Origin of the sequence: Candidatus Nitrotoga sp. 1052, from assembly GCF_927312905.1 — a bacterium.
In the GTDB taxonomy this organism is placed as follows: domain Bacteria; phylum Pseudomonadota; class Gammaproteobacteria; order Burkholderiales; family Gallionellaceae; genus Nitrotoga.
Genome location: NZ_CAKMHQ010000029.1, coordinates 57672 through 115342, shown reverse-complemented (window position 1 = coordinate 115342; position 57671 = coordinate 57672). Strand labels below are relative to the sequence as shown.

The window sequence follows — 57671 nt, the reverse complement described above, 5'->3', positions numbered from 1 at the left end:
AAAGGCCAATTTTTGGCCAATATGAGTCACGAGATACGCACGCCTATGAACGGCATCATCGGCATGACCGAATTAGCGCTGGGTACCGAATTAAGCCATGAGCAGCGAGAGTACCTAAGCTTGGTCAAATCGTCTGCTGACGAGCTTATGCATATCATCAACGATATCCTGGATTTTTCCAAGATCGAATCGGGTAAGATGAACATCGAGATAGTCGAATTCTCGCTAGAGCAATTATTGCACAACACAATGAAGTCGTTTGCTGTGCGTGCGCACCAGAAGAAACTGACATTGTTGCTGAATGTCGCACCCGATGTGCCACACCGTGTGCTTGGCGACCCCGGCCGTTTGCGTCAGGTGATCGTCAACCTAGTGGGCAATGCCATAAAATTTACTGAGTCTGGTGAGATTGAAGTGGCAGTACAACGCCTGGACAATGTACGGGACAAGCACGCCAATCTGCGCTTCAACGTGCGCGATACTGGCACCGGCATTCCACGTGATAAATTCAAAACCATCTTCAAGTCATTCTCTCAGGCTGACACAACAACCACACGCAAATATGGCGGCACCGGCTTGGGGTTGACCATCTCCGCGCAGCTTATTGGATTGATGGGGGGAAAGATCGGATTGGAAAGCGAGTTGGGCAAAGGTAGCTCGTTCCACTTTATTCTTGTCATGCCCGCAATCGCTGCCAATGCTCTGGCACAAAATCAACATACTGCGCAATTCCGCGAATTAGGCATTCCTGGTTACATGATGAAACCGCTGTCAGAGTCTAACTTGCAGGAGTCTATCATGGCCGCACTGGTCGAACCACCACAGCAATTGGAACCACTCATCATGCGTCATGCTTTGCGCGACACGCGGCGCAAGCTGAATTTTCTGCTGGCGGAAGACAACGCGGTGAACCAGAAGCTCGTGGTCCTTTTGCTTAAAAAATTGGGACATACAGTGACCGTGGCGAACAATGGTATCGAGACACTGCTACACTGGCATAACAGACAGTACGATGCGATCCTTATGGATGTGGATATGCCGGAAATGAACGGTTACGAGACGACCCGGCGTATTCGCGAGAAAGAGCAAACCAGCGGTGCGCATATCCCCATCGTGGCAATGACCGCCCATGCGATGCAAGGTGTGCGTGAGGAATGTTTGCGTCGCGGTATGGATGGCTACCTGTCTAAACCGATCGATACCGAAGCGTTGTGGCGTGAGCTGGATAGTGTGACGCAATGCATTCAGGAAGACACTGAAAAGAAAGTGATGCCTCCTGTGCAGTTGGCTGTGGCCGATTTCAGCAAGACGCGACAGATAATGGACGACAACCGCGAATTGTTCGAAGAGATCGTATGTCTGTTCTTGGCAGATACCCCACCACATATGCAACGCATCAAGGAGGCACTCACTCAGGGCGATGCCAATACAGTGCTCCACAGCGCGCACTCGCTGAAATGCATGGTTGGTACCTTCGTTGCAGAGCGCACTATGCAGGCCCTTGCTATAGTCGAGAAAAGCGTCGGGCAGCATGGGTTGGTAGAAGCAGTTATGGAGCTAGACGCGTCATTGTCCGAGCTGCAAGCCACCATCCGCGCCTATAGATGGTGATTGCAGAAATTGCCAGGATTCCCCGAGTGTCGGTTTAATCGCACTAACTGAGCAGGAGCCGGATTATTGGTGAATTTATAAAGCTCGCAGTGGGATCAGGATGTCATGGCACTCGGTTAAGCTCTCGCTGAGCATAAAGGAGGTCACGAGCGACTTGACGTGGCACGGTTAACAGCGGAAGGTTTTTGGGCCGTCGTTTCTTCGCGCGAGGCTCACCATGAAGTGAAAGCTAGATCAGTAGTTCACTCCAATCAGGAATGCATCTTAACGCTGCGATGATTTGATGCTACTGTGTAATGCCTGCTCTCATGAATTAATGATCATGACCTTATCTGCTAACGAAAAACCACATAAAAACATATTCGAGACTATTCTTGCGCGGCGTTCTGTACGCGCTTATGCGCCAAATGAACTTGACCGCAACACCATTCAAAAATTGCTGGAAGCCGCCGTGCGCGCGCCCACAGCCATGCATGAAGAGCCGTGGGCATTTATCGTGGTGCAGAACAGACAGGTTTTAAAACAATTGTCTGATCGTGCCAAGCCTCTTTTCATCGAGAGATTGCATCGCACCCACCATACAAATGTCCATGCAATAGATACTTTCTCCAACCCGGATTTCAATATCTTCCATAACGCAGGCACGCTCATCGTCATCTGCGCCAAACCATCTGGCCATTTTGTTGAAGCTGACTGCTGGCTGGCGGCGGAGAACCTGATGTTAGCGGCCTGCGCCATCGGGTTGGGCAGTTGCGTTATAGGCTCTTCTGTTGAGGCGCTGAACACTCCAGAGGCGAAAGCAGAACTCAACATTCCGGCAGAATTTGACGCAGTAGCGCCGATCATCGTGGGCGTACCGAGCGGAGAAACCGCCGCAACTTCAAGAAAAAAACCCTTGATTCTTGCCTGGAAACAATGAGCCCACAGCCGCTCGCGCCAATCAATCGGTGCCAATTAAACATGACCTCATTAAAATGCGCAGCATTTGATTTTCTAGTGTCTGAAATAGGCAGGGTACTCGAGTAATCAAACTGATTTTGAATTTCTACATATTCAAGGTTATTTTCAAATATTGGGGAATTGCATGTTTGGTCCCATGCAGACGCTTAAGTATTTAAATGCTTTTAAAATGTTGTGCCATTGATCTAAATCCAGACCATGAACTCCGAGCGCGACCATAATAAGGACATGATGTCACCTGAACAGGCAGACAACAAGTTTGGTTTGCATCCAGACGTACTCAAGCTGGGTCTAGTGAGCTTTTTGACTGACCTTAGCTCCGAGATGATTTTTTCCGTTTTCGCGATTTTTTTTACAACCATCGCAGGGGCATCAGCCGCTTTGCTTGGCATGATCGAGGGATTTGCCGATTTGTCCGCATCCTCGTTGAATTACTTAGCTGGCTGGTTGTCAGATCGAACCGGAAAACGCAAAGTCTTCGCTCTGGCCGGATATGGTTTCTCCACGCTGGCTAAAATCATTTTGTTAATCACCAGTTCGGTCGTGGGACTCGGTATATTTCGTGTCATCGAGCGGCTGGGCAAGGGATTCCGCGGGCCGCCACGAGATGCCTGGCTTTCGGCAGTATCCGACAAAGACACAAGGGGATATTCGTTCGGAGTACACAAGGCTCTCGACAAGTCCGGAGCCGTTCTTGGCCCGCTTGTGGCGTACGGTCTGCTTTCGTGGCTTGGGGACGGGGCCTCTACGTTTCAAATACTGTTCTGGGTAGCGCTCATTCCTGCCTTACTCGGCATCGTGGTCTTGAGTCTCATCAAGGATCAGCCAGGGGTTCAGCACCCACGTGAGAATATGTTCGAAACATGGAAAATCCTCAGCCCTGAATTCAAGCGCTATCTCGTCGCAGCAGGAATCTTTTCGCTGGCCTATTTCAGTTTCGGCTTTCTACTGTTACGTGCACACAGCGTCGGTTTTTCAGTCAAGAATATCGTGTTGCTTTACGCCTTGTTCAATATTGCATTCGTTGTTGCATCACCGCTGATAGGCAAACTTGGGGATAGTTTTGGGAGGGCGCGGATAATAATGCTGGGCTATCTGATCTATCTGTTGATGAGCCTCGGCTTCGCATTCGCGACCACACAATGGCAGGTCATTGTTCTGTTCATCATTTATGGCGTGTTTTATGCGATCGACGAAGCCCAAAGCAAGGCGTTTATAGCAGACATCGAATTGGAGCGGCGCGCGTCTGCGATCGGTGTCTACAATTTTGTGACCGGCCTTATCTACCTGCCTGCATCGCTAATAGCTGGGGCGTTGTGGTTGATGCATCCGTCCAGCGCTTTCCTTGTGGCCGCGTGTCTCGCCTTTACCGCACTGACGGTGTTCGTATTCTTGCGGCCAGACCAAAAGCGCTGATCTGTCGCATCCTCCTGCTAAGCTGATCCGATGAAATGATCGCTATTCAACGCGTTGATGCTGGCGCGACCGGAATCAGCCAATTTAGCGCGCTGACTAGAGAACATGTACTGGGTTGTGTCGCCACACACGCTGCATCAACTCAAGTGAAAGCACTCATTGCCTCCTGTGCATTGATGGTAGTCGCTGGCCTGCTACACCGTAGAAAAAATTATTGCCGCCAAAACTTAAAATTCTACCAAGACGCATGCATCTTCGGTCTAGATAACGGGATAACCAAGTCATATAAAATTATAAAAGCCACCTCAGGCTCTGGCTATTCGAAGTGTACAGTGCGATTGCGACCAGAAGCCTTGGCTTGGTACACTGCTTCGTCAGAGTGCTTTATCAATTGCTGCAGTAGTTCTGGGCTGCGCGCGTCCGATGAAGTAGCCACACCGATACTGACCGTGATTGAATTGCCTGCAACCTTCACCTCTCGTACATGGTCATGTACCCGTTGAGCGGTACACTCGGCACCAGTATGATCAGCAAACGGCAGCCAAAGGGCAAACTCTTCGCCGCCGTAGCGCACGGCCAGATCACTCACGCGCATGCTCGCTTGCAATTGACGTGCCAAAGCAGTAAGTACGCAATCTCCCTCGTCATGGCCATATTGGTCATTGACCGCTTTGAAATGGTCCACATCTACCAGCAGCAAAGAAGCATGAGCGCCGTCCGTTACCTGTGACTGCCAATGCGTAATGGCAATTGCCAGTGCACGACGGTTAGCCATGCCTGTCAATGGATCGGTTTGACTGAGTTCTGTGAGTTCAATATTTGCAGTTTCAACCATATGGGTGCGCTGAGATAATTGGCTATGCAATTCCTTAAGCTCTTTATGGGACTGGGCTAAGCTGGCTGCCATACGTTGTGCATCGCCACGCGCTTGCAATAATTCTGCCTCGAAGAGGCTGCGCTGTAACGCTACAAAAAAAACCCAGTAGTAACTATCAGCCCCCTCAAACTGCCCCATCTGGCAGTTCATCATCATGGGAATGCGCTGGTTGTTGGAATCGTTCAGATGTAAATACAATTCCCTCACACTTTCCTGTCGAAGCAACATCGGCCAGACATGGGTTTGCAAAAAAATACGGCTGGCAAGTGGAAACAGCTTGTCCATCGATTTTTGCTGCCATTGTTCTGCTGATCCTCCCACTATCGCTAACAAATCAATGTTGGCGGCTAGTATTTTACCCATCCTGTCAGTGACTAGAACTGGGCAAGGTAGCTGGTTCAGCTGATCCATAAAATATAAATAGCCTTGTTAAGGCAAGGATAGATTATTAAAATAATTACGCATGGCTTCCGCCACCAAAAATGGCTGACTCATATGTCCACAATGCCCAACCACATCCAACACCTTAAGCGTGCTACCTTGCAAATGGGCATGCATATACTCGCCGACTCCAAGTGGCGCCAATGCGTCTTCACGGTGCTGAAGAATCAAACAGGGGCGCGACACCAGTGGTAGGTCGGCCCGGTTATCGGAGAAAAATGTGGTTTGCGCAAATACTCTGGCAACCGTGGGATCTGTGGAGCAAAAACTGTCCGACAATTCACCTGTCAATGCTCCTGCTTCTGTCTCACCCGAGACCACCGGAGCCAGATAGTTAGCCCAACCTATATAGTTCTGATCCATCAGGGATAACAGACCCTCTAGATCTTCGCGCTCAAAGCCTCCTAGGTAATCAGGGGGGTGATTCAAAAAACAGGGGGAAGGACCGAGCAGCACCAAGCGATCAAATAGTTCTGGTCGTGCAATAGAAGCCAGCAAACCTACGCTGCAGCTCACCGAATGCCCTACAAACGTCACCCCATTGCTTAAACCCAGCGCGTCACAAACATCCAAAACATCCTGTGCATAACCTTGCAGACTGGAATAACGCTTCACATCGAACGATGCTAGATCGGACTTGCCACTGCCAACATAGTCAAACAGCACTTGACGATGGGTAGACTCAAAGTAGGGCGTAACCTGGTTCCACATAGTCTGGTTGCAACCAAAGCCATGGGCATATAGTAGCACTGGGCCATTATTGGCCTGTACATGAACATTATTACGGTTAAGAATATTCAAGTAACTCTCCAATAACAACATTTATTAAACATATTTTTCATCTTATATGTTCCTAGGTGGCCTGGAAATACAAGCTGATTGCCTGTGTTTTGACCGGCTAAAATAAAGCACTCCGCAGTCAAAGTAATGTTGTGGGTAGTATGTCATCAAATAGGAATATGCATATCGGCATAGCACTTGTCGTATTTATTGGTGCACCAGATTTACTTATCCAATCCAAATTCCTGAATCTTGCGTGTCATCGTGTTACGCCCCATGCCCAAGAGGGTAGCGGCTTCTATGCGCCTGCCATCGGTGTGTTTCAGTGCCTGGGTGATAAGTGTGCGTTCGAACTGCTGGCTTAAACTGCCTAGTATATTTTGATCGCCACGTTGCAATGCAAGCGCGACCTGTAGACCCAATTCGTACCGCCAATCGTCGGACGGGGCGTCAGTAACGGCGGATGCCTCGCGCCACTCGAGTGGCAGGTCGGCAATTTCTATCTGTTGTGATGGTGTCATTACAGTGAGCCAGTGACAAAGGTTTTCCAGTTGCCGCACATTGCCGGGAAAATTCTGTGTTGCAAGATAATTCAGTGTGTCCTCGCTGAAGGTCTTTTGTTCGACAGCAAGTTCACCTGCTTTTTTCTGCAAAAAATATTTCGCCAACAAGGGGATATCCACGCGCCTTTCACGTAGCGGTGGAAGACGCAAACGGATGACGTTGAGGCGGTGAAATAAATCTTCACGAAATAAACCTTCTTTTACCCTCTCATCAAGATTCTGGTGCGTGGCGGCAATAATGCGTACATTAGTTTTAATCGGCTGATGCCCACCAACGCGGTAATAATTTTTGTCCGACAGCACGCGCAATAAACGTGTCTGCAGCTCCGCCGGCATGTCGCCGATTTCGTCAAGAAACAGTGTGCCCCCTTCGGCTTGCTCAAAACGGCCGCGGCGGGCAGTGGCCGCGCCGGTAAATGCACCGCGTTCATGGCCAAACAATTCGGATTCGAGCAAATCTTTTGGAATAGCCGCAGTGTTAATGGCGATGAAGGGTTCGTTGGCGCGCGGACTGTGGCGATGCAGAGCATGTGCTACCAGCTCCTTGCCGGTACCGGATTCGCCGTTGATGATCACAGTTGCATGGGAGTGTGCGAGCCGTCCAATAGCGCGGAACACTTCCTGCATCGCTGGTGCTTGCCCCAGGATATCAGGTGCAGGTGCGTCTGGTTGCTCTTCTGCAGGTGCATCAGCGCGCAGGCTTTGTTCCAGCGCGCGGCGTATTAATGCGACAGCCTGGTCGACGTCAAACGGCTTGGGCAGATACTCAAATGCTCCACCTTGAAATGCAGACACCGCGCTTTCCAGATCAGAATAAGCAGTCATGATAATGACTGGCAAACTCGGAATTCCTTCTCTTATTTTTTGCAAAAGATCCAGCCCAGAGCTGCCGGGCATCCGGATATCGCTGATGACAACTTGCGGTGTGCCGTGCTGCAGCGCGGCTAATGCTTCATCGGCCGAGGCGAAGCTTGTAAAGTTGATGTCCGAACGTGTCAAGGCTTTTTCCAGGACCCAGCGTATGGAGCGGTCATCATCAATGATCCAAACAGGTTTCATATTGGTTCCCATTTTGTTCACTTTATTTTAGCGGCAGCATTACAGAGAAGCAGGTACGTCCCGGCTCACTGTCAAACTCTATGCTGCCTTCATGTTGGCTGACAAAATCTTGCGCCAGGGTCAGTCCCAGGCCATGTCCATTGTCACGGCCAGAGACCAGTGGATAAAATATCTTGTCGTGCAAATGTACGGGGATGCCAGGGCCATTGTCGATGACCTGAACGATTACCGCCAAGCGATGGCGTTTTTTCATCAATGTTACTTGGCGTGAGATGCGTGTGCGTAGCACAATATTACCTTGTCCCTGCATGGCCTGCGCAGCATTACGCACGAGATTCAGGATTGTCTGAATAAGTTGTTCCTTGTCGCCCATTAGCACTGGCAGGCTGATGTCGTAGTCGCGCTGGATAGACATATTTTCTGGGAATTCAGCTAAAACTACGCTACGCACGCGTTCAAGAACTTCGTGAATGTTGAGGGAGCTAAAATTGGGCTTATGTTGCGGGGTGAGCAGTTTTTCCATTAGTGAAACCAAACGGTCGGTTTCCTGAATGACGACTTGGGTGTATTCACGCAGGCCGGGTTTCTCCAATTCATGTTCCAGTAGTTGTGCGGCGCCTCGTATGCCACCCAAAGGGTTCTTGATTTCATGTGCCAGATTGCGTAACAGAAGACGGTTAGCTTGAGTCTGGTCTAGCATCTGTTCTTCGCGCGCTAACTTTAGCGGACGATCAATAGTATGAAATTCAAGTAGCAAATATTTGTTTAATTGTAGTGGCGTGGCGGTGCAGCGCAAATGCAGCTTGCCATGTGGAGGTATACCCAACGTAAGGTCATGTTCAATATAGCTGGCGTTATTGGTTAGTGCATGCTGCATTGCAGCATCAAGTTGCTCAGTGTGGGTGAAAACATGCTGCACCGAATGGCCGATCAGACTTTTGCTGCTTAAGGCAAACAGGTTTTCCGCAGCCGGATTGAGGTAAGCGATATGCGACTGCCCATCCAGTAGAATTACTGCAGTGGCGAGGTGTTCAAAGGTAGGTAAAAAGGTTTCGGCCATAAGCATTTTTACTCTTTGAAATGATTGCTCCATGGTTTATTAATAAATCTATCACAAACCCAAATACAAATTAGACGACAACTATACGCAATGGTTTTACCGGATCAGCTTTTAATAAATACTGCAAAATTTGCAGTAAAAAATATTCTTTGTGAATTTACTATTGTGACGGCTACCATTCCGACAACCGTCAAATTAACACATCACATTGCCCTACAATTGAGCATGTTTATTCATTCTGCCATAAGTAGCATACAAGAGCATGCCGGTAAAAATCGAACCTCCAATTAAGTTGCCCAGCGTGACCGGAACTTGATTCCAGAACAACCATTGATAAATACTGATGTCGGCACCCAATAGCATCGCGGTAGGTATTACGAACATATTGACGACACAGTGCTCAAACCCTAGCGCAAAAAATGTCATGATCGGCAGCCAGGGAGCGATGATTTTTCCAATGGTTGAAGTGGAGATCAAACCCAAAACCACGCCTAAAGTCACCATCCAATTGCAGAGGATGCCATTTATAAAGGCAGCGAGCCAGCCAATTGAACCTGTATGCTGGTAAGCAAGCGTTTTAGCCTGAGCAACTGCAATAATTTTTTCTGCTAATCGGCCACCCGGGGCAGGCGAAGTTCCAGTCAGTGCCAATGCCAGCAACCCACCAAAAAACAGGCTACCCAGCAAGTTCCCTAGAAAAACCCAGCACCAATTTCGCAACATCTCCCTGCAACTTATTTTTCCGTCAGCGACACTCATCGGTAACAGCGCAAAGCTGCCCGTGACCAATTCCAATCCGAGTAGTACGATCATCACGAAGCCGACGGGGAAAATAATCCCCATCACCAGTGCAGCCGCGCCTCCCGTAAATCCATCTGATACTCTGAACGCAAGTGCAGTCGCAAAACCCAGCAGTACCCCCGAAAGGAAACCTCGAAGCAGCATATCCCGAACACTGAGAGATGCTTTTTTCTCGCCGACAACAACAAGTTGCGCTATTAACTTGATAGGTTGTACGTAATCCATTTTCATCACCTTTATCGTTATGAAATTAACCTTCGGGTAATTCTGTAATCTTATGCAAGCGATAAATACACCACATTATTTTCTACCTTGACCGGATAAGAGCGCGTGCACCCCACGTCCGGCGCCACTGCTTTGCCGTCATCCAGGCAGATATTCCAGCCATGCAGCGGACAGGCTACTTTCTTCCCAAATACGATGCCTTGTGACAGGTGGCCTCCCTTATGCGGGCACCGATCGAGCAACGCAAACACCTCTCCCTCTGCAGTGCGGAACAGTGCGATGTCCCCCTGTTTTGTCGTAACTACGCGCGCGCCCAGAGGTGGTATTTCTTCTAAAGTTGTGACTTCATGCCAAGTGTTCATGCTTTGCCCCTTTTTAAATTGCCAGCGATTCGAATTCACGCGCATTGATGTTTTCTTTGGCCCATGGGTTTGTTGCACCTTGCAGCGCATATAGCAATCTCGCGTATAAAGCTTTGCGATTGGCTGCATTCTCTACCACGTGTTTCTTGACATGGTCCAGACCAACCCGTTCGACGTAATGCACTGTGCGGTCCAGGTAATATGCTTCTTCGCGATAAAGCTGGGCGAATGCGCCGGTGTACTCCATCACTTCATCGTGAGTCTTTACCTTCACCAGAAATTGCGCGACCACTGTCTTGATTCCGCCGTTACCCGCCACATAGATTTCCCAACCTGATTCCACGCCGATAATGCCCACATCTTTAATGCCTGATTCCGCACAGTTACGCGGGCAGCCAGACACGGCAACCTTGAATTTGTGCGGCATCCACATATGGTCAAACGCGCGCTCGATGTCGATACCCATCTGCGTCGAGTCTTGCACACCGAAACGGCACCACTCGCTGCCCACACAGGTTTTGACCGTGCGCAAGGCTTTTCCATAGGCGTAGCCTGATGGCATGTCCAGATCCGCCCACACCTTCGGCAAGTCTGTTTTTTGCACGCCGAGTAAATCGATGCGTTGCCCCCCAGTCACCTTAACCGTCGGGACGTTGTATTTTTCTGCTACATCAGCTATGCGGCGCAGTTGCTGCGGAGTGGTGATGCCGCCGTACATGCGCGGCACTACCGAGAATGTGCCGTCCTTTTGTATATTGGCGTTGGCGCGCTCATTGATGTAGCGTGATTGTGGATCGTCTTTTGCTTCATGCGGCCAAGCGCATAGCAGATAATAGTTCAATGCCGGCCTGCACTTGGCACACCCATTTGTAGTGTTCCAGTTAAGGAATATCATGGCTTGCGAGATCGAAATCAACTTCTCCTCGCGGATTGCTTTGCGTACTTCTTCATGACTGTGAGTAGTGCAGTCACATAAAGGCTTCACAGTCGTAGCTTGTGGCGCATAAGCCCCCCCGACAGTGGAGGCGAGAATTTGTTCGACCAGACCGGTACATGAACCACAGGAAGCAGACGCCTTGGTGTGCTTGCGTACATCCTCCAGCGTGAACAGCCCTTGTTCCTTGATGGCCTTGACGATCGTCCCTTTGCACACTCCATTGCAGCCGCAGACTTCCATCGCGTTTGTCATGGTGGCCGCAAGGTTTTGCCCTTGAGAGCCGGCATTGCCTAGATGGGATTGGCCGAATATTAATTGGTCACGGATTTCGGCGACATTTTTACCATCACGTATCATCTGGAAATACCACGAGCTATCCTTGGTATCGCCATACATCACTGCGCCGATCAGCGTATTGTTGTTCAGTACCAGTTTTTTGTATCTCCCGCTGGTGACATCGTGCATGACGATCTCATTTGTTTCTTTGCCGCCAGTAAAATTACCGGCTGAAAATAAATCTACTCCAGTGACTTTGAGCTTGGTGGAGGTAACCGAGCCTTGGTAGTATGCGATTCCCATGCGCGCCAGATGATTAGCGCAGACCTTGGCCATGTCGAATAGCGGGGCGACCAAACCGTAAGCGATGCCGCGATGTGAAACGCACTCACCCACTGCGTAGATACTGGGGTCATATGTTTGCATGGTGTCGCTCACCACAATGCCGCGATTACAGTAAATCCCGGCTGATTCTGCCAGCGCAACATTCGGGCGGATGCCAACCGCCATCACCACCAAGTCGGCAGGGATCTCACTGCCATCCTTGAAGCGAATCGACTTTACGCGGCCATGTCCATCGTCTACCAACTCTTGAGTCTGCTGCTCCAACATGAATTTCAAACCCTTGGCTTCCAAAGCGGATTGCAACATTTTTGCTGAATTTTCATCCAGTTGGCGTTCCATCAGCCATGGCATGATATGCACCACGGTGACATCCATACCTCTAAGTGCCAAGCCATTGGCGGCTTCCAGCCCGAGCAGACCACCGCCGATGACCACCGCATGTTTATATTTTTCCGCTGCGGCTATCATCGCGTTGGTGTCCTGGATGTCGCGGTAGCCAATCACACCGGCCAATTCCTTACCGGGAACCGGCAAGATGAAGGAACTAGAACCGGTCGCCAGCAACAGTCTGTCATATTCGGCTTCTGTGCCATCCTCAGCCACCACTACCTTATTTTTTCGGGTGATACGCACGACCTTCTTGTTCAGGTGCAAGGTGATGTTGTTTTGCTTATACCAGTCAATATCGTTCAGAATAATGTCCTGGATGCCTTGTTCGCCCGCCAATACCGGTGACAACATGATGCGGTTGTAATTAGGATAGGGCTCGGCACCAAATACGGTAATGTCATACAAATCGGGAGTCAGTTTCAATAACTCTTCCAGAGTCCGTACCCCCGCCATTCCGTTACCCACCATAACCAGCTTCATTTTTTTCATGACATCGCTCCTGATTACAAAATTGTTATGCGGCCAATCGCTGCGAAACGTGTTTCGTCATTTCGGCAAATTGCACTACCTCGCCAATAACTACAATCGCCGGGCTAGCCATTTTTTCGGCAACTACCATTGATTCAAGTTGCCCCAGCGTAGTCACTACCTGCCGTTGATTAGGCAGCGTACCGTTCTGGATTGCGGCAGCGGGCATATCTGCCGATAACCCATTCGCTATCAGTTGCTGCACGATGTGCCCTAAATTGGACATTCCCATATATATAACCAGAGTGGTGCCTGTCGCCGCCAATGCCTGCCAATTCGGTTCCTCTTTTCCTTGCGTATGGCCCGTTACAAACGTTACGCCATGGGTGTAGTTTCTATGCGTAAGCGGAATGTTCAACGCGGCCGTAACCGCCATGCCGGAGGTAATGCCACTGATAACGGATACCGAAATACCAGCTTGCCGCAAAGCTTGTAGCTCCTCACCACCGCGCCCGAACATAAAAGGATCTCCGCCCTTGATGCGCGCTACCACCTTGCCTGCACGTGCCAGTGAAATCATCTGCTTATGGATGAATGCTTGTGGCGTAGAGTTACATCCCCCGCGTTTGCCCACGTGAATAATCTGCGCGCAGTCTTTGGCAAATCCCAGAACATCAGGATTCACTAAATCATCAATCAGAATGGCATCCGCCAGTCCGATGGAGCGTACTGCACCAAGAGTCAGCAGCTCCAAGCTACCTGGCCCTGCACCTATCAAATATACTTGTGCATTTTTCATATTTATTCCCATTCCTGGATGGATATTGTTGGCATATGAAGAAAACATCCCGCTACATCCACAAATTAAAAATTAAATCAGCTCATTGGTTTGATGATTAGTTATAAGCAACATTGATGCCATAATCTTATTAAATTAAATCAATAACTTATATAACATATAATATTAATTAAACTTGAACTGCACGATGTCAGTGCCATCGCTACTGGAAAGTGCATGTAATTGGTGCACTTGCAATAGAGTTACAGGACATGCGAAAGGGAGGGGCGCGGATGTATCAGTTCGGTGGTGCCGTTGGCACGATGGCTGGGGGATTTACTGGGTTATCTGGCGGGGGAGTTGCCGGTGGTAGGGTTGGTGCAGATCGAAGATATCGTACTTGCTTGATAATCAACGCGTATTCTGGAATGATTTTTTATATCGCGTCCATACAGAAGCGAGTTCCTGGTTTCAGTTCTTCGTATATCCGGTAATCCGTTTCCATCATGCCAAGAGCTTCATATGCATTTTGGGCAAGAATATTTTCTTTTTCCACATAAAGGCGAAACCCGCAAATACTTGGATTATTATTCGCAGACTCTCTAATAAAATTATAAAGCTCAGTATAAATCCCTTTACGGCGCTCACTTGGCTCGATGTAGACGCTTTGAATCCACCAAAACATACCATTTCGCCAATCGCTCCATTCCGTAGTTACCATTAGTGATCCAATAACTTCATTGTCACGTTCTGCAACCACATAAAAACCAAGATTGGGATTATTTAAAAGTTTATCGACGCCCTTTGATATTACTTCCGGTATTAATTCTTTCTGTTCTGTTTCGAGAGCCATGGCTCGATTAAATTTAGTTATAACTAAAACATCACGAATTTCAGCAAAGCGAATCAATACTTCTTGAGGCATTTTATTGTTATTTCTAATGTAGGAACATCATGCTAACTGATAAAAGATCCTTGTAAAAAGAAAAAAATGATCAATTTGTTATGCCACAACCCTATGTTGCACAACCGTTTGATACTATTTTCAGCGTATATTGCCGGTGCGCTTTCTTCAGATTTAAGTTGGTACAGGTATACAAATTTAATTCAACTCTTAGTTTTTTGTCGCTCAATAATAGCTAATGAACGTAAGCTTTCCAGCACCTGTTGTAAAACAATGGAATCACTATCTCGTGGAAACACCATATAAGCGGGTAACCTAAACTGTGTACTGCCAGGTACAAGAAACAATTTTTTAGTCTGAATTAAAGGTTCAGCTATGCGTGTAGGAAGAAAACATGATCCGCCATTGTTGATGATTAACTGTACTCCGAGCCAGCCGATATTTACAACTTGGGGAGGGCGTTCCATATCAGGGTAATAGCTATTATGCAGTTCGTAAAATGCCGGTCCCCAGTCTACATAGATGTAATCTTCATTTGGCCAAGGCTTATCCGGGTCGGTGGTCACTAACACCAGTGTTTCATCGAATAAATACTCAATCTGAAGGCCAGGGCTTTGTTGTGGTGTGTACATCAAGCTCACATCCATTCTGCCTTCGATGAGCCCGCGAATTAAATCTTCTTCAAAGCCAATTTCGCTACGAATAGAAATATCCGGCGCTAGAGTACGCAATGAGCCAACCCACCGAGGCAGCAACTCTTCCCACAAGGCGATTCGGGCCCCTACAGTAATGCTGGCGTGGAAGCGAGTGGGCAACCTAATATCATGCCGCGCTTGTTCCAGTGTTAATAAAAAGGATTTCGCATGACGAAAAAAACGTTGTCCTGGGAGTGTTAATGTTGCACCGGAGCGATTACGCACAAATAGGGTAACGCCAAGATAGGCTTCCAGTCTTTGTATGCGTGCGCTGACAGTTGATTGGGTAACATGCAGTCTATTGGCAGCTTCAAAAAAGCTGTTATTGGCGACTACACCCAAAAAAGTTCTAATCTGATCTATGTCCATAAAACTAGTATCGGATATACCGATATTAAAGTCCAATTAAAATCGTTTGTCTAATACCACGCTAACAATTTATATTCGCTGTTATGCAAATATAAATTGTTGTTAAACAGGCAGCTGATGAATTCAAATAATTCTATTTTTAATGAACAAGAAGTACTTCATGAATTGAAGCGCTTCTTGCCAAGTCAGGCTCCGCTAAAAGATTTTATTCATCACAATACCTTACATGCGTTTCAGAATTTTCAATTCTATGATGGCATTCGTCATGCATCCAAAATATTTGGTTATTTTGTCTCTCTTCAGTTAGAAGATTATAGATTGCTCTACATATCTAAACGTATCCGGGAAGACATTCTAAAAAGAATTATTGCTGAGAAAAAAGGTTTAGAGCACGCAAATGAGTGGATGAAAAATGTGCTCAGTAAAAGATATGACACATCCATCTCATCAAGAATCGGTTTATTAAGATTAAATTGGAAAAAACAATACCGTATAGATCTTGATTTATCTGTCCATCCATTTCTTTTCAGGATTCTTTGCAGCTATCTCGACCAGGGAATTTCAATATGGGGCTTCCCTGTTGGGCATAAAGGTTTTCTTTCTTCAATAAGAGAAATTGAAGAAAGCAGTTTTACAAGTTTCTTTAAAAGAAAAAGAGCTAAAGAACTCCTCCTTAAGGGCAATTGTAAGATTAAAGATTTGTTAAAAATTCTTGTTGGTGACGAATCACTTTACAAGCAATATTTATATGATCAGCAATTTGCTCATCAAGGTTGGTCGGGTATGGTGTCCACCATTGAGGATCAACCGCAATCTCTATTGAACCCAAAAAAAATATCAATTCATGACTTAATTTTTTTTGAACTCTTACTAGAGATTGATGCACTTGACTTCCAATTTGAAGAAGACTGGTTGCCTATTGGCTGCAATTTAAAAAACAGACCTGTAGAACTTTTTGATGAGGTTCCCGAAACAGAGTTGGATGAAGTCCTTTCAATTTGGCAAGATGCTTTTGAATGGTCTTATTATGATCAAGTGCTTGCCGCTATTCAATTGCAAAAAAAGAAGGAGGAATCAGCGCCATTCCACAAAAGTTTTCAAGTATTCACATGTATCGACGACAGGGAACTATCCTTCCGTCGCTACCTTGAAAGAATTGACCCCGAATGTGAAACTTTTGCAACACCTGGATTCTTTGGCGTCGAATTCTTTTTTCAACCTGAACATGGAAAATTCTATACAAAATGTTGTCCTGCACCAGTTACACCAAAATATTTAATTAAGGAAACAGAAACCAAAAAAAAGAGGAAAAAAGAAGCATATTTTTCTAAATTATCACATTCTCTTTTTCGAGGTTGGCTAATTACTCAAACATTGGGATTACTGTCAGGATTTAAACTGGCGCTGAATATTTTCCGGCCTTCCGCGATGCCTGCCATGGCATCACCGATTGCACATATGGATAAGGTTTCGAACCTTACTATTGAGAACAAAAATACGAACCATAGGGAAAAAGATTTACAAGTGGGATTTACAATCGAAGAGATGGTTCAAAGAGTAGAAACAATTTTAATAAGCATTGGACTTGTAAAAAATTTTGCATCAATTGTATATGTTGTTGGACATGGTGCAACCAGTATTAATAACCCTCATTATTGTGCTTATGACTGTGGAGCCTGTGGAGGTAGGCCTGGTTCAGTTAATGCAAGAGTATTTTGTTTTATGGCTAATCACCCTGAAGTTAGAGCAGTGTTGAGCTCAAGAGGGCTAGTAATTCCTATAGAAACACAATTTCTAGGTGCCCTTCATGATACTACGCGTGATGAGATCACTTATTTCGATGAGAACTTACTTTCTCCTGTGAATTCGACAAACCACAAAAAAAATACACCCGTTTTTGTCAAAGCTTTGGATTTAAACTCAAAAGAAAGATCGAGAAGGTTAGTGTCTATTGATACTAACTTGAGCGCCAAAAAAATTCATGAAGAAATTCTTAGGAGATCAGTTTCATTATTCGAACCTCGACAAGAACTTAACCATTCAACCAACGCAAGTTGTTTTGTCGGCAGGCGAGATTTATCAAAGGACATCTATCTAGACAGGCGGTCGTCGATGAGTTCTTACGATTACAGGCTGGATCCTGAAGGTAAATATCTTTTTAATGTTATGAAACCCATTGCCCCGGTTATGGGGGGTATCAATCTCGAATATTTTTTCTCACGTGTTGACAATTACAAACTGGGTGCAGGAACCAAACTTCCACATAATGTTATGGGACTTATTGGCGTTGCTAACGGCAGTGATGGCGACTTAAGACCAGGTCTCCCAAGTCAAATGATTGAAGTTCATGATCCTATTCGTCTCCTTGTTATTGTTGAACACTTTCCTGAAATTGTATTGGGAGCCATTAATCAGCAACCAGCAACTTATGAATTTTATATAAATGAGTGGGTTCGGCTAGTTGCAGTAAATCCAGAGACGCGCGAGATTTCTTTATTTAAAGACGGCAGCTTCTCTATTTACCGCCCATTAACACGAGCTCTTGGCTCTATATCAGATGTTATTACTTTAATTGAATCAGTTAAAGCAGCAGAATCTACTCATATAGTTGAAGCTACTAAAGAGAATTTGCCAGTCTACTTAATTAATTAAAATTTTAAAATGACTTTGCTACTCACATCAATGCTTCAATTTTTGATATTCATACCATTTTTGGGATTTATTTTTAGTCTATTTATCCCAGAAAAAATGGAAAATGCTGTCTCACGAACTGTCCTTTTCACCGTTGGTTTGCATTTAATTATTTCTTGGGTATTTCTGGTTATATGGCTACTCTATAATCATCCGACACTTGAGAAAAGTGGGATTATCCTTTTTAAAACAAAGGAATATCAATTTTTAGTTTCTTTCTATTTTGATAAGATCAGTGCCGTTTACCTATTTGTTGGTTCTGCCCTCACATTTCTGGTAACACAATACTGTCGTTGGTATCTTCATCGAGAAAGTGGTTACAAACGTTTTTTCAACATCATTCTTTTCTTTTATATTGGTTACAACATAATAATATTATCAGGGAATTTTGAAACCCTTTTTGTTGGCTGGGAGATACTTGGTCTTTCTTCATTTTTATTGATTGGATTTTATAGAGATAGATATTTGCCTGTAAAAAACGCACTCAAAGTCTTTACAGTATTTCGTATTGCCGATATGAGTTTACTTATTGTCATGTGGATGAATCATTATTTATGGCGTAAAAATATTAACTTTTCAGAATTAGCTGATAAGCAATTTGTTAGCGAAAATCTTCAAAACCATCCTCTCCTTGGTGTTCTTATTTCCCTGATGATATTACTTGCCGCCGCAGTAAAATCAGGCCAACTTCCCTTTTCTTCCTGGGTACCAAGGGCAATGGAAGGCCCAACTCCATCGAGTGCAATTTTTTACGGATCGCTTTCAGTTCATTTAGGTGCATTTCTTTTATTAAGAACATTTCCTTTTTGGGAACACCTTACTTCCATAGTAATAACTGTAATATTTATAGGTTTATTTACCAGCATTGTTGCCACAGGAATTGCACGAGTCCAATCATCCGTTAAAACGCAAATTGCCTATTCCTCGATTGCACAAATTGGACTTATTTTTATTGAAATTGCTTTAGGTTTTCACAGCCTTGCTTTGATACATTTTGCCGGAAACGCCTTTTTAAGAACCTATCAACTATTAGTTTCGCCATCGGTAGTAAGTTATATGATTCGCGAGCAATTCTATAATTTTATTCCGCGTCATTATATTGATAGAAATTCAGTCCTCAAGAAAATTGAGTATTCAATTTATTTGTTATGTCTCAAAGAGTTCAATCTGGATAGCTTCGTATATCGTTTCTTATGGAATCCATTGAAGTGGTCTGGCAGAAAACTAAATTTTTTCTCAGGAAAAGAAGTTTTTATTTTCTTTATTGCGACATATCTTATTGGCCTAATCTGCTTATTCAATGAACAGCTAATACCAAAAGAATTATACAAATACTTACCTGAAACTTTTGCATTTATTGGTTTGGTAATGCTACTCAAATCATTTGCAGAAAGAAAAAATGCTCTGCTAAGTTGGGTCTTAGTAATCGTAATGCATCTATATAGACCTCTCGCCATATCGTTAAATGGCGATATAAAAACCAATGAAATAATTTTGTATTTAAGTGGCGTAATTATTTCAGGAGTCTTAGGCTACGCTTGTCTGAATGAACTTAAATCTCACGAACACAAAATCACCTTAGATCAGTTTCAAGGTCATTCTTACGAGCATCCTAAATTGGCTTTTATTTTTTTATTAGCTTGTTTAGGCCTAATGGCATTCCCAATGACTCCAACATTTATTGGAGTAGAACTAATATTTACCCACATTCATGAAGATCAGGCCAGCCTGGTATTTTTCGCTGCCTTAAGTTACGTAATATCGGGGCTTTCATTGATCAGGATATACGCTCGTATTTTTCTTGGGCCTCATATAAAAACTTATCATGCTCATCCTAACAGGTCCTCTTAATTAGAAATTAAATGGGAAACAACCTGCCTACACTTCTAAAAACAACGTTAAAAAAGTTCATAAAACTACTATAAAGCCGGAAGTTTCTGCCCACCAATAGGAGCAACATATCATGAGTTCCATTCAATCATCTCTTCCGAAAGAGGGTATAGCCGGATTAAAGGAAAATTTTAGATCAGATTTTATTTCAGGATTTCTGGTTTTCCTGCTAGCGTTACCTCTCAGCTTAGGAATTGCGAAAGCCAGTGAGTTTCCGCCTGCGATGGGTGTGCTCACAGCCATGATTGGAGGTTTGTTTGTCAGTTTTTTTGCCGGCTCACGCCTTACCATCAAAGGTCCTGCTGCTGGCTTAATAACAATCTGTGCTGGATGCGTAACCGAACTTGGAGGCGGCCCGGAAGGATGGCATCTTGCTCTTGGCGCAATTGTAGTGGCTTCATGGATTCAAATCGTTTTAGGATTCTTGAAAGCCGGTTCGCTCAGTGATTTTATTCCGCACTCGGCCGTGCACGGGATGCTGGCTGCCATCGGAATAATCATCTTTTCTAAACAAATCCATATCTTGCTGGGAATTGACCCTTCCACATTAAAAGGACTAGATCCAATTGGTCTTTTGGCACGCATTCCCGACTCTGTCATGCACGCCAATCAACCGGTTGCATTAATTGGCATTGTCAGTTTAATAGTTTTATTCGGTATGCCGAAATTAAAAGTTAATTTCTTGAAAAAAATTCCAGCGCCAATGATCGTGCTTTTGTTTGCGATTCCAGCGGCGTTTATTTTGAGCTTCAATACAACACAACCGGCTCATGCCCTTGTTCATATCGGTGATTTCTGGGGTTCAGTAGGATACAACCCCGATTTCTCTGCAATAAACAGTTTTGTGTTCTGGAAATATGTATTCATGTTCGTTGTCGTGGGAAGCCTGGAATCATTACTTACAGTAAAAGCTGTTGATGGATTGGATCCCTGGAAGCGTCAGTCGGATTTCAACAAAGACTTGGCTGCCGTCGGAGCAGGAAATGCAGTTTCGGGATTATTGGGTGGACTTCCGATGATATCTGAAGTTGCACGTAGCTCAGCCAACGTACGCTTTGGTGGCCGCACAGTTTGGGCCAATTTCTTCCACGGTTTCTTCTTGTTGGTTGCCATGCTACTGATGATTCCCGTGATTGAAATGATTCCCAATGCTGCGCTGGCAGCCATGTTGATATTTGTTGGCTATGTACTCGCTTCACCTTCGCTATTCTACAAAACCTACAAAATTGGCAGTGAGCAATTAGTGGTTTTTTTAGTAACCATCGCCGCAACTATCACGACCGATTTACTGATAGGGATAGCCTCAGGCATCGTCGCTAAATTTTTCTTCCATATTGTAAATGGGGCTCCACTTAGTAGCATGTTCAAAGCTCGTTATACATTGAAAGAAAATGAAAACGAGTACAATTTAACCATTCAGGGTGCTGCCATATTCTCCAACTTGATGGGCTTTAAAAATGCATTCAGCCAATTAAAAGCCGGAAAAAAAGTGGGGCTGGATTTCTCCAAGGCAAAACTGGTTGACCATACTTTCATGGAATTCCTTAAACACTTTGAAGAAGAATATACTCACACGGGCGGTACAGTGATAGTAAAAGGCTTCGAACGGTTCCAGCCTTTTTCCAATCATCCACTAGCGGGAAGAAAAGTCAGCCATGGGTATCAACCCCTTGAAGAAGAATTTGTTCAAGCCAAGGGTCCACTAATTGTAAATGGTTTCGGGCGGGTTCAACTGGCGCTCCTGTTCGGAATGCTATGCGCCCTGCCATTATTGATTGTCGGAATGAGCAAGACCGAACAGGATCTAAACGTTGTCCAGCAGGATCGCACTATTCCGCTCGAACAGGTGGCGCATATTGAAGTGCTATTACTGGAAAACCGGCTCGCAATCGCGTCTACCCTGGTAACACCGACGCCCGAGATTATTAGCCACAATACAGCACAAGTCGAAGAAAATATTGCGGAAATAGAGCAGACATGGAATGCCTACATGACTAACCATCTCACACCCGCTGAAAGAACATTGGCAGAGAGGTTTGCCGCTAACCGCAATAGATTCATTAACGAGGGCCTGAAACCGGTAATAATTGCTTTACGCGCAGATGATGTTAAGGAAGCGAACAATATCGTTGTGCGAAAGGTCCGTCCCCTCTACCAGCCTGTTGGGGAAGATATACATGCGCTCGTTAAACTACAACAGGCAGATTTTTTAGCACATCACAATAAAAATAGACCTAGCTAGCCTTACTGTGTCATAAAAAAGCATGATGATAGCTTCATGACACAGAAAGGAGACATGATGGACTCATTTAATGAGTTCAATCGGTACATGGCTCATTTGTCTGAAGGGTTCGGCCATGCTGACCGGCGCGTGGGATTATTGTGCCTGTGTTGGACGTTATAGCGGCTGCTACTGGATTATCGACGATACGTGTTTTCCCCAAAGTAGGGAAAACATTCGGTGAGTATTACCCACCAGTATTGCGGCCAGCTGACTCGCTTTCTTCAACCTAGAAATCTGGTCCCAATACTAACGTAGCTCGCCACCTAAATTCAGCTACAAAACCGGACAATTCTAAAAACCCGCGACATACCTTTTTGCTGTAGTTTTTGCAGGTTTTATGGCTGCCACCTTGCTATCGTCATCCTTATTTTTAGCTTTCTTTAGACTATTCCGGAGCAGTTCAGCAAGGTCAAAAATTTGCGCCCCGCTTTGTGGTGGTTCTAATTGTTCAGGTTGAGAAACAGATTGAATGTCACCACTTTCAACTTTTTGGTGGACAAGCTCCATAATTTTATCTTTGAAAGAGTCGTGGAATTCGTCAGGATTCCATTTTGAACTCATACTATTTACCAATTGTGCTGCCATCTTTAATTCTTTATCTGTAAGGCCTGTACTTTCCGTTCCTTCAGCAGGAAGATTCAACTCTTCCCAACTACGAATTTCATCACCCCAGCGCAGCAAATTAAGGATTAGCGCAGGACCTGACGGGATAAGAGCGGCAAGATGCTGCCTGGTTTGAATAACGACGCGAGCAATTCCAATACGCTGAGTTTCAAAGAGAGTTTCTCGCAGGAGGGCGTAAACTTTTTCTCCCTTGTTGATCGGAGCAGTGAAGTATGGTCGCTCCAGATAAACGAAGGGTATGTCGGTTGCCGGCACGAATGTTTCTATCTCAATCGTTTGCGTGGTCTTTGGGTAAGCAGCTAAAATTTCTTCCGGGCTCAGAACAATATATTGACCATCTTTATATTCAAGGCCTTTGACGATGTTTTCCTTGTCAATTTCTTTGCCAGTTTTTTTGTTAATACGCTTGTACCCCACTGGATCCATACTGCGCTTGTCCAGCCAATCGAAATCCAGCCTTTTTTCATTGGTCGCGGAATAAAGGGCTATTGGAATATGCACTAAGCCAAAGGTGATAGCACCTTTCCATAAAACACGATTACTTGAAGTAGTCATAATCTGCCTTGGGCGTTATATTTTTAAGTGTGAACTACAGTAAAAAAATTCACCGATGTTAATGGGAATTAATTCGAGGCGGACGATCGCTTTTTTATTAATATTTTTTATAAAAGATTGCGCGAAAACTCAAACATGGTCGGTACGGTAACGTACAGAGCAAGTCATGCAACGGAGATAAAATTTACAAAAATAATTTTCTTAAAGTTAAGAAAATGCAGCTTTAATGCCAGGGAAATTTGGCATGTGTAAGAATCAAAATTAGTTATCTAAAGATGCTCAACAACTGTCATTGTTCTTCAGAGCAATCGAATGACTATCAAAGAAATCTTGAATCTTATCAAAGCCACTTTTTCAGCGTGGATTGACGACAATGCACCAAGCATGGGAGCAGCGCTTGCCTATTACACAGTGTTTTCAATTGCACCACTTCTACTGATTGTTATGTCTATCGCTGGGCTTATTTTTGGAGTTGAAGTGGCACGAGGAGAAATTTTCGCTCAGCTACAGGATTTGATGGGAAAAACCGGAGCGTTGGTAGTGCAAGGTTTGCTCGAAAGCGTTAGCAAGCCTACAGAGAGTGTAACTGCCGCTATTATCGGCTTGGTTTTGCTCCTGATTGGTGCAACTACAGTATTTGCCGAGTTACAGGACGACTTGGATAGGATATGGCGTGCACCAAAAAGAACCGAGGATGCGGGGATATTTGGATTAATCCGCACACGAGTACTTTCTTTTGGAATGATCTTGGGAATAGGTTTTTTACTGATTGTTTCGCTCATATTAAGCGCTGCGTTGGCAGCATTAGGGAAATGGTGGGAGCCTTTATTTGGCGGATTTGGGCTTCTCGCAAATTTAGTCGATATAACGCTGAGTTTTGTGCTGATTACTATTGCATTCGCAATGATCTACAAATTAATGCCACGAATGAAGATAGATTGGCAAGATGTATGGATAGGTGCGGTGGTCACCGCGTTTCTGTTTACGATCGGCAAATTCCTGATCGGTTTTTACATTGGGAGAAGTGGCGTTGCTTCAGGATTCGGAGCGGCAGGTTCGCTCGTTGTTTTATTGGTATGGATATATTACTCTGCTCAGATATTTTTGATGGGCGCTGAATTTACGCGGATCTACTCTTATACGTTTGGATCGCGCAAAGATCAGCCCACGCAAACGGCAACCATTTTAGCTGAGAAAATGTAAACTCGTATTTTTTGAGGGCGCCTCTAAAAATTCAAGTTTCTAGGCAAGACAAGGCACGAGTAAAAAATTTGAGCGCTGCATATAGTTGATATGTAAGCGATAATTTTTTTCGAGTAACGCCGTATTGTGACGAAAATTGGATTTTTAGAGGTGCCCTTGAATATTTGGTTAAATATGCGATGCAAAATGGCTTCCCCGGAGAATAAGGAACTCTTCCGTCAAATTTTCCCACCTGGTTTGAAATGTGCAGGGAGTACTGCTTTAATCGCTGCGTAATCATAAGGCAGTGGCTTGACCACGACAGTTGCTGGCAGTAGCGCTTTGATGGCTGCATCAAGCGACATGAAGCGGTCGTTGCTTGCAGGGTGAGACGAGAACCATTCCAGATCGAGGGTCTCTTTTTCGCTCATTTTCCGAAAAAAATCACGCATTTCAGTGGGTGAAATGCCTGAGACAACCAAGGCTTTCAGACCTTCAATATCGGCTTCTGCTTCATGCTGACGTGAAAACTTAAGCCTGATCAAATCAGAGCCAAGTGCAGCCACACCGCTGAGATCGCCAAACACCAGGCTGACAGTTACCATAAGACCTGCTGATTTCACCATGCCATTCAGACTGTGGCGTTTTTCCACGTGCTGAATTTCATGCGCAAGAACACCCGCGACCTGCTCAGCATTATCGGCTAGTGTCAGTAACCCAGTGTTCATGACAATGAAACCGCCGGGCATCGCGAAAGCGTTAACTGACGCATCGTCCGCCACATAAAATTCATATTGGTATGCCGAACCTTGCGATAGCCGCGCGCCTATCTCTCGCACCATGGTGGCGCCCGGGCCTTCGATTAGTGTCAGTCGCTGCTTGGTGAGCGCGAATATTTGCTCGCCCAGTTTGCGTTCCTGTATTACAGTCACATGCGAGATGGCCCATGCGACAAGTCTCTCGTACTCCCATACAATCGCGACAAGCACCAACATCGGCAACACGAATACGCCCCAGATGAATACATGTGACCAAGCGCGAGTCGCATCATCCCGTCTTCTGGCTCCAGCAGCTTTGATAGTTTCTTTATTCTGAGTGACAGACTTAAGTTGTACTTTAAGTGCGGCTACCGATGATATGTCCGATACTGTCAGCATGTAATTTCCAGCACGACCCTGCCATTCGATCATTACTTGACTGTCATTGAACCCGCCATTACGCACAGAAACTTCGCTCCAAGCGGGCATACCGTCGTAGTCATTCTGCGTGGTAAGCCGCAGTCCATGACTCGATATCAAGACTTCGACCGGGCTGCCGGTACTTTGGAATCCTGGTCCCCAAGCAAGACCTGTGATTTTATTGAGTTCAGTCATGTCGAGTTGGGAAAGTTGAAGTTACCGCTTAGTCATCACCACTGAATATACCCCCCAAGATTCCGCCTTCCTCGCGTCCACCGCCACCAGCCAAACCAAGTGTGCTAGCTACACCGCTACTTTTTGGTGCTGCGGCAAAAATGCGCGAGGCCAGCCGATTGAACGGTAAGGATTGTATAATTATCATTCCCGGCCCGCGCAACACGGCGAAAAATAGACCTTCGCCGCCAAATAATGCGGTCTTGATCTTGCCCACATATTGAATATCGTAGTCTACTGTAGGTTGCATTGCCACTAGGCAACCGGTGTCAACGCGTAGCGTTTCACCCGGTGCCAAATCGCGCTTCATCATGGTGCCACCGGCGTGAATGAATGCCAAACCATCACCTTCCAGCTTTTGCATAATGAAGCCTTCGCCGCCAAAAAATCCGGTACCAAGTTTTTTCTGGAATGCGATCGAAAGCGAAACCCCTTTGGCAGCACATAGAAAGGCGTCTTTCTGACAAATAAGAGAACCACCGAGTGTAGATAAGTCCATCGGCAACAGTTTCCCCGGATAGGGCGCGCCGAACGCAACTTTCTTTTTTCCGGAGCCTTTGTTTGTATAGACAGTGGTGAACAGGGATTCACCGGTAAGCACACGTTTACCAGCTCCCAACAGCTTGCCAAAAATACCGGACTGTTGCGCCGAGCCATCACCGAATATCGTGTCCATGTCGATGCCATCCTCCATGTACATCATGGAACTGGCTTCACCTACGGCGGATTCCTCAGGATCAAGTTCGATCTCGACGAACTGCATTTCCGATCCGTAAATTTTGTAGTCGATAACATCCATTGCCATGTGATACTCCTTAAATTTGTTGATTTATAAGCCGTTCTGCTTTCCTCGACAACTTATCAAGCTCTACGTTTGCGTATAAAATTCATTCATATTGTCTTGATTATATTTAACTAAAAATGTTATGACTATCTAAGATATAATAAATCATTTTAATTTCTTCCCGAATAAAGGACGCCTCTAAAAATTCAAGTTTCTAAACAAGACAAGGCACGAGTAAAAAATTTGAGCGCGGCATATAGTTGATATGTAAGCGATAATCTTTTTAGAGTAACACCGTATTGTGACGAAACGGGGTAAGCAGGCAAGCCGCAAAGCGGCTGCTCGCAAAATTGGATTTTTAGAGGTGCCCTAAAATTGACACCATAGCATTCATGTAGGCATCACAGGATTGGGAAAATTAACTTTTAGATTGATGGCTTATAATTAGCACAACCTTTCCTGAAAACCAGTAACCTCATGTTATTCTTGATAAGAACTAAAAAGATTCAAGCACCAAAATGATTATTGAAGATGCTCCAATAGTGCACATTCATAGTTTCCCGCCAATCGAAAGTGACAATTCAAGCATCCTTATCCTTGGCACGATGCCAGGCAAGGCCTCCTTGCTAGCACAGCAATATTACGCACATCCACGAAACGCATTCTGGAAGATCATTAGTGAAATTCTTGGCGTCAACGCCGTAAATTCTTATGAAGCCAGAACATCATCAATTATCGCGGCAAGAATTGCACTCTGGGACGTTTTGAAGTCATGCACACGGGAGAGCAGTCTCGATTCTGATATAGACAATGACACGATCATGCTTAACGATTTTGCGAACTTTTTCAACAAGCATTCGCACATTCATAGGGTGTGTTTTAACGGAGCCAAGGCAGAGAATCTGTATATGAGACATATACGACCATTTCTTCGAAACTCCTCAAATATCAAATATATTCGCCTGCCTTCAACGAGTCCAGCGAATGCTGCGACTTCCTTTGATGAGAAATTGCGGGCATGGAAGGCAATAGCATGTTGATGCTTAAATCTTCTTCATAAGCTCGCTACCGCACAGACTCCTCTCTTAATAAGAAAGATAATTATCAAAAATATGATGCTGACTCAGCACGCTCAGCACGCCGTAACTTAGGACTCATTCCAAACCTCAACCTATTAAAGGATCACCACCATACGATATAAATCCATCACATGAAAACCCAATCTTTAATCAATGATCCGCCGATTGAAACACAGGATGCTTCTCAAGCTACTCAATAGACTACTAACCATTAATAGAATAAAGGAATATCCATGACTATCAAAAATTTTCTTAAACTACAATTCGTTGCGCTACTATTTGCTGCAATTATTTCTCCTCTAAGTTCACTTGCTGATACTAATTCAAAACCGGCAACGATAAAGTTTATCTTAGGTACGAAGGAAGTTTTAGACTATCAAAAAACGAGCTGTCCTCCTTATTATTTGGGTAGTACGATTACTGGAATAGGGACTGGAACGATTACAGAGAATCGAAAAAGCACACGTTTAGGTGTCCTTTCTTTCAAAGCTGATGATTGCATTACTCCGATGGAAAATTATTTCACCTCCACAGGAAGTTGGACGCTTACTGCTCGTAATGGCAACAGTATCATGGGCAATTATTCTGTTTCCTTTGTTCCAACCGATAATCCACAAATCTATATGTATGAGAATTTTATACTCCAAATAACCGGAGGAACGGGTCTCTTTACGGGAGCAACCGGATCTGGCGTCGTGGAAGGAGCGTCTAATATCCAAACGGGGCTAGGGGTAATTGAAGGTACTATGTATATTTCCAAATAAGCCTTGCGTAAGCCAATTCGCATCTATTTCCCGTGGCTGTCCATTTTCAGTTGAATACGCAGTTTGAATTTGGCGGCCCCCACCCCACAAAGCGGTTTACCCCTTAAATCGATGACATCTATCAGCTGATAATTTGTAGCAGTCGCAACCCCAAATAATGGTCACCTATTGATTGATGCAACTGACTGTTCAGATTCATTATTTATGTGGTCGTCGTCCATGAACTACCTATAAAAAAATTCGTCACCCATCAAACAATGGAAAGCTGCGTTTGATCGCTTAGCTATTTCAATTTCAATTCTGGGAACGAATGCCGCATCACTAACAAACTCTGTTTACACAAAATCCAGATATCTTCTCCTCTCTCTATCATTTGCTTATCAATGGAATAAAAATCATATTGCCCTCACGCTGCACGAGCAATGCGGCACGCATGCCCACATCAGCCATCACGGTACGGAACTGCTTAATGCTGGAGATGCGTTGGCTATTGATGGCTATAATAATGTCTCCCGGCTGAATGCCTGACTCTGCCGCAATACCGTCAACTGCATCAACTACTACATAGCCGTCTGTGCGCAGCATCTGCCGCTCATCAGGATTCAACTCATGCATAGTCAAGCCAATTTTGTCCGGTGCCATCCCCTTATCCATTGGTCTCGGTTTGGGTGTTGTGAGGTCAGCATCCGCGTCTCCAAGGGTGGCTACCACTTCCTTTGCTACCCCGCGGCGCCATATGCTCAGTCGTGCAATTGATCCAGGCGCGGCGTCAGCAACGGCGCGAGCCAAATCACCTGCATCCGTCAGTTCTTTACCATTCAATTTCAGGATAATATCCCCGATCTCAAGGCTGGCCCGTGCTGCCGGTGTATCCTTCCCTACCGTAGTAATCAGCGCACCGCTGGCCTTCGTCAGGCCAAATGATCTGGCATGTTCAGGGCTTACGTCCTGAATGGTTACACCAAGCCAGCCACGTTTGACTGTGCCATGCTTCAAAAGCTCGTTCTTTACCTTTATAGCGAGATCGATCGGGATCGCAAAAGACAAACCCATGTAGCCTCCGCTACGGCTATAAATCTGTGAATTGATACCGATGACCTCACCATTCAAATTGAAAAGCGGCCCCCCGGAATTCCCTGGATTGATTGGAACATCAGTTTGAATAAATGGAGTGGTATTCTCGCCGGGCAGGCTGCGTCCCATGGCACTTACAATACCCTGAGAAACCGAGTTGGTGAAGCCGAATGGCGATCCAATTGCAACGACCCATTCGCCAACCTCAAGCTTTGAAGCATCACCAATACTAACAACAGGAAGATCTTTAGCTGAGATTTTCAATAGAGCAATATCGCTGCGCTTGTCCGCACCTATTACCTTTGCCTTGAACTCTCGTTTGTCAGTCAGTCGGACCGTCACTTCGTCCGCCTTCTCGACGACATGAGCATTGGTAAGAATATAGCCGTCCTGGCTAATGATGAAACCGGAACCAAGCGACTGACTGCGAAATTCATGTGGAAGCATCTCGCCAGGCGCAAACCGGCGAAAGAACTCATAGAATGGATCATCTTGCTTGGTGCCAGGAAATGCCGGAAATGGAATATGCTCCCTGCGAATCGTCTGAGTAGTGCTGATATTGACAACCGCAGGTCCTTCCTTCTTGACCAGAGCAGTGAAATTCGGGAGCGCAACAACCGCCGATGCAGCACCTACAGCGCCACTGGTAGTCACCGGCGGTGGTGCCTGTTGTGGTTTCTTTCCGCAACTATCTAATGCCAACAAGATAACCAATAGAACGATTGTGAGTACAGGTTTTCTCATAGTGCGCATCATATTTACCCGTTAGTGCGTCCAACTCACGCGTAACAGGTTTTCCTCTTTATTATAGTGAAATTTCAGCTCTCCCTGATAGGCATGATGCAAAGCTTCGCCCATACCACGAGCAAGATGTGGGTCAGTTGTGGTTACCAGTACACCGCCATCTTTTTTATCTTCCACTGCCATGATGCGCTTGAGCGGGTGTTCTGTCCGTTCACGTTTTTCCACGTTATGCACGAGATTCATAATTTCCTCGCTATGAGCTGCAAAAAACTTGCCCTGTATAGTAAGGAATCCTGCAGGGTAATGGTCGTGTATACGATGACAGGCAGGACAGGTTTCCCGGTGCGCCTCTGCCGGAGCTTGGCGCCACTGCCAACGCCCTTCATGAAATACCGCGTTACATTGCGGGCAGACAGTCGGTTCTTGCAGCTTTCCCTTTAATTTGTAGGCATCGTGCACATGTTCTTGCAACATATGTTCACTTCGTCCGGGATTAAAACCGGTAGGAATGGTTGCATTGCTCATGATAATCTCTCCAATGGTTGATTACCCCAATTCCACTTCATATCTACCAAAACATACAGACAGCTGGCAATGGTTTTCAGATAACTCAAATCCCTTGGCCCGAACATAATCATGTAAAGGTGATTTGTTTACTGGTGTCCGCAATTATATGAATATCTTATTAATAATGAGCGAGTTCGAAAATTTTTTATTCATATAAATCAGAATGCTCCGCATGCTTCTTAAGTCACTGGATAATATGTAGTTTGAATTTGATAATGAAAAAACATATTAGTGTGTCGACCATGATAAGTGAATAAGCAAATTGCTTATTTTTACCTAAGGTAATATCTTAAAAATGATATTGCGCCGAGCATTAAAACTTAATTATTTCAAACAATATCAATATGATACTGCTAATATGCTAGATACTACTGTCGTATGGAAATTGTTACAATTGAATGATGTCACAAAGAATAGCCAAGCGAACAAGCTGGGCAGTGTTCTGCAATTTGAGTTTTCTCATGATGCTAGCGTGATGAACACCAACAGTTTTGGGGCTAATGGAAAGATTTTCGGCGATTTCAAGTATCGAATTACCTTCTGCCATCAATTTGAATAACTGGAATTCACGTTTGGAAAGTGCGTTTATTGGATCTAGGGCCGCGTGAAACAACTGCCTGTCAACAACCATGTCCGAAATATGCTCCGGGTCGATATATGTTTTTCCCAGCTTTACTTGGCGCACAGCGTGCGCCATTTGTTTGAGACCGCTTTGCTTGGTTAGATAACCCGTTGCGCCCATCTCCAGGACGCGCTGCACCATAGTTTCATTACCGTGCATACTGAATACCAGAATGTGCGCAACCGGGTCATGCGCCCTGATACGACGAATTGTTTCCAGACCACCGCTACCCGGCATATTGAGATCAAGAACCACCACATCAGGTTTAAACTCCCGGTAAAGAATATAGCCTGTTTCTCCATCATCGGCTTCCGCCACTACTCGAATGTCAGCTGTACTTTCAAGCAAGCGACGAAAACCGTCGCGCACCACGGGGTGATCGTCTATAAGCAATACAGTAATCGGCTGAACGGCAGTGCTCAGGTTCATTGTTTTCTTCTTTCTAACTGATATTTAAGTGGTAATCGAACGTCGATGCGTACTCCATGGCCCGGAGTGCTAAATGAGGAAAACTCTCCCCCCGCTGCAATTGCCCGCTCACGAATGCCGAGTAGTCCGAATCCATTGAATGCCTGGTTTGTGTCGAAGCCTTTGCCGTCATCCGTTACCCTTAAAAACACTGCCTCGGCATCGGGTGTCACACCCGGTTCACGGCTCAAGCACACCGAAACACGTTTGGCCAAGGCATGGCTGCAAATATTAGTGAGTGCCTCCTGAATTATGCGGTATACAGTAATGTTAATACTTTCACTCAAACCGTTTAAATCACCTTCAAGTGCAAACTCGAAGATTATGTCTGGATTATGTAAACACCACTTATTCGTCAGTTCACGCAGGCTATCCGCTAGTCCAAGTTCATCCAACAGCGCCGGGCGCAAGTGACGCAACATGCCACGGATCACTTCATGCATTTCCTTGGCACTTTCGCTAATGGCTTGTACGCTTGCTCGGGCTGTTGACTCTCCGTCGGACACACATAAAATCGCCTGAGATTCCGCATGTATAGCGGTAAGCCATTGACCTAATTCATCATGCAATTCACGAGCCAGGTGGCAACGTTCAGTTTCCTGAACGCTGTACAGATTTTGCGTAAGTGTGCGGTTTTGAATCAACAATTCCAGATTAATATCTGCTGCCCTTTTAAGTGAACTAATGTCGATGCCGACTCCCAATAGTCCAGCGACATTACCTTCCGTATTATTAAAAGGGGCGAGCACAGTAGACAAATAAACCGCATTGCCGCCTGCATCGGTAAGTCTGCTTTCCACACCCGCTTTGATTTCGCCCGATTCCAGCACTTCACGGTTTATACGCTGAAAATCCTCGGCTAGTTCGCGTGGCAGTAGCTCAAAATCGGTTTTACCGAGCACATTTCCTACCGGATGGCCGAGAAGATCAGCGAACATCTGACTAACGGTCACATAACGCAAATTCAGATCTTTGTAGAACACGATGGCCGGTATCGCATTTAGCAAGGCATCCTGCTCAGTTCGTTTTTGTTGTAATGCCAATGCAATGCGTTTCTGTTCGGTAATATTGGTCATCACCGTGCGGCAGGCACGTATCCCATTATCCATGGCTGCACTTTCCAGGCGGATGTAATCCGGCTCATCAGTACGCGTCATGATTCTCAATTCGGTAACAATATTGCCAGAGGAATTGAAAGTTTGCTGCAGATGGTGCGAGAATGCGTGAACATCACCTTTGATAATACGAGTTACAAAAGGCGTGCCCACAATGCTTTCACGCGCTTCACAGAGCATGGTGGATCCAATCAGATTGATTTCCTGAACGTATCCGGCCTCATCCAGAGTTAGATAACCTACGGGAGCAAAATCATAAAGGTTGGCATAACGGTCGCGTGTTTCTTCCAGCATCCGTTGTGCTTCCCTCAGTTCGCGATTCTGCACCTCCAGCTCAATGTGACGCAATTGCAGCTCATGCAACAGATGGATTTTGTCATCTTCCATCTCTCTGTCTGAGGCTCTCCTATGAGCCTCTCTCAATTCGCGATTTTGCGCCTCCAGCACAAGCTGGCGCACCTGCAACTCGTGCAATAATTGCATATTGCCATCTTCCAGCACCTTATCTGACGCACTCTTGTTCCGTAAAATAATCTCGTTGAATTGATTTCCTTTGCTGTCGTTTTCGGGGTCATCAAACCTTCGATTTCGATTTGTTTGCATCTGGGTCATCACATTCCTCATTCAGTAATTGTTAGGGGAATTGAATTGCTCACTTCACCTATAATTAGAAAATATCTACCATTTATGCTCTCAACTTTCCTTTGGACGGTACCAGATATTACAAGGAGCACATTTTCACCATGCCTATAACCTCTTAATTACGATGCGCATGTACTCGCACACCATATCGATAATATGTCATTCATTTTAAAATCAAAGCGCTGCGCCGAAATGACGGATTCAGAATTTTTAGAATTGTCCTTGATGTATTTCAAAAACGGGTTAAATTCTCCGTTGTTAAGTGCTCAGAGGAATGTTTCCCACATTAACCAGTTCGACTATATTGCCTCTCCCCTCTTTCCACAAGCAGGGAATGCATCCTGTCTCTGCTAAAATCATCTCACCCTGTCCACACATCACTAAGCCGCATGATACAAATAAGCCAACGTTCCTACCCAACCGATACTGCACAACAGCTTATCGACACTGGCATCGCACCGCTTTTAGCACGTGTTTACGCGGCGCGCGGCATTTGTAATGTGACGCAGTTGGATACCGGCCTGCAATATCTGCTGCCCTTCACGCAACTAAAAAACGCACAGCATATGGCATGCTTATTGGCTGATGCCATCGCCGCACAACGCAAGCTGTTGATCGTGGCGGATTATGATGCCGACGGCGCGACCGCCTGTGCTGTAGGGCTGCGTGGCTTGCGTATGTTGGGAGCGCAAGTGGATTTCATCGTGCCGAACCGCTTCGAATATGGTTATGGTTTAACGCCGGAGATCGTGCGCCTGGCGGCGCAATCCACCCCCGACATATTGATCACCGTGGACAATGGCATTGCCAGTGTGGACGGCGTGGCCGAGGCCAACCGATTGGGCATGCAGGTGTTGATCACCGACCACCATCTGCCTGGAGAAGATTTGCCGGACGCACTTTGCATTGTCAATCCAAACCAACCGGGCTGCGATTTTCCCAGCAAAAACCTGGCGGGGGTTGGCGTCATGTTCTATGTGTTACTCGCATTACGCGCCGAACTGCGGGCTCGCGGCGCATATGCAGAACAAACGGAACCCAATCTAGGCAAACTACTCGATCTGGTTGCCTTGGGAACAGTTGCAGATGTTGTAAAACTGGATGAAAACAATCGTATTCTGGTACAACAAGGACTACAGCGCATCCGCTCCATGCGCGCTTGTTGCGGCATCAACGCATTGTTGCAGGTAGCCGGTAAAAATTATGCACAGGTTTCCAGTTATGAATTGGGCTTTGTTGTGGGGCCACGGTTGAATGCAGCTGGACGGCTGGAAGATATGAGCTTGGGTATCGCATGTTTGATTAGCGATGATGTCACTGAAGCAGCCAAAATTGCGGCTCAACTTGATACACTAAACCATACGCGGCGCAATATAGAAGCTGACATGCAGCAAGCGGCGCTGGCCACGCTGGAACACATCACTCCGACTGACAGTTGCAGCCTCGCGCTGTTCGACGAAACTTGGCACCAGGGTGTTATCGGCATTCTCGCCTCGCGTCTAAAAGACCGCTACCATCGTCCCGTCATCGCTTTCGCACGATCACTAAATGGTGAAATAAAAGGCTCTGGACGCAGCATCCACGCCCTGCATCTGCGCGATGCACTTGATCTTGTGTCCAAACGCCATCCACATCTGCTACAAAAATTTGGCGGTCATGCCATGGCGGCAGGGCTTAGCCTGCGCGAGGAGCATTTCGATGAGTTTAAGGCCGCCTTTGAAGCCGTAGCACAAAGCCTGCTTTCCCCAGCCGATCTCACCAAGATTATTGAAACAGATGGTCTACTCGCACCATCCGAATTCACATTAGGCATTGCGCGCAGCCTGGAACAGCAGGTTTGGGGACAAGGTTTCCCGCAGCCATTCTTTGAAGGCGAGTTCACCGTAAAAAGCCAGCGCGTGGTTGGCGAAAAACATCTCAAACTAAAACTGAAACTCACTACGTCAAGTGCAGCATATGATGCCATTCACTTTTTTTGTGTCGACCCCATGCCAGCCTACATTCGTGCGGTTTTCAATCTGGCTGTCAATGAATACAATAGCAGTGTCAGCTTGCAGCTCATCGTCCGGCACTGGCAAAAAATAGACCTATAAAGCCGTGAGAAATTGTTTATTTTAAATTGAGAAGCCAAGAGGCCAAACTGCGCACAAAATCAAACCAGCGCAGTCTCGCCTGAACGCTTGATTAGGTGAAATGAGAGGTGTCGCGCTGGCCGCGTTGATCACCTTGACATCTAGCTGGGTAATTGCCTTACATCACCATGATTACGGTTCTGACAAGCTGTATGCTAGTTGGAAAATGCACACACGTTTTATCGTTTTGGATCTGTGATCTGAAATGTCGGTAAAACACTCTTCGTTAAACTTATATCAAGGCGGCCAAGCGATGAATCATCAAATTTGGCAAAGCAACGGTATCGAGGTCCTGCCGCAGTTCCTCGCCAGCCTCGCCATCGGCCTGCTGATCGGCCTGGAACGTGAGCGCAGACCTTCGTCCAAAGCCGGACTGAGAACCTTTGCGCTGGTTGCACTCATGGGCACTATCACCGCCATGCTCTCCAGCAAAATTGGCTCGCCCTGGCTGCTGGTTGCAGGCTTCTGCATCGTGGGCGTTATGATTATTGCTGCCTATCTCGCCAGCCCCACCGAAGAAAACGATCCAGGCACCACCACGGTTGCCGCTTTGCTGCTATGTTATGCGCTCGGCGCACTAATCTGGTATGAACAAACAAAATTGGCCGTCATGCTAGCCATAGTCACCACTACCCTTCTCTACTTCAAACCAGAACTACGCGGCATGACGAAACGTTTGACCCGGCGTGACCTGGTTTCCATCCTGCAATTTTTGGTACTAACCTTCGTCATCCTACCAGTCCTGCCGGACCAGAACTACGGCCCTTATGACGCATTCAATCCGCATCAGATATGGATGATGGTAGTGCTGATTTCAGGGCTAAGTCTGGCTGGTTATATCGCTCTGCACTGGACGGGTCAACGCTATGGTGCACCACTGCTCGGCTTGCTCGGCGGACTGGTATCCAGCACCGCAACCACATTGGTTTACGCACGCCACAGCAAAATCAGTGAAATCATGGCACGCCTGTCTGCTGTGGTTATCCTGCTTTCCAGCCAGGTCGTACTGATGCGCTTGACAGTGGTAAGTGCAGTAGTGTCGCCCGGCTTGCTCGCCAAACTATTGCCGGTGATGGGGCTCGGCCTCTTGTTTGGGCTGGTCGTTACCCTTCTCGACTGGCGTAAATTGCATACCTCTTCAGATTTACCAATGCCAAAAACTTCCAACCCGACCGAGATTCCTGCCGCTCTGAGCTTCGGCCTACTCTACGCAGTGGTACTGTTTTTTTCTGCTTGGCTTTCAGATATTGCCGGCAGCGGCGGCCTGTATGTGGTCGCCTTGATCTCCGGACTCACCGACGTGGATGCCATCACACTCTCCAGTCTGCGTTTATTTGATTTGGATAAACTGAACGATGATCAGGCAGTAACAGCCATTGCCTTCGCTTTTCTGTCCAACCTGGTATTCAAATTTGGGCTGGTGGTATTTATCGGCGGCATGACCTTGGCAAAACATGTCGCGGCAGGGTTTTTGGCGATGGGAGCCGGTGTTGCGCTTGGCCTGTTTATTCTCTAATTGGACTAACGTGCATGGCAATAATGCCGCCCCCGATGATAAAACTCGCCATGCCCGTTTCCCTCACACCAACCTTCTCCCGGTGGGAGAGGGAGCAAACGAATCGCTGCGCGAGTTTCACGTTAACCAATTGACTTGCATGAGCGACTGCTAGCAGATAATCGCCCGCAGAACATGCTCCTGTCTCAATAGCTGCCTCCTTAAACTCAGAGCTGAGCTTTCAGCTATAATCGCCACCTTTTCCGCACTCGACAATATAATGGAAGCCGAACAACTAAACGCCCTCGCCCACCAGTTACAGGACCTCCGTGTTCGTATCACTGAACTACGGAGGTATCTTTGACTTCGATGGTAAACAAGAGCGACTGGCCGAAGTCGTAATTCTCGCCGAAGACCCAACCATCTGGCAGGACAACAAGCGCTCTCAAGAACTGGGGCGTGAGCGCAAGATGCTTGAAGGCATCGTACTCACCCTGAATCAGCTAAATCAAGATCTCGATGATACAGCCGAGCTATTTGAAATGGCGCTGGCGGAAAATGACGATGCCAGCCTCGACAGCATCGTGCAGGATGTGCAAAATATGGAGAAGAAAGTGGCGGACATGGAATTCCGCCGCATGTTTTCCAAGCCAATGGATTCCAACAACTGTTTTCTCGACATTCAGGCGGGGTCTGGTGGTACCGAGGCGCAAGACTGGGCTTCGATGCTGCTACGCATGTATCTGCGATACTGCGAAAAAAAGGGCTTCCAGGTGGAAGTACTGGAACAATCTGATGGCGAAGTAGCAGGTATCAAAGGTGCCGTACTCAAGGTGACTGGCGACTACGCTCATGGCCATTTGCGCACCGAAACTGGCGTACACCGACTGGTGCGCAAGTCTCCATTCGACTCCGGAAACCGCCGCCACACCTCTTTTTCAAGCGTATTTGTCTATCCTGAGGTGGATGAATCCATCGAAATCGAAATCAATCCGGCAGACCTGCGCGTAGATACCTACCGCGCAAGCGGCGCGGGCGGACAGCACATCAACAAGACCGATTCAGCGGTGCGCATCACCCACGCACCCACCGGCATTGTGGTTCAATGCCAGAGCGACCGCTCGCAACACCGCAATCGCGCCGAAGCGATGGCAATGCTAAAGTCGCGCATGTATGAAGCCGAACTGCGCAAACGCAATGCTGAAAAAAAGGAAATGGAAGATGGAAAAACCGACATCGGCTGGGGACATCAAATCCGCTCTTACGTTCTGGATCAATCGCGCATCAAGGATCTGCGCACCAATGTGGAAATCGGCAACACTCAGGGTGTGCTGGATGGCGACCTGGATGAATTTATTAGTGCCAGCTTAAAGCAAGGTGTGTAATCAGATTGAGCTGACGAAGGCCAATAATTTAGACGCGCAGCGTAATATGTGTCAGACACAACTTACGTTCGTCTCCGCCTTATTCGACCTTCAAAATTGAATTGGATTTCTTAACATGCCTGGACTTTAAGATCCTGTTCTATTCCCCAACTTTGCAGCCACTTTGTGGTTTTTTTATCGCTGTAGAATTTTGACTTGCCCTGTTTAATCTTATCCTGCGTGATCAGAAGTTCTACTTTCATAACAAACATGATGTGGTCGGATTGCATCGACAAACGCAGGAACTGCAAATGTCTGCTTTGTATCTGCGGACGGTTGAGTATGCCTTCCAAAGCACTCACTTGACCACATTATTGGTTGTCCAGAACATTCGAAACCCTTTAAAACCGCCTACCGTTTACCTCCAAATTATCCAGCGCTATAATTTAAACTGGGTAAGCTTAATTCTAGATATCTTGGGAATTCAAGCAAGCCGCCAATTCACGAAAACAGTCCAATCATGCTCAATATTCAGACCAAAACCATCAGTATCGTCATTGGCCAAGACCAACCCCATCTGTCTAAAGAACAAAAAGCGTTCAATACCCTGATCAAGCAAATTGATGCAAAACGCGTCAGACTGGCCGCTTGGCGGGAGATTATCCCGTCTTACCAGCGAAAATACGCCAAGGAATTAGCCCCGCTTGTCAAAAGCTCACAAGATATAGAAATCGAGTTAGTGCATTGCCTTGACCGTACCAGTGATCAAAAAGGACTTACTTCAACTGAGCGCCGCATGCTCGATGACCTGATTAGCGAACTGGCCGGGAGACTTGCAGCAGAGCGTGATGATGCAGATTTGAAGAGCATCTACAACAAACACAGTGGCTCTGACTTCGACGCTGAAGAAACTGCCGCCGTGGAAGGCATGAAATTCATGTTTGAGGACGTGTTGGGTGTTGACCTGGGCGACGACTTTGACATGAGTTCACCCGAAGAATTGTTGAAGCGGGCGCAAGCGCAGATGCTTGAACAGCAGACACAACACCAAGCCGACCGACAGGCGCAAGAAGAACGCCGGGCAAAACGAAAAAAGACAGCCAAACAAATAGCCAAAGAGTCGCAGCAACTGGCTGAAGAGCAACAAACCAGTCAGTCCATCCGCGAGTTGTACCGTAAACTGGCCAGTGCCCTGCACCCCGACCGCGAACCAGACCCACAGGAACGCGATCGAAAAACGGTCTTGATGCAACGCATTAACCAAGCCTATGACAAGAAAAATCTGCTGCTTTTATTGGAACTTCAGCTGGAGCTAGAGCACATCGACCAAGCCACCATCAACAACATTACCGCAGGCCGACTGAAGCACTACAATAAAATATTGAAAGAACAGCTCAACGAGCTGGAGCATGAAATCTTTCACACCGAGGATATGTTCAAAACGCAATTTGGCATCTCCCCTTTTACACAACTGTCTCCCAGCACCATCATGCGCAATCTCGCCGCCGACATCGTCGGCGTTCAACACACCATCCGCGAATTAAAAGACGATTTACTCGTATTTCAAGACATCAAGAAGGTCAAAGCCTGGCTCAAAAACATGCGACGGCGGCCAAAAATGGATTATTTTGATACCCCTTTTTAAGCTACGGTGCGCAGACGGGTGGACTATGGCAACGTTTCCGCTATAGACAAACTTATGGCCACGAATCTATTTCCTTTCCAATATCACCAATTATGCAGCTGATTCACAATCAGCTTTTCTGATGAACTTTCGGGCGATTTGCGGCCTCGGCCTGATTACCCCGCTAACCATTCAACTCGGTCGATCGCAATCAGTGCGTCATCTGATTTTAGTGTTGTGTCGCAATGAATACAGCGCATCATGACCAAGTCGATATAAAAACTCATAGCCCGACGGAATAGCGACAAAAAGCTGTGACCATTGGAATTCATGACAACCTTCATCAACAGGAAATATAGGCGGGCCAAGCTTTTGATGCACCGAAAACTGACTTAGTCTTAGTCTTTATGCCTTTCCAGCGTATTTACATGTTCCGTGATTCTGATGTGGTCTATTAAAAAAGACCACATCAGAATCGGTTAAAATTTACCGATTGATAATTCAGGATTTTTCAAACAATGGATACGATAAGTTTATTTTTCCTGCTGTTACTAGCCGCGCTGGGGTGGTTCTGGTTCGACAGTCTGCGCGCCCTTGAGATCGCCCGGAATATGGGAAAACATGTCTGCCGCAATGAGAATTTGCAATTCCTCGACGACACGGTTGCCAACATCGGACTGGCTCTTGCTCGCGACAAGACTGGGCGAAGGGTATTACGACGCACCTATCGTTTCTTATTCAGCGAGACAGGTAACACCCGACTTGAAGGCCAACTGGTCTTGCTTGGCGACAAAGTCGAATCAGTAACGATGGAGCCCTATCAAATAATGCCCTGAACAGATAGCCTTCAAGTGGATTCGCATCCTCTTTTGCGGCTGGCAGATTCACATTCCATACGATGAATCAACGTACCTCAACGCATTGAAGCGTCGCTTTCAACCACTGCTAAAATAGCTCGGCGAAACAATGTAAAAAAGGTTGACGGACGACCTCATGGCATGCAGCATGCCTTCGAGATACTCCAATTTATATTGAAAAAACAACACTAACTTCATTTATTTGATTAGTATTGGTTTTTGCATGACTTTACTACTCCTGCTAATCGTCTTAATCGTTGTTTTAGCACTAATGTACCGACTTTAAAGCAGAGATGGAGCAAAACTGAAAAATGAATTCAAAAAGAAATCATGGAGCTGTAGCCTCAAATATTTTTTTGACAGTGGCCTCCTTCTTTGCGCTTGCTATTGTTTTCAGTATCTACGTCATTACCGAAAAAAAGATTGATCGTGCAAATGAACAGCGGCTTATCTCCTTTCAGTTGACGGATCAATTGCTCCAGAGTTCAGATGACTTAACGCGGATGGCCAGAGCCTTCGTGGTGACCAGTGATCCCCGCTACAAAAAATACTATCAAGACATACTGGACATTCGTGACGGCAAGATGCCACGACCGTATGGGTTTTTTTACGGCTACTGGGATATGGTGCTGGCAAATACTCAATTGCCACCTCCAAAAACCGGACAGGCCATTGCTTTGCTGGACTTGATACGTCTGTCTGGATTTACCGACGAGGAACTTGGCAAGCTGACTGAAGCTAAAGCGAATTCGGATCGTTTGGCCACCTTGGGATTCGCGGCAATGAAATTGGTTGACTCCCCCCGCTTGAACACGGAAGTGAACCGGGAGAAAGCAAATTTGATGCTGCATAGTGACGAGTACTACCAGGGCAAGGCAAAGATTATGAAGCCCATCAATGAGGTTCATAGGTTGATGGAAAAGAGGACGCTTGATGCAGTCCATGATGCGGAGGATATCGCTTTAACGTTTCGGCTGATATTCATCGTGACCACACTTGGGGCGATCTTCTTGCTCTGGCGAACGTATACTTCCTTGCGCACAACACTGGGTGGCACTGCTGACGAAATCCACAAAAATTTAGTTAGAATCGGCACTGGTGATTTTTCTACCGGTATAACGGTTAAACCCGGTTTGGAAAACAGCGTACTTGCTGGCCTGTCCGAAATGCAGATCAAGTTATATGTCAATGAGATTGAACGTAAACATGCAGAGGCCGAGCTTCGCATTGCCGCTGTTGCCTTCGAGTCGCAGGAAAGCTTGATGATCACCAATGCGGACAATATGATCCTGCGAGTCAACCGGGCATTTTGCGAAAGCTCAGGCTATACAGCAGAGGAACTCATTGGCAAAAAGCCGCGCATACTCAGCTCTGGCCGCCACGACGCTGACTTCTATCGCACGATGTGGAAAGCTATCCAGGACACTGGAACATGGCAGGGAGAAATCTGGGATCGACGTAAAGATGGTGAGGTTTTTCCAAAATTACTCACCATTAGCACTGTCAAAAACAGCAAAGGGATGGTCACCCACCATGTCGCTTCACACATTGACATTACGGAACGCAAGTTGGCGGAAGACAAAATAACGGAGTTAGCCTTCTTTGATCCGCTGACCCATTTGCCCAACCGCAGACTCCTGCTGGATCAACTGAAACGTGCCATGGCCACTAGCAACCGCAATGGATCTTTCGGTGCTCTGCTGTTCATCGATCTCGATCAATTCAAGACGTTGAACGACACATCGGGCCATGACAAGGGTGATCTGCTGCTACAGCAAGTAGCACAACATATCACTGCTAGTGTACGCGAGGGTGACACGGTGGCGAGGATGGGCGGCGACGAATTCGTGGTGGTGCTGGAGGGTTTGGCTGGCACCATTGAGGAAGCGGCCACCCAGACTAAAACCATAGGCAAAAAAATTCTCACTGCTATCAGTCAACCTTATCAGCTTGGAAGGGTTCATCACCATAGTACAGCGAGCATCGGCGCCACATTATTCGGGGGAAATGAGACATCCATAGACGACTTGCTAAAGCAAGCCGACCTCGCCATGTACAAGTCAAAGGCAATGGGGCGCAATACCTTGAGGTTCTTTGATCCGGCCATGCAGACTTTTGTTGTCGAGCGCGCTGCCATGGAAATGGATCTGCGTACAGCGATTCAGGACAATCAGTTTGTGCTCCACTACCAAGCCCAGGTGGTCGGCGATGGTCGTGTCACAGGTGCCGAAGCTCTGGTGCGCTGGCAGCACCCCCAACGCGGCATGTTGCCACCTGCAGAATTCATTTCTCTGGCTGAAGAAACCGGGTTGATCTTACTTTTGGGCCAATGGGTACTGGAAACTGCCTGCGCCCAACTGGCACTATGGGCCATTCGGCCCGAAATGGCCCATCTCTCGGTGGCGGTAAATGTCAGTGTCCAGCAGTTCCGCGAAGCTGACTTCGTGGACAAAACAATGGCGACAATCAGCCAAACAGGCGCCAATCCGAACCGGCTCAAGCTGGAACTGACTGAAAGCCTGTTGGTGGAAAATGTGGGGGACATCATCGAAAAGATGTTCGCGCTGAAAGCCAGTGGAGTGAGTTTTTCGCTGGACGATTTTGGTACCGGCTATTCCTCGCTTTCCTACTTGAGACGCCTGCCGCTGGACCAGTTGAAGATCGACAAGTCGTTTGTGCGCGACGTGCTCATCGACCCCAACGACGCTGCCATTGCCCGGACCATCGTGGCTCTGGCTCAGAGCCTCGGATTGGGGGTGATCGCTGAGGGAGTTGAAACCGAACTACAGCGCGACTTTTTAGCCAGTATAGGCTGCCATGCCTATCAAGGCTATTTCTTCAGCCGACCACTGCCAGGCGAGGGTTTTGAGGAGTTTGCACAGCGCGCCACACTACACCAGACAATCTAGCTTCTGCTTGTAAATCCCACAGAATCAGACCAAAATGTTTGCATATTTTGCTATAAGATTTATCCATTCAACAACGCAGATAGCATCTAGAACAATGAAAAATATCATATCTATATACGAAAAAAAGATTCATGGTACCGTCCAACTTGCTATCGCTCGCAAGCTTCGCACTTACTTTGGCGCGGTGCTGGCACTGGCATTTCTTCTTGTATCGCCCATGGCTAGCTCGACGGGATTTACCGTTTATACCACGATCTCACCAATGACAGGTTTATGGTGGAATCAGGATGAATCCGGCTGGGGTGTTGGGCTTACTCAGCAATATGGTGTGATTTTCGCTACGCTCTATACCTACGATTTTGAGGGTAGGCCCACGTGGTACGTCGCTTCCAATTGCGTGGTGGCGGCCGACGGTTGCACTGGCGATTTATATGCGGTAACGGGTGGCTCACCGCTGACAGTTCCATGGAACAGCGCTAACAAGATTGTGACTACGGTTGGAACAATCAATTTCGCGTTTACTGATACCAATACTGGCACGATGAATTACACAATCAACGGTGTAACAGGATCAAGGGCGATTACAAGGCAGATATTTGCCACAGAACCGATTCAGACTGGTCGTTTTCCTTTTGACTTCAAAGGTGTTCGGCTCAACTCCGTGGCGTTCAGCCCCTTACTTGGCGTTATTTGCCAGGCTACGTTGTCATTTACCAATGTGAGCGACGTCGCAGTTTCGCCGGCCCTCTTCTTCGATGTGATAGTCGATGGTGTAAAAACGGGCCAAGTGCCTTTCCTTACGTTTGGGCTTGCGCCCGGTGCTACGGCGACTGATACCACACAACCGGTGATTAGCAATGGCTCGTATCTTGCATGTGGTACCTTCACACTTCAATTCAATTCGTCCGCCAGTCAGGTACGTTAGGCCGACGGTATGGCATCGACTTAACTTGCTTTAAAATTTCGTTTCCTGAGTCGATCGCCAATCAGGAGGAATGTAACGACGATAGCGGGATGCAGGGGAATAGCTGGCTTCGGTGCTATCACGGGGTGATGAGAACGCGCACGTGATCAGGCCACGATTTCCGTTTCGTAGTAATTCGCTTCGGATCCAGACCATGTAAAACCGCAGTTACACCTAACCCCGTCGAGATAAATTATTTGTGCCACGCGAGAGTTTTTCCCTATCCTGATTTGCGCTGTTAAAATTTGTATGGCGACAATGGGCTAAGCATTTTGATGCCCCCCTCTTCGCATGTCCATTTCCTTAAATTGCACGTAGTGTGGCATTCGTGCCACAATCCTGCGCCTGTGAAAGCACTCCTGAATTCTTGATCATAATTTATCCGAACATAATGACTACCGAACCAACTATACCTCAGCAAGACGAAAATCAAATTATCACCGAGCGCCGCGCCAAACTCACTACGCTTCGCAAAGAAGGCGTAGCTTTCCCGAATGATTTTGAGCGCAAAAATCTGGCTGGTGATTTGCATGCTGCTTACGGAGCAATGAGCCACGACGAACTGGAAACAGCGCATGTCAGCGTGGCTGTAGCCGGGCGCATGATGTTGAAGCGCGTGATGGGCAAAGCCAGCTTTGCCACCGTGCATGACATGAGCGGACGCATCCAGCTATTCATTAACAATAGCGATACCGGCGAAGTAGCGCATGATGCATTCAAGCACTATGATCTGGGCGACATTCTTGGTGCAACAGGTGTATTGTTTAAAACCAAGACCGGTGAACTTTCTGTTCGCGTGACCGGGCTGCGTCTGTTGACTAAAGCACTACGCCCGCTACCGGAAAAGTTTCACGGTCTGATCGACCAGGAACAAAAGTATCGCCAACGGCACGTGGATCTCATCACCAATGAGGACACGCGCAATACATTTATCATTCGTTCCAAGGTAATCCAGGCTATACGAGAATTTTTCATACGCCACAATTACCTCGAAGTCGAGACGCCTATGATGCATTCCATTCCGGGCGGTGCATCAGCCAAGCCCTTTACCACGCATCACAATGCCTTGGACATGCAGCTGTATCTTCGCATCGCACCGGAGTTGTATCTCAAGCGGCTGGTGGTGGGCGGCTTTGAGAAGGTATTCGAAATCAACCGCAACTTTCGCAACGAGGGGCTCTCTACGCGACATAACCCCGAGTTCACCATGATCGAGTTTTATGAAGCCTATCGTGATTATCGTTATCTGATGGACTTCACCGAGAAGCTGTTTAGCGAGGTGGCGCGCAAAGTACTGGGCACCACTGTGTTCTCTTATCAGGGACGTGAGCTCGACTTGGGGCAACCGTTCCATCGCCTGACCATTGCACAGGCAATCCAGAAATATCATCCGCAGTTTTCTGACGAGCAGTTGAACGACCGCGATTTTCTCATCAACGAATTACAAGACCTGAAAGCCAAATACAGGGCGGCGGATGGCGTGGGCGGACTGCAACTTTCATTGTTTGAAGAGCTGACTGAGCATCAGTTATTTGAGCCAACTTTCATCATTGACTACCCTGCAGAAGCTTCGCCTCTGGCGCGCCGCAGCGATACGCGCCCGGAAATTACCGAGCGTTTTGAACTGTTTATGGTTGGACGCGAAATCGCCAATGGCTTCTCCGAGTTGAATGACCCGGAAGACCAGGAAGCACGCTTTGATGCACAGGTAACGGCTAGGGAGGCAGGTGACGAAGAAGCCATGTTCAAGGACAGCGATTACATTCGCGCCCTGGAATATGGCCTGCCGCCTACCGCCGGAGAAGGCATCGGTATAGACCGGCTGGTAATGCTGCTCACCAATAGCCCCAGCATCCGTGATGTAATTTTATTTCCGCAAATGCGTCCCGAAAGATAACAAAATAACTACGCACTTGCATTGGTTCGATTTGATGGATGCTCTTTGTTGGATGAAGAACCAAGAACGAGTAGTCAAAGTAATTGCGGCAGCCCCATGATGGCTGATATGGTTTGCCGACAATTGTGCTGGACTAAGTCATAAGTAGTAGCGTTTTGACTTCACAACAGCTCGGCGCATACTTTGTGATCGTTACTGTACAAAATTGGTTCTGATTCAACTGGACGATAATGATGGATACAAGAGGTTTTCCCATTTCGTTACTTGCAGCGTTGCTTCTTGTGGGCTGTACGCAGCTCCCTGCATATGAAAAACCCCAGCCGCCCATCGCTTCAACCTTCCCGCGATCCGCCCCGGCGGGTTCAGCAGGTGTCACGGTAGCAAACATTGGCTGGCAGACTTTCTTTGGAGACGAGAGACTCCGGGCATTGATTTCAACCGCGCTTGCCAACAACCGCGATCTCATGCTGGCCATACATCGCGTCGAAGAGGTACGGGCACTCTATGGTATTCAACACGCAAGTCGGCTGCCCAACATCAGCGGCAGTGCTTTCGGCAGCCGTTTCAGGATTCCAGCTGGTGTGCTGCCTATCCAGCGTGACGGTGCAGCGAACCAGATATTGTTGAATCAGTTCCAGGTAGGGCTGACTTCAAGTGCATGGGAACTTGATTTCTGGGGCCGCCTGCGCAGTCTGGAGATTGCCGCCCTGGAGACATACTTGGCCACCGACGAAGCGCATCATGCCGTCCAGTCCACTGTGATTGCGCAGGTCTCGAGCAGCTACCTCATCGAACGCGAACTCGACGAACGCATCAACCTCGCCGAGCGAACCATTAGGACGCGACATCAATCCGCTCGCATCGCGCAAAGGCGCTTCGAGGTCGGTTCAGCTGCCCGCGTGGACGCTGTCCAGACCGAAATCCTTCTCAGCCAGGCCCGAGCTGAATTGGCAGTGCTGCAGCGCTTGCGCGAACAGAACCGCAATGCGCTTGAGTTTTTGGCTGGCAGTTCACTGCCGGCCGAGCATCGTTCACTCAGCAGTATCGAGGCGATGTTTGTGCATAGCATCGACGCTGGCCTGCCTTCCGACCTGCTGGTTCAGCGTCCGGATCTGCGGGCAGCCGAACGGCGACTGAAGGCGGCCAATGCCAACATCGGCGCCGCCCGTGCGGCCTTTTTTCCACGTATCGCGCTCACCGGCTCGCTTGGTGTTGCCAGCCGTGAACTCGACGGTCTGTTCGCAGGAAATAGTCGTTCCTGGAGCTTTATGCCCAGCATCACGCTGCCTCTCTTCGATGGCGGTCGCAACCGGGCCGGTCTCGACTTGGCACGCGCGCAGTATAACTCGGCGATCACCGAGTACGAACGCAGCGTGCAGAACGCCTTTCGCGAAGTAGCTGATGTGCTGGCCGAGCGACATTGGCTGGCCGAGCAGATCAAGGCGCAACGCACTTCCCTTGAGGCTCAACGTGAACGAAGCCGTATCGCCGCCTTGCGCTATCAGCAAGGTGCCACCACTTATCTGGAGGTGCTGGATGCCGAACGTGAATTGTTTGCCGTTGAGCAGGCGCTGGTGCAGACACGTCGTGCCTATCTTGCCAGCGGCATCAAGTTGTATGCAGTTCTGGGCGGCGGAGGCGGTACGATTGGTGAGGAAGACGGTCAGAGGAGATTGAACCCATGAAAGGACTGAGCAAGACGTGGCTCGTGCGGATCGCGGCTGTGATCATAATTGTGATCGTAGCGGGGTTTCTGGCGCGACAATACTTGAGCAAGGATAAAAACAGCGATGTTATCGTCAGCGGTAACGGGCGCATTGAGGCCACCGAGATTGACGTAGCAGCGCGTTCCGCCGGTCGCGTCAAGGATATCCTTGTCAACGAGGGCGATTTTGTGAAGGCCGGGCAGGTTCTGGCACGTATCGATTCCGACTCGATCAATGCTCAACTGCGTCAGGCCGAAGCGCAGGCTCAACAGGCTCATAATGGCATTGCGACTGCGCGCAGCCAACTCGCGCAGCGCGAGGCTGAACGTACGGCGGCACAAGCCGTGGTTATGCAGCGCGAGGCTGAGCGCGCGGCGGCTCGCAGTCGTTCGGCGCGCTCATCGACGCTAGTGAAAGAAGGTGGCGCCTCAAGTCAGGAGGCTGACGACGACCGCACCCGCGTGCGCAGTGCCGAAGCCGCCATTGTGGCGGCCAAGGCACAGGTGGCCGCCGCTGATGCGGCGATCGCCACGGGGCGCACTCAAGTCCTCGGCGCTGAATCTGCTGCCGAGGCAGCACTTGCGACCGTCGAACGCATTCGCGTTGATATCGCCGACAACGAGCTCAAGGCTCCGCGTGACGGACGAGTCCAGTTCCACGTGGCTCAGCCCGGCGAGGTGGTTAGTGCCGGCGGCAAGGTGCTAAATCTTGTAGACCTTGGTGATGTGTACATGATTTTTTTCTTGCCGGAGACAGTCGCAGGCAAGGTGGCGCTCGGCAGTGAGGTGCGCATTGTGCTCGACGCCGCGCCCAACTATGTCATCCCAGCCAAAGTTTCATTCGTCTCCAGTACAGCGCAGTTCACGCCGAAGACTGTGGAAACAGCTAGCGAGCGGCAAAAGTTGATGTTTCGGGTGAAAGCCAATATTGACCGTGAATTGCTGAAAAAACACTTAAAACAGGTCAAGACCGGCCTGCCCGGGGTGGCCTGGCTCAAACTGAACCCGCAGGCTGAATGGCCGAAGAAACTGACGCTCCGGGTTCCATAATGCCCCCCGCCGCCACCGGCAGTGCGCCTGTCGTCCGCCTTGCCGGCGTCAGCCTAAGCTATGGCAAGATACTGGCGCTGGACGCGATTGACTTGGATATCCCCGCCGGCTGCATGGTCGGCTTGATCGGCCCAGACGGCGTCGGAAAATCCAGCCTGATGTCGCTGGTTGCCGGTGCGCGAGTGGTGCAAAAGGGCCGGGTGGAGGCACTCGGGGGGGACATGGCCAGTGCGCGCCATCGCAACGAAGTTTGCCCGAATATTGCCTACATGCCACAGGGGCTTGGCAAAAATCTGTATCCGACCCTGTCAATAGAGGAAAACCTGCAGTTTTTCGGCCGCCTGTTCGGACACGGTGCTGCCGAAAGGCGGCGCCGTATCGATGAGCTCACCACCAGCACGGGCTTATATCCATTTCTCAGTCGTCCGGTAGGAAAACTTTCCGGCGGCATGAAACAAAAGCTGGGAATGTGCTGTGCGCTGATTCATGACCCGGACCTGCTGATTCTGGACGAGCCGACCACTGGCGTCGATCCGCTGGCGCGCAAACAGTTCTGGGACCTGATCACACGCGTTCGCAACCACCGTCCAGATATGAGCGTGATCGTATCCACAGCATACATGGACGAGGCCGAGCGATTTGACTGGCTGGTGGCGATGGATGCGGGCAGGATCCTGGCCACCGGCACGCCGCGCGAATTGCACGAGCAGACCGGGACTGCATCTCTGGAAGCGGCTTTCATTGCGCTGCTGCCGGAAGAGCAGAGGCGTGGCCACCGCGCTGTCGTGGTTCCACCCTTCGCTGCCGGGGAAGACACCGAGATCGCCATTGAGGCACACGACTTGACCATGCGTTTTGGCGATTTCATGGCGGTTGATCACGTCAACTTCCGCATTCGTCGTGGCGAGATTTTTGGCTTCATCGGCTCCAACGGTTGTGGCAAGACTACCACCATGAAGATGCTTACCGGTCTGCTACCGGCCAGCGATGGACAAGCCTGGCTTTTCGGTCACGAAGTGGATCCTCACGATATTGCTACACGACGGCGGGTTGGCTATATGTCCCAATCCTTTTCGCTGTACTCAGAACTCACTGTACGCCAGAACCTGGTGCTCCATGCGCGCCTGTTCAATATGCCGGAGGCGGAGATTCCGCCACGGGTCGAAGAGATGCTGTTTCGATTTGGCCTCGGCGAAGTGCCCGACGCATTGCCAAACAGTTTACCGCTGGGGATCCGCCAGCGCTTGTCGCTGGCGGTTGCGATGGTGCACAAGCCAGAATTGCTGATCCTCGACGAACCGACCTCCGGTGTTGATCCTATTGCGCGGGATAATTTCTGGCAGTTGATGATTGACCTTGCGCGCAAGGACAAGATCACGATCTTCATTTCGACCCACTTTATGAACGAGGCTGAGCGCTGTGACCGTATTTCGCTGATGCATGCTGGGAAAGTTATGGCCAGCGATGCACCGTCCGAACTTTTAAAAAAGCACGGGGCAGCGACACTGGAACAGGTATTCATCAGCTATCTGGAAGAAGCCGGTGCGGCGGTCACCCAGCTCGCCAGCACTCCCCCAATCACTTCTGTGCTTCCTGCCGCCGATCCTGGCAAGGGCTGGCAGTCCAGATTGCGCCGCCGTTTCAGTGCGTCCCGCGCATTCAGCTACACGCTGCGCGAAGCGCTGGAACTGCGCCGCGACCCGGTGCGCGGGGCGATGGCGCTGATCGGCTGCCTGACCCTGATGTTTTTCATAGGCTATGGCATCAACATGGACGTGAATGATCTCAGCTACGCCGTACTCGATCGTGACCAGACCACGCTCAGTCACAACTACGCTTTGAACCTCTCTGGATCGGGCTATTTTGTCGAGCATCCGCCAATAACCAGCTACGCCGATCTGGACCGGCGCATGCGCAACGGCGAATTGTCACTTGCCATTGAGATTCCGCCCGGCTTTGCTCGCGACGTGCAGCGCAGCAAACCGGTCCAGATCGGTGCCTGGATCGATGGTGCAATGACCATGCGGGCTGAAATCGTGCAGGGCTACGTACAGGGCATGCATCAAGGCTGGCTGATCGACATGGCGAAGACCCGGGCCGGCCAGGATGCGGCTACCGGTTCGGCTATCATTGAAACGCGATTTCGTTATAACCCGGACGTGATGAGTCTGCCGGCGATGGTTCCGGCGGTTATTCCTATCCTTATGCTGATGATTCCGTGCATGCTGACAGCGCTGTCAGTGGTACGCGAGAAGGAGCTGGGTTCGATCATCAATTTCTATGTCACCCCAGTTACCCGTACCGAGTTCCTGCTCGGCAAGCAGCTTCCTTACATTGTGCTGTCAATGCTGAATTTCCTGCTGATGTCTGTACTTGCCATCACAATATTCGGTGTGCCAATCACCGGCAGTTTTGCCACGCTTGCGCTGGCAGCAATTATTTTCAGCATTTTTTCCACTGGCTTTGGCCTGTTCGCCTCCATTTTTACCCGTAGCCAGATTGCAGCGATATTCGCGACCATGCTCGGCACCATGCTTCCGGCAATTCAATTTTCAGGCCTTCTCAACCCGGTTTCCTCGCTAGAAGGAGCCGGGAAAATCATCGGGCAGATCTATCCGGCATCACATTTCCTCATAATTAGCCGTGGGGTTTTCAGCAAGGCTCTGGATTTGTCTGATCTGGTCGCATACTTCTGGCCTATGCTGCTGGCCGCTCTGGGAATTGTAGCTCTATCAATCTCCCTGCTGAGAAAGCAGGATAGTTGACGATGAGCCATACTTCCAATATCTATCAACTCGGTGTCAAGGAGCTGTGGAGTTTGCGGCGTGATTCGATCATGCTGATACTGATTGCCTATACTTTCACCGTAGCGATTTATATCGCCGCGACCGCATTGCCAGATTCCCTGCACAAAGCTGTGATCGCAATCGTGGATGAGGATAGTTCACCGTTGTCGGGACGCATAACCTCGGCTTTTTATCCTCCACACTTCATGTCACCTATCATGGTGTCGCTGAAGGAGGTCGATCCGGGCTTGGACGCTGGCAAGTTTACGTTCGCGCTCGACATTCCTCCGGAATTTCAGCGCGATGTGCTGGCCGGAAGTTCTCCGACTATCCAGCTGAACGTGGATGCTACGCGCATGAGCCAGGCTTTCACCGGCAGCAGCTACATCCAGCAGATTGTATTGAGTGAAGTCAATGAATTTATTCAGCATTATCGTGGTAGTGCTACACCGCCAGTTGAGCTGGCAATGCGGGTACGTTTCAATCCCTCTCTGGCACCGGCCTGGTTCGGTTCGCTCATGGAGCTCGTCGGTCACATTACCATGTTATCAGTCATTCTGACCGGCGCCGCCCTGATCCGTGAACGCGAGCACGGTACGATCGAGCACCTACTGGTAATGCCGGTGACAGCCGGCGAAATCATGCTATCCAAGGTCTGGTCTATGGGGCTGGTAGTCTTGCTGGCATCGGCTTTTGCGCTGTCTTTTATCATACAGGGCCTGTTGCAGGTGCCGATTGAAGGCTCGATAGCGCTGTTCCTCTTTTGTGCCACGTTACATCTGTTTGCCACCACATCAATGGGCATCTTCATGGCAACACTCGCGCGCACCATGCCTCAGTTTGGTCTTTTGGTGGTATTGGTACTGCTACCGATGGAAGTGCTGTCTGGAGGATCAACCCCACGCGAAAGCATGCCTGAATTCGCGCAAAATATAATGCTGGTCGCGCCAACCACACACTTTGTTTCCCTCGCTCAGGCCATTCTTTTCCGTGGAGCCGGACTCGAAGTAGTGTGGCCGCAGATGTTTGCGCTGGTCGTGATCGGAAGCGTCCTGTTTATTCTGTCTCTGCGTCGATTCCGCAAGTCTCTCAGCAGCCTTGCTTGAAAGGCTTCCGCCAGCGTAGTGGTTGTGCTATCTGCATACGGCAGCGCCGCATAGAGCCGGGTTTAGCCAAGGAGGTTAACCCAGGACGGAGAGATATCTCTTTGGAATTAAAATGAGTGCGTAAGCTTCGTTCTGATGCGGCAGCTACATGAAAATATTGACCCTATTGTTCATGTAGCTGAACAAACCACATCAATCGTTCTACTATTCAAGATAAGTTCAGTGTTTTTCAGCACCCACAACCGACACGAGCCACTACTGATAAACCTTTCCTATCTGCCAATTCGAAAACATTTTCTCCGCCATCTCTTGTTGTTCTGGCGTCAAGGTGATTGAATCGCGCAATTTTTTCGCGTTTACGTTACCACCATATTCGACAGCCAGATTGGACCACACATAGGACAGCAACTCATCCTTCTTCTTTCCACTTCCCAAATAGTACGCCAGAGCAAGGTTGTACTGTGCATCGGTATTTCCCTGTGCAGCCGCTTTCTGCCATAACTCAGCAGCCTTGACGGCATCCTTAGGCACACCTTCGCCAAAGTAGTACATTGACCCGAGACTTAACTGTGCATTGGGATACCCCTGCATCATCGCCTTCTGCCACAACTCAAGTGCTTTGGCCATATTCTTCGGCACACCTTCGCCTTTGTAGTACATCGCCCCGAGGGTGAACTGTGCGTGGGCAAATCCTCGCTCTGCCGCATTCTGCCACCATTCCACGGCCTTGGCGGCATCCTTCGGTATGCCCTTGCTATCGCGGTACAGCCAACCGAGGTTTAACTGCGCGTCGGCATTCCCCTGCGCCGATGCCTTCTGCAGCCAATCCACACCCTTTACATAATCCTTAGGCACACCGTCACCGTTGACATACAACATGCCAAGGCCAGCTTGTGCCTTGGCATGGCCCTGTACTGCAGCTTTCTCATACCATTCTGCGGCCTTGCGTGTATCTTTGGCCAAGATTTTATTATCCCCACCGGTATCGTACATCCACGCTAAATCGTACTGTGCATTTGCATCACCAGATTCCGCAACCATTCTCAATTGCGCAAGATTCTCTTCTGCCTCCTGATTTATTGATTGTGACATTGACTGACCATGCGCACTCACAGCAACTGTAAGCAACAACGTAAACAGCAATTTTCCTGTAATGCGCATATAAGTGTGTACAAATGACATTTTTAGACCTCATTCAAATTCATCATGTCCGCCGTCTGGCGAAGCGTTAATGGAACGACAATTTATCGTATTAATATGTATTTCTACGTAAAAAAAACGCTAAAGCGCATAGTCCACCTGCACCTCTAGATACATTCTCAACCCTGGATTGACATTCGCACAAAGCAAGAAGTAACCGGCAGTGTGGCTTTCGCGTAGCTCGGATAAAATATAAAGTGGAAAAGTTAATCCAACACTGACGCCATTTCCCCCAATCAATTCCATTACCGACTCAATATCTGCCCCGGCTTCCAGTTTGCAGATAGTCGTTCTGCTTCAGCACGCTGGACAGAATTCAAGTTAGTTAAGTCACGCAATTTTTTCGCATTTTCATTGCCCTGTGCAGCAGCCAGATTGTGCCATGCATAAGCCAACACACCATCCTTTGCCACACCCCTACCGTTTTGATACATCCATCCGAGGCTGGTCTGTGCTTGAGCAAGCCCTTGAGCTGCCGCTTTTTTATACCATTCCACGGCCTTGGTAGCATCTTTAGTGACGCCTTCGCCTGTGAGGTGTATCGACCCGAATTCAAACTGGGCCTTTGGATACCCTTGAGCTGCTGCTTTTTGATACCACTCTGCGGCCTTGGTGGGATCTTTAGCTACGCTAGTCACAGCTTCACCACTGCCATACATTGCCCCGAGTTCAAACTGGGCCTTTGGATACCCTTGAGCTGCTGCTTTTTGATACCACTCCACGGCTTTGTCGGCATCTACAGGTACACCTATGCCATTGGCATATATCCATCCAAGACGGGTCTGGGCGCTGGCATCGCCGGCCTCTGCTTGCTTTTGCACTTGCTCCAAACTATTTGTTGCGGTTGACACTTCTTCTGCTAAAACATAGCCATTTAATGTTAAAAGCAAGATCACAAACTGTACAATTATTTTCATTTTGGCCCCATCGTTAATTACGGCATAAAAAATGCTGCCGCATGCATCACTTCCCCAAACTGTTCTGACTAAGTTTCTTTAATATAGTGCCCGGGTATTAATTGTCAAGAGCTAATTTAAATGCCTGCAACAAGCAAATAAAATGTTCAACTTTGAAACAAAAAACAAGTTTTTTCAGAATAAGCAATATAAATACAGGCTAACAAGAACAACGTGGTTAACGCAAATTGCGTAGCACAAGTTTACTGAAAAAACTGGGGATATCCATCAACTGAATAGCGCACGCAGTTTCCCAACATCAGGTTGGTGAATCACTCCCTTTTCGGTAATCAGCGCTGTAACCAATTCAGCAGGTGTAATATCAAACGAAGGATTGCGTATCTGCACGCCCTGCGCAGCCCAGTGGAAATCTCGAAAGCCTTTTACCTCGTCTGCATGACGTTCTTCGATGGGAATATCCACACCGCTTGTGATAGACATGTCTATCGTGGAAAGCGGACAGGCCACATAGAATGGAATATGGTGGCGTTGTGCCAGCACAGCGACCATGTAGGTGCCAATCTTGTTAGCAACATCGCCATTGGCGGCTACACGATCCGTGCCGACCACTACGGCATCCACTTCTCCGCGACTCATCATGAAACCGGCCATATTATCAGTGATGAGGGTCACCGGAATTTTCTCCTGCACCATCTCCCATGCGGTCAGGCGCGCACCTTGCAGGAAGGGACGCGTTTCGTCCGCAATAACGGAAATTTTTTTACCTGCTTCCACGGCAGACCGAATGACACCCAGCGCAGTGCCATGGCCAGCTGTAGCCAGCGCTCCGGCATTGCAATGCGTCAATACGCGTGCGCCATCCCGCAACAACTCGGCACCGTACGACCCCAGTGTACGATTGATGCGAATATCTTCGGCAAAAATCTCATGCGCTTCGGCCAGCAGGCGCATCGCTACTTGCATGTTGGATTTACTCGCTACGGTTTGCCATACCTGCTTCATGCGCGCTAACGCCCAAAACAAGTTGACCGCAGTCGGCCTGCTTTGAGCAAGTGTATCAAAGCCTTGATTCATGCCGCGCTGGAAAGATTCATCAGTAACAGCGAGCAAACGATGTGCCTCCAGCGCCACGCCGTAGGCTGCCGCCACGCCGATGGCTGGAGCGCCACGCACGACCATGCTGCGGATGCCTTCGGCCACAGCAGCGGCAGAATCATATTGCAAGTACATAAACGTTGCAGGCAAAATGCGCTGGTCTATCATTTCCAGCACACCATCCGACCAACGCAGAGTTTCAACTTTCATCATGACGCCTCAAAAACGATTGATCAGGCGTTCAGTCACCCTCAAATTCGCACAGCGCAAACACACTGTAGCCTTTTTTCTCCAAGCGCTTACGTCCGCCGATATCCGGTAGATCGATGACAAAACAGCATTCAACAATTTTGCCGCCAATCTTCTCGATCAGTCTGGTTGCCGCCTCCGCCGTACCGCCGGTAGCAATTAGATCATCCACAAGCAATATCCTTTCACCCGGAGTAATCGCATCGGCATGAATTTCGATACGGTCAGTACCATATTCCAGTTCATAGTCGTGCCCTATAGTTTCTGCAGGCAACTTGCCTTTTTTACGAATCGGCACGAAACCTTTACCCAAGGCATAAGCCAGCGGCGCTCCTACTATAAAACCACGCGCTTCGATACCTATCACCTTGTCGATTTCCATATCGGCATAGCGACGTACCAACTCGTTTATGGTGATCCTGAAGCCTATCGGATCCTTAAGGAGGGAACTGATATCGCGGAACATGATATTCGGCTTGGGGTAGTGCGTAATGGTGCGAATAAGAG

43 protein-coding genes and 1 pseudogene (2 of these 44 cut by a window edge) are annotated in these 57671 nt (G+C 47.9%); 22 read left to right on the top strand and 22 right to left on the bottom strand.

Annotation, left to right across the window (positions count from 1 at the left end; all coding sequences use genetic code 11):
* The 3 genes from MJ768_RS06450 to MJ768_RS06440 all read left to right on the top strand — a co-directional run.
* A protein-coding gene (locus tag MJ768_RS06450; RefSeq protein WP_239289098.1) for a PAS domain S-box protein crosses the window boundary here: on the top strand, nucleotides 1–1611 show its 3' portion. The gene continues 1416 nt to the left of window position 1, outside the view; only the last 1611 of its 3027 coding nucleotides appear in the window; the start codon falls outside the window, past its left edge; it ends in the stop codon at nucleotides 1609–1611.
* A gap of 322 nt (nucleotides 1612–1933) precedes the next feature.
* Nucleotides 1934–2530 carry a nitroreductase family protein gene (locus MJ768_RS06445; protein WP_239289097.1) on the top strand — a complete coding sequence of 199 codons (597 nt, stop codon included), beginning with the start codon at nucleotides 1934–1936 and terminating at the stop codon, nucleotides 2528–2530.
* Between the two features lie 269 nt (nucleotides 2531–2799).
* Nucleotides 2800–3987, top strand: coding sequence for an MFS transporter (locus MJ768_RS06440; protein ID WP_239289096.1), 1188 nt, complete (start codon nucleotides 2800–2802; stop codon nucleotides 3985–3987).
* A gap of 316 nt (nucleotides 3988–4303) precedes the next feature.
* Here MJ768_RS06440 and MJ768_RS06435 read toward each other — a convergent pair whose 3' ends face one another.
* From MJ768_RS06435 to MJ768_RS06390, 10 genes are all read right to left on the bottom strand, one after another.
* Complete coding sequence (locus tag MJ768_RS06435; protein WP_239289095.1) at nucleotides 4304–5275, bottom strand: sensor domain-containing diguanylate cyclase; 972 nt, start codon at nucleotides 5273–5275, stop codon at nucleotides 4304–4306.
* Between the two features lie 18 nt (nucleotides 5276–5293).
* On the bottom strand, nucleotides 5294–6106 hold the full coding sequence (locus MJ768_RS06430; protein WP_239289093.1) for an alpha/beta fold hydrolase: 813 nt from the start codon (nucleotides 6104–6106) through the stop codon (nucleotides 5294–5296).
* A 203-nt stretch (nucleotides 6107–6309) separates the two neighbouring features.
* Nucleotides 6310–7707, bottom strand: coding sequence for a nitrogen regulation protein NR(I) (ntrC, locus tag MJ768_RS06425; protein WP_239289092.1), 1398 nt, complete (start codon nucleotides 7705–7707; stop codon nucleotides 6310–6312).
* 22 nt (nucleotides 7708–7729) lie between these two features.
* Complete coding sequence (gene glnL, locus MJ768_RS06420) at nucleotides 7730–8767, bottom strand: nitrogen regulation protein NR(II) (RefSeq protein WP_239289109.1); 1038 nt, start codon at nucleotides 8765–8767, stop codon at nucleotides 7730–7732.
* 213 nt (nucleotides 8768–8980) lie between these two features.
* Nucleotides 8981–9793, bottom strand: coding sequence for a formate/nitrite transporter family protein (locus MJ768_RS06415; RefSeq protein WP_239289091.1), 813 nt, complete (start codon nucleotides 9791–9793; stop codon nucleotides 8981–8983).
* Nucleotides 9794–9843: 50 nt separating this feature from the next.
* Nucleotides 9844–10155 (bottom strand): nitrite reductase small subunit NirD, encoded by a 312-nt coding sequence (nirD, locus tag MJ768_RS06410; protein WP_239289090.1) that lies wholly within the window; start codon nucleotides 10153–10155, stop codon nucleotides 9844–9846.
* Nucleotides 10156–10168: 13 nt separating this feature from the next.
* Nucleotides 10169–12592, bottom strand: a complete 2424-nt coding sequence (gene nirB, locus MJ768_RS06405; RefSeq protein ID WP_239289089.1) for a nitrite reductase large subunit NirB — start codon at nucleotides 12590–12592, stop codon at nucleotides 10169–10171.
* Between the two features lie 25 nt (nucleotides 12593–12617).
* Complete coding sequence (gene cobA / locus MJ768_RS06400; protein WP_239289088.1) at nucleotides 12618–13370, bottom strand: uroporphyrinogen-III C-methyltransferase; 753 nt, start codon at nucleotides 13368–13370, stop codon at nucleotides 12618–12620.
* 415 nt (nucleotides 13371–13785) lie between these two features.
* Nucleotides 13786–14274 (bottom strand): GNAT family N-acetyltransferase, encoded by a 489-nt coding sequence (locus tag MJ768_RS06395; RefSeq protein WP_239289086.1) that lies wholly within the window; start codon nucleotides 14272–14274, stop codon nucleotides 13786–13788.
* A 182-nt stretch (nucleotides 14275–14456) separates the two neighbouring features.
* Nucleotides 14457–15317, bottom strand: coding sequence for a LysR family transcriptional regulator (locus tag MJ768_RS06390; protein ID WP_239289084.1), 861 nt, complete (start codon nucleotides 15315–15317; stop codon nucleotides 14457–14459).
* Between the two features lie 117 nt (nucleotides 15318–15434).
* Between MJ768_RS06390 and MJ768_RS06385 the strand changes: the two genes are divergently transcribed.
* The 4 genes and pseudogenes from MJ768_RS06385 to MJ768_RS15370 form a co-directional block, all read left to right on the top strand.
* On the top strand, nucleotides 15435–17969 hold the full coding sequence (locus MJ768_RS06385) for a YbcC family protein (RefSeq protein ID WP_239289082.1): 2535 nt from the start codon (nucleotides 15435–15437) through the stop codon (nucleotides 17967–17969).
* A gap of 9 nt (nucleotides 17970–17978) precedes the next feature.
* The gene (locus MJ768_RS06380) at nucleotides 17979–19859 is read left to right on the top strand and encodes a proton-conducting transporter transmembrane domain-containing protein (protein ID WP_239289072.1); all 1881 of its coding nucleotides are present in this window, start codon (nucleotides 17979–17981) and stop codon (nucleotides 19857–19859) included.
* Nucleotides 19860–19971: 112 nt separating this feature from the next.
* Nucleotides 19972–22140, top strand: coding sequence for a SulP family inorganic anion transporter (locus tag MJ768_RS06375; protein ID WP_239289070.1), 2169 nt, complete (start codon nucleotides 19972–19974; stop codon nucleotides 22138–22140).
* Nucleotides 22141–22197: 57 nt separating this feature from the next.
* Nucleotides 22198–22392 (top strand): annotated as a pseudogene (locus MJ768_RS15370) (transposase); the annotation flags it as partial.
* Nucleotides 22393–22473: 81 nt separating this feature from the next.
* On the opposite strand, the gene ku reads toward MJ768_RS15370, so the two are convergent.
* The gene (gene ku / locus MJ768_RS06365) at nucleotides 22474–23361 is read right to left on the bottom strand and encodes a non-homologous end joining protein Ku (protein ID WP_239289068.1); all 888 of its coding nucleotides are present in this window, start codon (nucleotides 23359–23361) and stop codon (nucleotides 22474–22476) included.
* Nucleotides 23362–23673: 312 nt separating this feature from the next.
* Between ku and MJ768_RS06360 the strand changes: the two genes are divergently transcribed.
* Nucleotides 23674–24564, top strand: coding sequence for a YihY/virulence factor BrkB family protein (locus MJ768_RS06360; protein WP_239289064.1), 891 nt, complete (start codon nucleotides 23674–23676; stop codon nucleotides 24562–24564).
* A gap of 218 nt (nucleotides 24565–24782) precedes the next feature.
* Here MJ768_RS06360 and MJ768_RS06355 read toward each other — a convergent pair whose 3' ends face one another.
* Both MJ768_RS06355 and MJ768_RS06350 read right to left on the bottom strand, forming a co-directional pair.
* On the bottom strand, nucleotides 24783–25916 hold the full coding sequence (locus MJ768_RS06355) for a M48 family metallopeptidase (RefSeq protein ID WP_239289063.1): 1134 nt from the start codon (nucleotides 25914–25916) through the stop codon (nucleotides 24783–24785).
* Between the two features lie 28 nt (nucleotides 25917–25944).
* Complete coding sequence (locus MJ768_RS06350) at nucleotides 25945–26760, bottom strand: AIM24 family protein (RefSeq protein WP_239289062.1); 816 nt, start codon at nucleotides 26758–26760, stop codon at nucleotides 25945–25947.
* 497 nt (nucleotides 26761–27257) lie between these two features.
* On the opposite strand from MJ768_RS06350, the gene MJ768_RS06345 reads away from it, so the two are divergent.
* A complete protein-coding gene (locus tag MJ768_RS06345) occupies nucleotides 27258–27779 on the top strand; it encodes a DNA-deoxyinosine glycosylase (protein WP_239289060.1) in 522 nt (173 codons plus the stop codon).
* Between the two features lie 272 nt (nucleotides 27780–28051).
* The gene (locus MJ768_RS06340) at nucleotides 28052–28582 is read left to right on the top strand and encodes a hypothetical protein (RefSeq protein ID WP_239289056.1); all 531 of its coding nucleotides are present in this window, start codon (nucleotides 28052–28054) and stop codon (nucleotides 28580–28582) included.
* A 369-nt stretch (nucleotides 28583–28951) separates the two neighbouring features.
* Here MJ768_RS06340 and MJ768_RS06335 read toward each other — a convergent pair whose 3' ends face one another.
* From MJ768_RS06335 to MJ768_RS06320, 4 genes are all read right to left on the bottom strand, one after another.
* On the bottom strand, nucleotides 28952–30400 hold the full coding sequence (locus MJ768_RS06335) for a DegQ family serine endoprotease (RefSeq protein ID WP_239289055.1): 1449 nt from the start codon (nucleotides 30398–30400) through the stop codon (nucleotides 28952–28954).
* Nucleotides 30401–30421: 21 nt separating this feature from the next.
* A complete protein-coding gene (locus MJ768_RS06330) occupies nucleotides 30422–30925 on the bottom strand; it encodes a BCAM0308 family protein (protein ID WP_239289054.1) in 504 nt (167 codons plus the stop codon).
* A 430-nt stretch (nucleotides 30926–31355) separates the two neighbouring features.
* Nucleotides 31356–32018 carry a response regulator gene (locus MJ768_RS06325; protein WP_239289053.1) on the bottom strand — a complete coding sequence of 221 codons (663 nt, stop codon included), beginning with the start codon at nucleotides 32016–32018 and terminating at the stop codon, nucleotides 31356–31358.
* A complete protein-coding gene (locus tag MJ768_RS06320) occupies nucleotides 32015–33784 on the bottom strand; it encodes a PAS domain-containing protein (RefSeq protein ID WP_239289052.1) in 1770 nt (589 codons plus the stop codon). Before MJ768_RS06320 ends, MJ768_RS06325 begins: the two co-directional genes overlap by 4 nt.
* Nucleotides 33785–34203: 419 nt before the next feature.
* Here MJ768_RS06320 and recJ point away from each other — a divergent pair, with 419 nt between their 5' ends.
* From recJ to prfB, 3 genes are all read left to right on the top strand, one after another.
* Entirely contained in the window at nucleotides 34204–35907 is a 1704-nt protein-coding gene (recJ, locus tag MJ768_RS06315) for a single-stranded-DNA-specific exonuclease RecJ (protein ID WP_239289050.1), read from the top strand.
* A 292-nt stretch (nucleotides 35908–36199) separates the two neighbouring features.
* Entirely contained in the window at nucleotides 36200–37462 is a 1263-nt protein-coding gene (locus MJ768_RS06310; RefSeq protein WP_239289049.1) for an MgtC/SapB family protein, read from the top strand.
* Between the two features lie 259 nt (nucleotides 37463–37721).
* A protein-coding gene (gene prfB / locus MJ768_RS06305; protein ID WP_239289048.1) for a peptide chain release factor 2 occupies nucleotides 37722–38826 on the top strand; the annotation gives its coding sequence in 2 pieces (ribosomal slippage) (nucleotides 37722–37802 and nucleotides 37804–38826; 1104 coding nt in all).
* A 110-nt stretch (nucleotides 38827–38936) separates the two neighbouring features.
* Here prfB and MJ768_RS06300 read toward each other — a convergent pair.
* A complete protein-coding gene (locus MJ768_RS06300; RefSeq protein ID WP_239289047.1) occupies nucleotides 38937–39167 on the bottom strand; it encodes a hypothetical protein in 231 nt (76 codons plus the stop codon).
* A 158-nt stretch (nucleotides 39168–39325) separates the two neighbouring features.
* On the opposite strand from MJ768_RS06300, the gene MJ768_RS06295 reads away from it, so the two are divergent.
* From MJ768_RS06295 to MJ768_RS06255, 9 genes are all read left to right on the top strand, one after another.
* Nucleotides 39326–40450 carry a J domain-containing protein gene (locus MJ768_RS06295; protein ID WP_239289046.1) on the top strand — a complete coding sequence of 375 codons (1125 nt, stop codon included), beginning with the start codon at nucleotides 39326–39328 and terminating at the stop codon, nucleotides 40448–40450.
* 497 nt (nucleotides 40451–40947) lie between these two features.
* Nucleotides 40948–41265: a DUF3301 domain-containing protein gene (locus MJ768_RS06290; RefSeq protein ID WP_239289045.1), complete on the top strand. Its 318-nt coding sequence runs from the start codon at nucleotides 40948–40950 to the stop codon at nucleotides 41263–41265.
* A gap of 332 nt (nucleotides 41266–41597) precedes the next feature.
* Nucleotides 41598–44195 (top strand): putative bifunctional diguanylate cyclase/phosphodiesterase, encoded by a 2598-nt coding sequence (locus tag MJ768_RS06285; RefSeq protein WP_239289044.1) that lies wholly within the window; start codon nucleotides 41598–41600, stop codon nucleotides 44193–44195.
* Between the two features lie 94 nt (nucleotides 44196–44289).
* Nucleotides 44290–45120, top strand: a complete 831-nt coding sequence (locus MJ768_RS06280) for a hypothetical protein (protein WP_239289042.1) — start codon at nucleotides 44290–44292, stop codon at nucleotides 45118–45120.
* Nucleotides 45121–45550: 430 nt separating this feature from the next.
* On the top strand, nucleotides 45551–47056 hold the full coding sequence (gene lysS, locus MJ768_RS06275) for a lysine--tRNA ligase (protein WP_239289040.1): 1506 nt from the start codon (nucleotides 45551–45553) through the stop codon (nucleotides 47054–47056).
* A gap of 230 nt (nucleotides 47057–47286) precedes the next feature.
* Nucleotides 47287–48741 carry an efflux transporter outer membrane subunit gene (locus MJ768_RS06270; RefSeq protein WP_239289038.1) on the top strand — a complete coding sequence of 485 codons (1455 nt, stop codon included), beginning with the start codon at nucleotides 47287–47289 and terminating at the stop codon, nucleotides 48739–48741.
* Nucleotides 48738–49811 (top strand): HlyD family secretion protein, encoded by a 1074-nt coding sequence (locus MJ768_RS06265; protein WP_239289036.1) that lies wholly within the window; start codon nucleotides 48738–48740, stop codon nucleotides 49809–49811. The genes MJ768_RS06270 and MJ768_RS06265 overlap by 4 nt, the downstream gene beginning before the upstream one ends.
* On the top strand, nucleotides 49778–52576 hold the full coding sequence (rbbA, locus tag MJ768_RS06260; RefSeq protein WP_305855914.1) for a ribosome-associated ATPase/putative transporter RbbA: 2799 nt from the start codon (nucleotides 49778–49780) through the stop codon (nucleotides 52574–52576). The genes MJ768_RS06265 and rbbA overlap by 34 nt, the downstream gene beginning before the upstream one ends.
* A 2-nt stretch (nucleotides 52577–52578) precedes the next feature.
* The gene (locus MJ768_RS06255; RefSeq protein WP_445082973.1) at nucleotides 52579–53703 is read left to right on the top strand and encodes an ABC transporter permease; all 1125 of its coding nucleotides are present in this window, start codon (nucleotides 52579–52581) and stop codon (nucleotides 53701–53703) included.
* A gap of 255 nt (nucleotides 53704–53958) precedes the next feature.
* Here MJ768_RS06255 and MJ768_RS06250 read toward each other — a convergent pair whose 3' ends face one another.
* From MJ768_RS06250 to MJ768_RS06235, 4 genes are all read right to left on the bottom strand, one after another.
* On the bottom strand, nucleotides 53959–54885 hold the full coding sequence (locus MJ768_RS06250; protein ID WP_239289033.1) for a tetratricopeptide repeat protein: 927 nt from the start codon (nucleotides 54883–54885) through the stop codon (nucleotides 53959–53961).
* Between the two features lie 263 nt (nucleotides 54886–55148).
* A complete protein-coding gene (locus MJ768_RS06245; protein ID WP_239289032.1) occupies nucleotides 55149–55820 on the bottom strand; it encodes a tetratricopeptide repeat protein in 672 nt (223 codons plus the stop codon).
* 267 nt (nucleotides 55821–56087) lie between these two features.
* Nucleotides 56088–57128, bottom strand: a complete 1041-nt coding sequence (gene mtnA / locus MJ768_RS06240) for an S-methyl-5-thioribose-1-phosphate isomerase (RefSeq protein WP_239289031.1) — start codon at nucleotides 57126–57128, stop codon at nucleotides 56088–56090.
* A 28-nt stretch (nucleotides 57129–57156) separates the two neighbouring features.
* A protein-coding gene (locus MJ768_RS06235) for an adenine phosphoribosyltransferase (RefSeq protein WP_239289030.1) crosses the window boundary here: on the bottom strand, nucleotides 57157–57671 show its 3' portion. Its footprint extends 13 nt past the window's final position; 515 of the gene's 528 nt are visible here — the last part of the coding sequence; its start codon lies beyond the right edge, outside the window; its stop codon occupies nucleotides 57157–57159.

What these genes read in the sequence shown, in the direction of transcription:
- MJ768_RS06445 (WP_239289097.1), top strand. Translation starts at nt 1,934, where the DNA reads ATGACCTTATCTGCTAACGAAAAACCACATAAAAACATATTCGAGACT.
- MJ768_RS06440 (WP_239289096.1), top strand. Translation starts at nt 2,800, where the DNA reads ATGATGTCACCTGAACAGGCAGACAACAAGTTTGGTTTGCATCCAGAC.
- MJ768_RS06435 (WP_239289095.1), bottom strand. Translation starts at nt 5,275, where the DNA reads ATGGATCAGCTGAACCAGCTACCTTGCCCAGTTCTAGTCACTGACAGG.
- ntrC (WP_239289092.1), bottom strand. Translation starts at nt 7,707, where the DNA reads ATGAAACCTGTTTGGATCATTGATGATGACCGCTCCATACGCTGGGTC.
- glnL (WP_239289109.1), bottom strand. Translation starts at nt 8,767, where the DNA reads ATGGCCGAAACCTTTTTACCTACCTTTGAACACCTCGCCACTGCAGTA.
- MJ768_RS06415 (WP_239289091.1), bottom strand. Translation starts at nt 9,793, where the DNA reads ATGGATTACGTACAACCTATCAAGTTAATAGCGCAACTTGTTGTTGTC.
- nirD (WP_239289090.1), bottom strand. Translation starts at nt 10,155, where the DNA reads ATGAACACTTGGCATGAAGTCACAACTTTAGAAGAAATACCACCTCTG.
- nirB (WP_239289089.1), bottom strand. Translation starts at nt 12,592, where the DNA reads ATGAAAAAAATGAAGCTGGTTATGGTGGGTAACGGAATGGCGGGGGTA.
- cobA (WP_239289088.1), bottom strand. Translation starts at nt 13,370, where the DNA reads ATGAAAAATGCACAAGTATATTTGATAGGTGCAGGGCCAGGTAGCTTG.
- MJ768_RS06395 (WP_239289086.1), bottom strand. Translation starts at nt 14,274, where the DNA reads ATGCCTCAAGAAGTATTGATTCGCTTTGCTGAAATTCGTGATGTTTTA.
- MJ768_RS06390 (WP_239289084.1), bottom strand. Translation starts at nt 15,317, where the DNA reads ATGGACATAGATCAGATTAGAACTTTTTTGGGTGTAGTCGCCAATAAC.
- MJ768_RS06385 (WP_239289082.1), top strand. Translation starts at nt 15,435, where the DNA reads ATGAATTCAAATAATTCTATTTTTAATGAACAAGAAGTACTTCATGAA.
- MJ768_RS06380 (WP_239289072.1), top strand. Translation starts at nt 17,979, where the DNA reads ATGACTTTGCTACTCACATCAATGCTTCAATTTTTGATATTCATACCA.
- MJ768_RS06375 (WP_239289070.1), top strand. Translation starts at nt 19,972, where the DNA reads ATGAGTTCCATTCAATCATCTCTTCCGAAAGAGGGTATAGCCGGATTA.
- ku (WP_239289068.1), bottom strand. Translation starts at nt 23,361, where the DNA reads ATGACTACTTCAAGTAATCGTGTTTTATGGAAAGGTGCTATCACCTTT.
- MJ768_RS06360 (WP_239289064.1), top strand. Translation starts at nt 23,674, where the DNA reads ATGACTATCAAAGAAATCTTGAATCTTATCAAAGCCACTTTTTCAGCG.
- MJ768_RS06355 (WP_239289063.1), bottom strand. Translation starts at nt 25,916, where the DNA reads ATGACTGAACTCAATAAAATCACAGGTCTTGCTTGGGGACCAGGATTC.
- MJ768_RS06350 (WP_239289062.1), bottom strand. Translation starts at nt 26,760, where the DNA reads ATGGCAATGGATGTTATCGACTACAAAATTTACGGATCGGAAATGCAG.
- MJ768_RS06345 (WP_239289060.1), top strand. Translation starts at nt 27,258, where the DNA reads ATGATTATTGAAGATGCTCCAATAGTGCACATTCATAGTTTCCCGCCA.
- MJ768_RS06340 (WP_239289056.1), top strand. Translation starts at nt 28,052, where the DNA reads ATGACTATCAAAAATTTTCTTAAACTACAATTCGTTGCGCTACTATTT.
- MJ768_RS06335 (WP_239289055.1), bottom strand. Translation starts at nt 30,400, where the DNA reads ATGAGAAAACCTGTACTCACAATCGTTCTATTGGTTATCTTGTTGGCA.
- MJ768_RS06330 (WP_239289054.1), bottom strand. Translation starts at nt 30,925, where the DNA reads ATGAGCAATGCAACCATTCCTACCGGTTTTAATCCCGGACGAAGTGAA.
- MJ768_RS06325 (WP_239289053.1), bottom strand. Translation starts at nt 32,018, where the DNA reads ATGAACCTGAGCACTGCCGTTCAGCCGATTACTGTATTGCTTATAGAC.
- MJ768_RS06320 (WP_239289052.1), bottom strand. Translation starts at nt 33,784, where the DNA reads ATGACCCAGATGCAAACAAATCGAAATCGAAGGTTTGATGACCCCGAA.
- recJ (WP_239289050.1), top strand. Translation starts at nt 34,204, where the DNA reads ATGATACAAATAAGCCAACGTTCCTACCCAACCGATACTGCACAACAG.
- MJ768_RS06310 (WP_239289049.1), top strand. Translation starts at nt 36,200, where the DNA reads ATGAATCATCAAATTTGGCAAAGCAACGGTATCGAGGTCCTGCCGCAG.
- MJ768_RS06295 (WP_239289046.1), top strand. Translation starts at nt 39,326, where the DNA reads ATGCTCAATATTCAGACCAAAACCATCAGTATCGTCATTGGCCAAGAC.
- MJ768_RS06290 (WP_239289045.1), top strand. Translation starts at nt 40,948, where the DNA reads ATGGATACGATAAGTTTATTTTTCCTGCTGTTACTAGCCGCGCTGGGG.
- MJ768_RS06285 (WP_239289044.1), top strand. Translation starts at nt 41,598, where the DNA reads ATGAATTCAAAAAGAAATCATGGAGCTGTAGCCTCAAATATTTTTTTG.
- MJ768_RS06280 (WP_239289042.1), top strand. Translation starts at nt 44,290, where the DNA reads ATGAAAAATATCATATCTATATACGAAAAAAAGATTCATGGTACCGTC.
- lysS (WP_239289040.1), top strand. Translation starts at nt 45,551, where the DNA reads ATGACTACCGAACCAACTATACCTCAGCAAGACGAAAATCAAATTATC.
- MJ768_RS06270 (WP_239289038.1), top strand. Translation starts at nt 47,287, where the DNA reads ATGATGGATACAAGAGGTTTTCCCATTTCGTTACTTGCAGCGTTGCTT.
- MJ768_RS06265 (WP_239289036.1), top strand. Translation starts at nt 48,738, where the DNA reads ATGAAAGGACTGAGCAAGACGTGGCTCGTGCGGATCGCGGCTGTGATC.
- rbbA (WP_305855914.1), top strand. Translation starts at nt 49,778, where the DNA reads ATGGCCGAAGAAACTGACGCTCCGGGTTCCATAATGCCCCCCGCCGCC.
- MJ768_RS06255 (WP_445082973.1), top strand. Translation starts at nt 52,579, where the DNA reads ATGAGCCATACTTCCAATATCTATCAACTCGGTGTCAAGGAGCTGTGG.
- MJ768_RS06250 (WP_239289033.1), bottom strand. Translation starts at nt 54,885, where the DNA reads ATGTCATTTGTACACACTTATATGCGCATTACAGGAAAATTGCTGTTT.
- MJ768_RS06245 (WP_239289032.1), bottom strand. Translation starts at nt 55,820, where the DNA reads ATGAAAATAATTGTACAGTTTGTGATCTTGCTTTTAACATTAAATGGC.
- mtnA (WP_239289031.1), bottom strand. Translation starts at nt 57,128, where the DNA reads ATGATGAAAGTTGAAACTCTGCGTTGGTCGGATGGTGTGCTGGAAATG.